We start from the raw sequence: 55,184 nt of genomic DNA on the forward strand, positions 1-55,184 counted from the left end.
ACCAGACCGTCCAGGCGATCATCGAGCGTTCGCGCGAGGAGCAGGCCCAGCGCGGTCCGCTCAGCGCCGTCGCGATGGACGACCGCTTCGTCTACAACGCCGCCGCCTATTACGGCCGCGACTATTTCGGCCAGCCGGGCGCGCCCCCCTTGCGGATGTGGGTGCACGAGGCCCATCCGCAGAACCAGGCCGAGACCGAGGCGCCGCTGGACGCCGACTACGGTCGTCGCGCCCTGATCGTCAGCCTGGAGGGCGGCTACCGGCCCGAGATCGAGCAGGACTTCAGGGCGACCTCCGGCATGCAGATCAGCCGCGTGCGCCTCGACAAGAAGCGCTCGCGCCGGATCGACCTGTTCGTCGCCGAGGGCTTCGCCCCCCTGCCCCGGGATCCCGTGACGGGCCTGCCGCCAGAGCCACGGAAAACGGCGAAGTAACGCCACGGACCTCGCCCTTCGACAGGCTCAGGGTGAGGTCCGAATGCTGGCGCCGCGATAGCCGGCAACCTCATCCTGAGCTTGTCGCAGGACGAGGTTGCCGCGCCACCGCCCTCTAAACCGCCACCTCGAACGCCGCCTCGGTTTTCGACTTCACCTCGTCGAGCGTCACGCCCGGGGCCAGTTCGATCAGCTTCACCGGGGTCTTGCCGCGGTTGATCTCGAAGACGCCGAGTTCGGTGATGAGCAGGTCCACGACGCCCGCGCCGGTCAGCGGTAGCGAGCAGGCCTTCAGGAGCTTGGGCGCGCCGGACTTCTCGCAATGGTCCATGACCACCACCACGCGCTTGACGCCGGCGACGAGATCCATGGCGCCGCCCATGCCCTTGACCATCTTGCCGGGCACCATCCAGTTGGCCAGATCGCCTGTCTGCGAGACCTGCATGCCGCCCAGGATCGACAGGGCGATGTGGCCGCCGCGGATCATGGCGAAGCTGTCGGACGAGCTGAAGTACGAGCTGGAGTCCAGCTCAGTGATCGTCTGCTTGCCGGCGTTGATCAGGTCGGCGTCCTCCTCGCCCTCATAGGGGAAGGGGCCCATGCCCAACATGCCGTTCTCGCTCTGCAGCGTCACGGACATGCCCTCGGGGATGTAATTCGCCACCAGGGTGGGGATGCCGATCCCCAGGTTCACATAGAAGCCGTCCTGCAGCTCCTTGGCGGCGCGGGCCGCCATCTCGTCGCGGGTCCAGGCCATCAGACGGTCTCCCCAGTCTTTTCTTCACGAGGGCGGGTGGTGACGCGCTCGATACGCTTCTCGAACTTGGCGCCCTTGACGATGAAGTCGACATAGATGCCGGGCGTGTGGATGGCGTCCTTGTCCAGTTCGCCGATCTCGACCAGCCGCTCGACCTCGACGACGGTTTTCCTGCCGGCCGTGGCCATCATCGGATTGAAGTTCCGGGCGGTCTTTCGGTAGATCAGGTTGCCCTCGGCGTCGCCCTTCCACGCCTTGACGATCGAAAGGTCCGCGGTCAGGCCGCGCTCCATCACGTACATCTCGCCGTCGAATTCGCGAACTTCCTTGCCCTCGGCCACCAGGGTGCCGTAGCCGGTGCGCGTGAAGAAGGCCGGGATGCCCGCCCCGCCCGCACGAATGCGTTCGGCCAGGGTGCCCTGCGGATTGAACTCCAGTTCCAGTTCGCCGCTGAGGTACAGCTGTTCGAACAGCTTGTTCTCACCCACATAGGACGAGACCATCTTCTTGATCTGACGGTTCTCGAGGAGGATCCCCAGACCGAAGCCGTCGACGCCGCAATTGTTGGAGATGACCGTGAGGTCCTTCGTTCCCGCCTCGCGGATCGCCGCGATCAGGTTCTCCGGAATGCCGCAGAGGCCAAAGCCCCCGGCCATGATGGTCATGCCGTCGAACAACAGCCCGGCGAGGGCCTCGACGGCGTCCTTCTTCACCTTGTCGACCATGGTGTCTCCCTGTTCCGAACCTTATACGTCCGGTGTTTGGCGAACCGTGTCGCCCGAGCCGCGAAGAAATTCAACCCTTGATGAATTATTTTCCAGAAGGGTCGCCTGATGACCGACGCTAGCACCGGCCCCGTGACGCCCGCCACCTCTGGCTTGCTCCTTGTCCTGGCCCATCCGGCGCTTGAACGGTCTCGCGCCAATCGCGCCCTGGCCAAGGCTGCCAAGGGCCTGTCGGGCGTCACCTTCAAGGACCTTTACGAGACCTATCCGGACTTCGCGGTCGACATCGAGGCCGAGCAGACGGCCTTGCTGGCCCATGATGTCGTCGCCCTGCAGTTTCCGCTCTACTGGTACTCGACTCCGGCCCTGATGAAGGAGTGGCTGGATCTGGTCTGGCTGCACGGCTTCGCCTATGGCGAGGGCGGCCAGGCCCTGAAGGGCAAGAAGCTGTTCGTGGCCTGCTCCACGGGCGCCAACGCCAAGGCCTACCATATGCACGGCTACAACCGGTTCAGCATGGACGAGTTCCTGCGGCCCCTGGAGCAGACCGCCCACCTGTGCGGCATGGAGTGGGAGACCCCGTTCGTCGTGCACGGCGCTTCCGTGAAAGACGACGCGGCCCTGAAGGCCGAGGCTGAGCGCTACAAGGCGCGGGTGGCCTCGCTGCTGCCGGCGTCCCGGGTTAGCGGCAAGGCGGAGGCGTAAGGCGCATGGAGAACTTCCTCACCCAGACCCTGGTCTATCTGGGCGCGGCCGTCGTCTCGGTGCCGATCGCCAAGCGGCTGGGGCTCGGCTCGGTGCTGGGCTATCTGATCGCCGGCGTCGTCATCGGCCCGTTCGCCCTGTCGCTGGTCGGCGCCCAGGCCGACGTCATGAAGTTCGCCGAGTTCGGCGTCGTCATCCTGCTGTTCCTGATCGGTCTCGAGGTGCAGCCCTCTACCCTGTGGGCGATGCGCAAGGCGATTTTCGGCTTCGGCGGCGCCCAGGTGGTGGGCACCTCGATCGCCATCGCCGGCGCGGCCATGCTGCTGGGCCTGCCCTGGCAGACGGCTCTGGCGGTGGGGATGGTGCTGGCCATGTCGTCCACCGCCATCGTGCTCCAGACCCTCGACGAGAAGGGCCTGAGGCAAGGTCCGGTCGGGCGCGCCGCCTTCGGCATCCTGCTGTTGCAGGACCTGGCGGTCATTCCGATGTTCGCCCTGCTGCCGCTGCTGGCCACCGTCGCGCCGCAGACGCATGGCGACGCGGGCGGTCATGGCGCCTCAAGCCTGGTGGCCCACCTGCCGGTCTGGGCCCAGGGCCTGTCGGTGTTCGCGGCGGTGGCGGCCGTGGTCGGCGGCGGTCGCTATCTGGTGCGCCCGGTGTTCCGCTTCATCGCCAAGGCCCGCCTGCGCGAAATCTTCGTCGCCGCGGCCCTGCTGATCGTGGTTGCGGTCGCCAGCCTGATGCAGATCGTCGGCCTCTCCCCAGCCCTCGGCGCTTTCCTGGCCGGGGTGGTGCTGGCCGAGAGCGAGTTCCGCCGCGAGCTGGAGACCGACATCGAGCCTTTCCGGGGCCTCTTGCTAGGCCTGTTCTTCATCACCGTCGGCGCCGGGGTCAACCTGCCCCTGGTCGCGCATCAGCCGCTGACTTTAGCGGGTCTGGTTCTCGGCCTGATGATGCTGAAGTTCCTGGTCATGTACGGCTTGGCCCTCCTGTTCGGCGCGCCCAAACGCGGGGCGTTGGCGGTGGCCACGGCCCTGGCCCAGGGCGGCGAGTTCGCCTTCGTGCTGCTCAGCTTCACCGTCGGCGCGGGGGTGATCGGCGCACCGCTGGCCGCCCTGCTGACCGCCGCCGTCGCCGTCTCCATGGCCCTGACGCCCGTGGCCATGATCCTCTACGAGCGGGTCGCCGCCCTGATGGACGCGGCCATTCCCGACGTCGTCCCCGACACCGGCGACTTCGACGAGGGCGAGCCGGACATCATCATCGCCGGCTTCGGGCGCTTCGGTCAGATCACCGGCCGCCTGCTGCAGGCCAACGGCTTCAAGTCGACGGTGCTGGACAGCGACATCGAGCAGATCGAGCTGCTGCAGCGCTTTGGCCGACGGGTGCACTATGGCGACGCCACGCGCCTGGACCTGCTGCGCGCCGCCGGCGCCGAGCGGGCCAGGATGCTGATCGTCGCCGTGGACGACCGGGAAAAGACCGTCGAGCTGGTCGAGACCGCCCGCAAGGCCTTCCCGGATCTGGTGATCCTGGCTCGCGCCTGGGACCGCCGCCACGCCTACGACCTGCTGGCCAACGGCGCCGACGCGGTCGAGCGCGAGACCTTCGAGTCGGCCCTGGCCCTGGGAACCACCGCCTTGCAGAAGCTGGGCTTCCGCGCGCACAGGGCGCACAGGGCGGCCGCCTTCTTCCGTCGCCACGATCGTCGGGTGTTCGAGGAGCTGCGCCCGATGTGGGGCCAGGAGGAGGCCTATATCCTGGCCTCGCGCGACGCGGCCAAGACCATGGACCGCCTGCTGGACGCCGACCTCCACCGCATGCGCCCCGGCGACGCCGGCGGGGCCTGGGACACCGCCAGCCTGGACGAGGAACTGCGCGAGCGGGCCGAGCAGGAGGGGGCGGGCTAGAGCATTTTTCGATCCATTGGATCGGTGAAATGCTCTAGCCTCTTGTTTTGACGCATTTTCTGACGACGAACCGGTACCCACCTCGTCGGAAAATGCTCTAGAAGACCCCGCCCGGATCAAGCCGCGTCCAGGGCCTTCAGCCAGTCCGGCAGTCCGCCGGCGCCCGCCCGCTGTACGCTGACCTTGGCGGCGGCGGCGGCGCCTTGGCCGCGGGCCTCGCCCGGCGTCATGCCAAACCGCGCCTTGAAGGCCCGGCTGAAGCTGGACCAGACGGTGAAGCCGTGGCGCTCGGCCACCTGGGTCATGGCCAGGGATTGGCCGGGGTCCGACAGAGCCTCGAACACCCGGCGCAGGCGCCGATTGCGGATGTGCTCGCTGACCCCGCCCAGCGGCGCGAACAGCCGATAGAGCGAGGCGCGCGACACGCCGAAGCGACGGCAAAGCAGCTCGGCGTCCAAGGCGGGATCATGCAGGTTGGCGTCGATGAACCGCCGCATCCGGGCGCGCTGGGTGTCGGCCGCGGCCCGCCGCGTCTCCTGGGCGCGATGGCCCAGGGTCAGACCCGCCAGCAGATCGGTGGTCGCCCGGCCGACGCCATAGGCCTCCTCCGGCCGCAGGTCGGGCGCCACGCGCATCAGGCTTTCGGCGTGGGCCCTCAACAGCGCGGCCCCCGCGGTCTCGCGGCGCAGAACCAGGCCGTGGAGCGGGTCCAGGTCGATGTCGCGGGCGTCGAAGGCGTCGCGCGGGATAGCCAGATTGATGTTGGTGCAGTGGGCCGCCTCCGACTGGAAGGCGCGGGTCAAGTCCAGCAGGCAGACGTCGCCCGGCCGCGTGGCGACCTCGCCCTGGCCCGCGCGTCGGCGGTCTTCGCCATCGACGATGATCTGCACCAGGACGAGCTCCAGCCCGGTGGCGGCGATCTTCCGCGCGTCGCGGCCATAGCCGAACACGCCGCCGCTCATATGGGCCTGCCCCAGCAGCATCGAGCCGATGTTGAAGCTGTTGATGCCCAGGTCCGGCCCAGGCCCGGCCACGTCGCGCAGGCGGATGTCGAACACCGGAGCGATGGCCTGGGCATAGGCCTCCGCGCCTTCGCGGCCCGGGGTGATCCGCGTGCCGGCCTGGAACTGGGGTAGCGAAGACGGCATGCAAGCAACTCGAACCGACGATACGCGAGCCTCGAGCCAGACCCCGAATGACGCCAGCCGTCAATGACCCGCGTCAACCGTGGCGCGGAGTCTCAGATTCATGACCCGCCGTCTCAAAGGCACGAGCCGCCGTTGCTCCGTCCACGACCGGACTCTACGGGTCTGGCCGGCACGAAGGCGACGTATCCATTCCCTTGGCGGCGTGCTCGTGCCGAGCGGTCAGGTCCGATCGATCCCGCGGTGGGGACTTCGGGTCGGTCGGACCACCGCGTGAAGACAACCCAAACTTTACGCGACGCGTGATCCCGCCGATCCCGCGTCGCTTCTTTTATTCGGCCGCCCGCGGCGTGGGGCTGGAGGGTGGACGGAACGCCTCGACGAAAGGCGTCGCGAAGCCGCCGGTCAGGCTGTGCGGATCGACGCCGACAGCGCCGAAGGCGAGGTTCCGGGGCCGCTGACCCGGCACGTAGAGCGTGCCGAACATCCGGTCCCAGATCGCCAGGCAACTGCCCAGGTTCTTGCCGAAGTGGGCGGGGTCGGCCGAGTGGTGGATCTGGTGGTGGGCCGGGCTCATCACCCAGCGACCCAGCGGTCCGAAGGTGATCCAGACGTGCGAGTGTTGCAGGTGGATGATCGTCAGGGCGAAGACCACGAAGATCGCGTTCTCGTCGAACAGCTTGGGCGCATGCCAGGCCGGTCCGAAGGCCCAGGCCAGCAGGCCGCCGACGCCGCCGGTGGCCAGGGCCAGGATGTTGGCGAACTTCAGGGTCTCCATCGGATGGACCCGGAAGGCCGTCATCGGCGTCAGGGCCTCGGCCGTGTGGTGGCTCTTGTGGAAGGCCCACAGGAACGGAACCTTGTGGCTCAGCCAGTGGTCGAGCCAGTAGCCCAGTTCATAGGCCAGAAAGCCCAGGACGGTCCCGATGACCGCGACCAGCGGCCATGGCGCGTGAGGAAACAGCGCCGGTCCCGCGGCCTGGCCCAGCCAGCCGCCAACCGCCTTGGCCACCGCCCCGCCCGACAGCATGGCCGCGCCGATCAGCAGGCCCACGCACCAGACATTGAACACGAAGAAGACGAGGTCGGCCCGGGTGGAGGCGGTCAGCCAGACCTTGCGGGGAAACATCGCCCGCAGCAGCAGACGCGGCGAGGTCTCGCGACCCCGGGCCCGGCGGGTCAGCACGATATGGGCGGCGGCGATCAACAGAGCGCTGCTCAGCGACGCCAGCGAGAAGGCCGAGCCCAGCGGCAGCAGCAGCTTCAGCACCGGCGCGATCATGCGATGGCCGGCCCCGGGCAGATCGATCAGAGACGCCAGATCAGCCGGCATCGCGGGCCCCCGTGAAACAGGGGTCCTTCTTAGCGAAAAGGCCTCAACCGCCGCTTAATGCGCCGGCTGGCCGCCCACCGTCTTCTTGGCGGCGTTCTTTTGACCGACGCGACGGAACAGGTCGGCCAGCGCCTCGAACAGACCCTGCTGAGAGGCCTGATGATAGTGCGAGTCCGCCCCCAAAGCCTCGGCCAGACGCGCGTGGGCCTTGCCGAGATTATGGTACGGCAGGCGCGGCAGCAGGTGGTGCAGGGCGTGGTAGCGCAGGCCGACCGGGGCCCACAGCGCCGACGCCAGGTTCGGCGGCGGCACATTGACCGAGTCGAGGAACTGCTCGTCCAGGGTCATCTTGTCGCCCTCGTTGTCCCAGTGGTGGGCGACCAGGGTGCGGGCCTGGTTGAGGAAGGTGGCCAGCGAGAAGATCGCGAGACCGGTCAGCAGGGCGCGCGGCGGCAGAACGCCGGTGACCGTCGCGGCGATCACCGCCCACGACCACAGCCAGCAGCCGATGTCCTGCAGCACCCAGGCGGTGCGCCAACGGTTGAGGTCCTCGCGCACGAAGTCGGGATTGATGATCAGGGCCGACAGCTTGGTCTTGAGATACTTGCGCAGCGGCGGGACCACGAACGACAGCGGGATCAGCACCACCGAGCGCAGGATCACGCCCAGCGGGGCCAGCAGCGCGACGAACAGGAACCCCGCCAGGCCCAGCGGCGTGAAGCGCGACAGCGGCAGGTATTCCGGATCCAGCGCCGTGCCGAAACGATCCTTGATGTGGTGGATGTTGTGCACGCCCTCGTACATCAGCGAGGGCGTCATCAGCGGCACGCCGACCAGGATGTTCCAGCCGACACGGAAGCCCGGGGCCTCATCATCGCGGATATGGGTCAGCTCGTGGATGAAGCTCAGGGCGCGATAGAGGGCCAGCACGCTGACCACGCCGGCTGCCAGGCCGATCACCAGATTGCCCGTGGTCGCGGCGACGTAGAGCCCGCCCCACATCAGGGCGACCGAGACGATCATGTCGACCCAGTAGATCGCCGCGTTCGGCGCCATCAGGTCGTCAGCCAGCGCATAGGCCTGCTTGGTCAGACTGACGCCTTGGCTCGCCAACTTGTTCACTTCGACCTCGCGCCGTCCACAAACCCGTAAGAGGCATGCGAATTGGCGACGACGCGAGGGAAAAGCAACCGTTTGGATCAAAGGCGCGACAATTGCGCGCCCTTAAGCGTCACTGGGTGAGAGGCCGCAGGATGATCTCCACCCGGCGGTTCTGGGCGCGGCCGGCGGCGGTGGCGTTGTCGGCGATAGGCTGGCGCGAGCCCATGCCGGCCACGAACACGCGGTCCGACAACACCCGGCCCTGGCGGACCAGGTAGTCGGCTACCGCGCTGGCGCGGCGCTCGGAAAGACCCTGGTTGTAGTCGGCGCCGCCGCTGCTGTCGGCGTGGCCCACCACATCGATCGTGGTCTGCGGATAGGCGTTCAGCGTGCGGGCCACGTCGTCGAGTACGCGGGTGAACTGCGGCTGCACGTCGGACTTGTCGACGGCGAAGGTCACGTCGCTGGGCATCACCAGCACGATCTGGTCGCCGTTGCGGCGGATCATCACGCCCGAGGTTTCGAGGCTGCGGCGCAGGTCGGCCTGCTGGCGGTCCATGTAGTTGCCGACCGCGCCCCCGGCCAGGGCGCCGATACCGGCGCCGATCAGCGCGTTCTTGCGGCCCTGCTCGCCCTTGTTCGTGTTGGTCAGATAGCCGAGCAGCGCGCCGCCCGCCGCCCCGGCGAGCACGCCCGTACCGGTATTGTTGCGCACCGGCATGCCCGTATAGGGGTCGGTGGTGGTGCAGGCCGTCAAGGCGCCGGCGGCCAGGAACATCGCGGCGATCGCGGTCTTGCGCATTGTCGCTACCCTCGTCTCTTTGTTGTAGATCAACGTCAGACGGGCAAACGCCCTTCTTATGGTCAAGTTCCAACATCGCGCCTGACGCCAGGATGAACGGTCTTCGTTTCACCCCTGGCTCGGTGTAGTAAGAAGGGACTTACTCATCTCCCATCCGCTGTCCTAGGGCTCGCAGACGTGTCTATCTCCGCCATCGAACCGATCTCGTTCTCCCTTTACAGCAAGGACTTTCCGCGCTTCGCCCAGGAACTGGGCGCCTCGTTCGAGCGCTACGGCTTCGCCGTGCTTTCGGAGTACGACATCCCGCAGGACCGCATCGACGCGGCCATTTCCGACACCAAGGCCTTCTTCGCCCTGCCGGAAGAGACCAAGAAGCAATATGCCGGGATCAAGGGCGGGGCGCGCGGCTACATCCCGTTCGGGGTCGAGACCGCCAAGGGCGCCACGCACCACGACCTGAAGGAATTCTGGCACATGGGCCGCGACCTGCCGCCCGGCCACCGCTTCCGCGCCACCATGGCCGACAACGTCTGGCCGGCCGAGATCCCGGCCTTCAAGCATGACGTCAGCTGGTTCTACAACGCGCTCGACGCCATGGGCGGCAAGGTCCTGGAGGCCATCGCCACCTACCTGAAGCTGGACCGCGACTTCTTCAAGCCGACCGTCGAGAACGGCAACAGCGTGCTGCGCCTGCTGCACTATCCGCCGATCCCGCAGGACGCCACGGGCGTTCGCGCCGGGGCCCACGGCGACATCAACACCATCACCCTGCTGATGGGCGCGGAGGAAGGCGGCCTGGAGCTGCTGGACCGCAACGGCGACTGGCTGCCGATCAACCCGCCCCCGGGCTGCATCGTCATTAATATCGGCGACATGCTGGAGCGCCTGACCAACCACGTCCTGCCCTCGACCATCCACCGCGTGCAGAACCCGCCGCCCGAGCGCCGCCACATCCCGCGCTACTCGACGCCGTTCTTCCTGCACTTCGCGTCGGACTACGAGATCAAGACCCTGCCCAACTGCATTAGCCCCGAGAACCCGGACCGCTATCCGGAGTCGATCACGGCCGATGAATTCCTCCAGCAGCGCCTGCGCGAGATCAAGCTGGCCTAAGGGCTGTTCGGATCGAAGACGAGGAGGGCGACGGCGCGAGCCGCCGCCCTTTTTCTATTTCGCGATCCGCAGGTCGGAGATCTCCTGGGCGATCGCCTTGAACGAGGACTTCAGCTCCGAGCCGGTGGCCGGGAAGAACGCCTTGGAGGTGTCGGTGGCGCAGGAGGTCAGGAAGCTCTTGGCCGTGGCGTCGGAGCCGACGTCGAAACCCACGGTATAGAGCGTGATGTCGTTGGCGCTGTTCTTGATCGCCGTGCATAGCGCTCGGGCCTGGGTGAAGGGGTCGCCGTTGGTGGCGTTGCAGTTGATGTGGTCGCTGGAGCTGCCGCTGCCGTTGCCGGCGTCGTAGGCGATGACACCATTGCAGTAGGGCGTGTTGAACGCGCCATCGGTCATCAGGATGACCACCTTCATCAGGTCCTTGGTCTTGTAGGCCGCCGGCTTTTGAGAGGCGTTGGGCCATAGGTAGCCGAAGTTCGGGGCGATCATGTACCAGCCCCAGGCCAAACCGATCTGGCCAGCCGTGGAGCCGCCAGCCTCCAGGCCGCTGATCTGGGCTTTCAGCGCCGTCCTGTCGCTGGACAACGGCATGATCTTCGGGCTCGGGCACGGGTTGGCCGAGTTGGTCAGGGGCTTGTCGGAAGGATAGTTCAGGCCGACATAGGCCGTGCTGGGCGCGGCGTCCGTATAGGCCTGGGCGCCGGTCCGCTCGCTGACGCATGTGCTGATGGGGCGTACGGTGCCCGAGGTCCAGTTGGCGTTGGTGTAGGAGTAGTTGTTGCAGCCCGGATTGGTGCTCTGCTCGCACGTGGCCGCGCCGCCGCTGGTGTACGCGCCCGTGCTCGAATCGGCGGCCACGCGCGTATCGAAGGTCGTGGCGGTCAGGTTGGTGATCGTCTGAGTGGTGCCGTTCAGCGTGGTCAGCCCGCCCATGTTGGCGAAGCTGATCTGGTCGTCGGTGATGAAGCCGTGGGCCGCGGAGGTGGTGACGACGATCGTGCAAGCGCTGGTCAGGCACTTCCGCGCCACGCCGCCGCCATTGTTGTAGTTCTTGGAAGAGGTGCTGACGCCGTTCAGCGAGAAGCTGTTCGAGTTCACCCGGGTGATCGTGTAGGTTTTATTATTCAGCGAGGCGTCATTCCCGGTGATGCCGGAGATATAGACCTTGTCGCCGGTCGAATAGCCGTGATTGCTGACCGTGACGACCGCCGGGTTGGCCTTGGTGATCCCCGTGATCGTCTGGGCCGAGGCCAGCCAAGCGGCGCCGGAGATCGCGCGCACGGGCACGGGCCCACGCACCGCGTCGGCATAGCTCCCGACATTGACGCCAGCGGCGTACGGGACCAGGGCCACCTTCGAATAGAACGGCGTCTGGGCGTCCTTGACGATGATGTCGACGAGGTCGGAAGCGGCGGTCTTCAGGTCGGCGATGCGCGTGCCGCCCATCGAGCCGGTGATGTCGAGCACCAGCGAGACTTCCAGGTCCTTGGACGAGCGCACCACGTCCGACACGGCGGTGACCGTGAAGTTGCCGCTGTTCCAGAGATTGGCGATGACCGGCTGCAGCGTCGCCGTGGCCGTTCCGATGACGTGGTTGTCAGCGCCCATCTTGAACGTGGCGCTGGAGGCGGTGAGGCCAAGGTTCATCCCCGCCACCTCGGCCAGGAAGGCCGGATCGCCGACCGCTTCCAGGTCGGCGTCGGTGACGCCGGTCGAGCGCGCGGCGATCAGGGTGGCGGCATCCAGGGCGTCCTGCATCTGCCGGCGCTGCAGGCTGATGCGGCTGACGTCCACCAGGCCGAACACCAGCACCGCCAGCGGCAGCGCCAGCAGGGCGAACTGCACGGCGATCGCGCCGCGTTCGTCGCGCCGCAGACGGCGAGCGAAGGCGGTGAAGCCCTCGGTCAGGCGTCGGAGGAAGCGGCTCTGCGTCGGCATGGTCTGATCCCAGGCGTGATTTTCGGGCTGACCTTCGCCGATGAGGGTGAACAAGCCGAAAACGCCGCTGGTGAACGGCGATCAAGACCCCCTTCGACTCTCCCCTTCGACTCCGGGCGCGCCTGCGGCTAAAGAGCCCGGATGCCGTTCACCGCCACCGTCCTGACCATGTTCCCCGAGGCCTTCCCAGGCCCGCTCGGCGTTTCGATGATCGGGACCGCCTGGACCGAGCAGGACCTGTGGCGTCTGGAAACGCTGGACATTCGGGCCTTTTCCAAGGATAAGCGCGGCTTCCTCGACGACACCCCCGCGGGTGGCGGCGCGGGAGCCGTGCTCAAGGCGGACGTCATCGCCTCCGCGCTCGACAGCGTGGAGCTGAATGGGCGGCCGCTTTTGTACATGAGCGCCCGGGGCAGGCCCCTGACCCAGGCGCGCGTAAGAGAGTGGTCCAAGGCGCCCGGTATCGTGGTGCTGTGCGGCCGCTTCGAGGGGGTGGACCAGCGGGTGCTCGACGCCCGGGGGTTCGAGGAGATCTCGGTCGGAGACGCTGTCCTCGCGGGAGGAGAAACGGCGGCGATGGTCGTGATCGAGGCGTGCGTTCGACTGGCCCCGGGTGTTCTGGGGAATATCGAGAGCACGCTGGAAGAAAGCTTCGAGGACGGCCTCCTCGAGCATCCGCAGTACACGCGACCGCGGACGTTCGAAGGACTGGATATCCCAGAGGTGCTGCTGTCGGGCGATCACAAGCGGATCGACCAATGGCGCAAGAGTATGCGTGAAGAAACGACCCGCGAGCGGCGTCCAGATCTCTGGGAAGCGCATCTCGCCAATCAACAGGCAAAAGGCGGCCCGAAAACGGGTAAGCCCAAGGAGAAATGATCATGGCGATCAACATCATCAAGCAACTCGAGCAGGAAGAGTCCGCTCGCCTGCTGGCCGTCCGCGCGATCCCGGAATTCCGTCCCGGCGACACCCTGCGCGTCAACGTGAAGATCAAGGAAGGCGAGCGCGAGCGCGTTCAGGCCTATGAGGGCGTCTGCATCGCCCGCGCCGGCTCGGGCGTCCATGAGAGCTTCACGGTCCGCAAGATCTCGTTCGGCGAAGGCGTGGAACGTCTGTTCCCGCTGCTCTCGCCGAGCATCGACAGCATCGAAGTGAAGCGTCGCGGCGTCGTCCGTCGCGCCAAGCTGTACTACCTGCGCGACCGTCGCGGTAAGTCGGCTCGTATCGCAGAGCGTTCGAACAGCAACACCAAGGCCTCGGCCGCCCCGGCTTCCTCGGAAGACTAAGCGCTCTCGACCTTCGCGAATGAACGAGGCCCCGGCGGGAAACCGCCGGGGCCTTTTTCTTGGCGCGGAACGGATTGGCGCGAGCCAGGCCCCTCCAGCCAAGCTTGTGTGCGAACGCACCGTCTTGACAAACCGCCGTTCCGTGAGATGGTTAACCACCCCCGGCCTAGGCCGGGCTTCCAGACCGTCTCCTTTCTAGTGGACGGCCCTTTCCGGGCGGAGCCATCGGCCCCCGGAAGCAAAGAATGATGCTAGGGCGCGCCGAAACCACTGGCGCGCCCTATGTCGTTCCCGGGGCGGCGGGGTCACAGGGCGCAAGAAATTGTCGCGAGGGCCACCCCCCACTGGATTTCGGCGCACGATCCGCCCTATATCCCCGCCATGTCCGCCAAAACCCTCTACGACAAGATCTGGGACGCCCACGTCGTCAGCGAAACCGACGGCGAGGCCATCCTCTATATCGACCTGCACCTCATCCACGAGGTGACCACCCCGCAGGCCTTCTCGGGGCTTCGCGCGGCCGGCCGCAAGGTGCGCCGGCCCGATCGCACCCTCGCCGTGGCCGACCACAACATCCCGACCGAGGGCCAGGCCCTGGGCGTCGACGCCGTGGCCGACGAGGAGGCGCGCCTCCAGCTCAAGACGCTGGCGCGCAACGTCGCCGACAACGGCATCGAGTTCTTCCCGATGGGCGACATCCGCAACGGCATCGTCCACGTGGTCGGTCCCGAGCAGGGCCGCACCCAGCCGGGCATGACCATCGTCTGCGGCGATAGCCACACCTCGACCCACGGCGCCTTCGGGGCCCTGGCCCACGGCATCGGCACGTCCGAGGTCGAGCACGTCCTGGCCACCCAGACCCTGCGCCAGAAGAAGGCCAAGAACATGCTGGTCCGCGTCGACGGCCAGCTGGGCCCCGGCGTCACCGGCAAGGATATCGCCCTGGCCGTGATCGGCGAGATCGGCACCGCCGGCGGCACCGGCTATGTCATCGAGTTCGCCGGCCAGGCCGTGCGCGAACTGTCGATGGAGGGCCGCATGACCCTCTGCAACCTGACCATCGAAGGCGGCGCCAAGGCCGGCCTGATCGCGCCGGACGACAAGACCTTCGCCTATATCCAGGGCAAGCCCGCGGCCCCCAAGGGCGCGGCCTGGGACATGGCGGTCAGCCACTGGAAGACCTTCTTCACCGACGACGACGCCGTCTACGACCGCACCGTGGTCATCGACGGCTCGGCCCTGGTCCCAATGGTCACCTGGGGCACGTCCCCCGAGGACGTCATCCCGGTCACCGGCAACGTCCCGGATCCGGAAAGCTTCGCCACGCCCGACAAGCGCGCCGCCGCCCACCGGGCGTTGGACTATATGGGCCTGACCGCAGGGCAGCCGATCTCGGAAGCCCGCATCGACCGCGTGTTCATCGGCTCATGCACCAACAGCCGCATCGAGGACATGCGCGCCGCCGCCGCCGTGGTGCAGGAGGCTTTCCTGCACGGCCGCCTCGTCGCCCCGCACGTCAGGGCCATGGTCGTCCCCGGCTCGGGCCTCGTGAAGGAACAGGCCGAGGAAGAAGGCCTGGACGCCATCTTCAAGGCCGCCGGCTTCGACTGGCGCGAGCCGGGCTGTTCGATGTGCCTGGCCATGAACCCCGACAAGCTGGCCCCCCAGGAGCGCTGCGCCTCGACCAGCAACCGCAACTTCGAAGGCCGCCAGGGCCGCGCCGGTCGCACCCACCTCGTCTCGCCCGCCATGGCGGCGGCGGCGGCGATCGCGGGACATCTGGTCGATGTCCGCACCTTCCTGGAGGAGACCGCCTGATGCGCGCCTTCACCCGCCTCGACGGCCGCGCGGCTCCGCTGGAGCTGGCCAATATCGACACCGACCAGATCATCCCCAAGCAGTTCCTCAAGACCGTGGAACGCGAGGGGCTGGCCAAGGGCCTGTTCTACGACTTCCGCGTCGACGGCGACGGGAACGAGATCAGCGACTTCGTGCTCAACAAGCCAGAGTACAAGAACGCCTCGGTGCTGATCGCCGGCGACAATTTCGGCTGCGGCAGTTCGCGCGAGCACGCCCCGTGGGCGCTGATGGATTTCGGGATCATGTGCGTGATCTCCACCAGCTTCGCCGACATCTTCAACAACAACTGCTTCAACAACGGCCTGCTGCCGGTGGTGGTGAAGCCTGAAGAGCTCTCGCTCCTGATGGAGGAGGCCAAGGGCGGCAACCACATGGTCAGCGTCGACCTCGAGACCCAGACCGTGGTCTCGCCGTCGGGCAAGACGATCGCCTTCGACATCGATCCCGTGCGCAAGGAAAAGATGCTCAAGGGCCTCGACGCCATCGGCGAGACCCTGATGCACGGCGGCGACATCGACCTGTATGAGACCAAGCGGGCGATCAGCGAGCCCTGGCTGGAGGCCTGAAGCGCCTCCCCTCCCCTTGATGGGGAGGGGTAGGGGTGGGGTGATGCAGCGGTTCGACCGCGCCAGACCCCGACAGGCTGTCACCCCCATCCCCGGCCCTTCCCCCATCAAAGGGGGGAAGGAGGAGAACGCAGAGATGACCATCATCCTCGCCGGCACGATCCGCCTCGCGCCCGAACGCCTGGCCGACCTGCGACCGCATCTCCGCGCCCAGGTCGAGAATAGCCGGGCCGAGCCGGGGTGCCTGGACTACGCCCTGACCGAAGACCCGCTCGACCCCGGCCTGATCCGGGTCTACGAGCATTTCGTCGACGAAGAGGCCCTGGCCTTCCACCGCGCCAGCCCGCACATGGCCGCCTGGCGCGCCTGCTGGCCGGAACTCGGCGTCGGCGAGCGCCGCATGTCGTCGTTCGACGTCTCCGCCTACCGCGAAATCTGATCCAAGAGAGAGCCTCACATGTCCACCCTGCTCCTCCTGCCCGGCGACGGCATCGGCCCGGAAGTCTGCGCGGAAGTGCGCCGCGTGGCGGCGGCCCTCACCCCGGATCTCGAGGTCTCCGAAGCCCCCTATGGCGGGTCCAGCTATGACGCCCACGGAACGCCGCTGCTGGACGAGGTCCGCGACCAGGCCATCGCCAGCGACGCGGTGCTGATGGGCGCCGTCGGCGGTCCGCAATGGGCCAACGTCCCTCGCCACCTGCGCCCGGAAGCCGGCCTGCTGAACCTGCGCAAGGCCATGGACGTCTACGCCAACCTGCGCCCGGCCTACTGCTTCGAGGCCCTGGCCGGCGCCTCCAGCCTGAAGACCGAGCTGGTCTCGGGCCTGGACATCATGTTCGTGCGCGAACTGGTCGGCGGCGTCTATTTCGGCGAGCCGCGCGGCATCGAGACCCTGGCCGACGGCCAGAAGAAGGGCTTCGACACCGCCGTCTATACGACCAGCGAGATCGAGCGCGTCGGCCGCGTGGCTTTCGAGCTGGCCCGGGGCCGGACCAACAAGGTCCACTCGGCCGAGAAGTCGAACGTCATGGAGTCGGGCCTGCTGTGGAAGCAGGTGATCACCGAGCTGCACGCCCGCGACTATCCGGACGTCCAGCTGGAGCACATCCTGGCCGACAACTGCGCCATGCAGCTGGTCCGCGCGCCCAAGCAGTTCGACGTCATCGTCACCGACAACCTGTTCGGCGACATCCTGTCGGACGCCGCGGCCATGCTGACCGGCTCGCTGGGCATGCTGCCCTCGGCCGCGCTGGGCGCGCCGGGCAAGCCCGGCCTCTACGAGCCGATCCACGGCTCGGCCCCCGACATCGCCGGCAAGGGCCTGGCCAATCCTCTGGCCGCCATCCTGTCGTTCGAAATGGCTCTGCGCTGGTCGCTAAGGCAGGTCGAGGCCGCCGACGCGCTGCTGACGGCGGTCAAGGCCGCGCTGGACGGCGGGGCCCGCACGCGCGACCTCGGCGGCGCCTTGACCACCGCCGAAATGGGCAGCGTCGTTCTGTCGCACCTGTAGAAGCATTCCGTAGGGGCAGTCGCCCCTTCGGAAAACTCAAGTTTAACGCCTGGCCTCCATACGCTTAACCATATCAAGGGCGTTTGGGGCCGGGCATGAACTTCCAGAATCTGAAGATTTCCACCAAGCTCGCGGTCGCTTTTGGCGCCTTGATCCTGGCCTTCGTGGCCTCGGCCGCCGTCGTCCTGCTCAGCCTCGACCAGATCCAGGAGGCCTCCACCTCCAGCCAACGCTCGCTGACCCTGGCGGCCCAGGCCGAGGCCATGGCGACCCTGGCCGAAGAGCAGCACAGCGCCCTGCGCGGCTATGTGCTCGCCGGCGACCCCAAACAGAAGCAGACCTACGAGGCCGTCGGCAAGACGTTCGACGACGCGCTGGACGCGTTCGAGGCCAAGACGACCCAGGCGGCTCAGAAGAAGCGCGCGCAGGCGATCCGCGCCGCCATGAGCGTCTGGCGTCGAGACGTCGCCTCCCCCACGCTGGCCGCCATGAACGACCCGGCCGGTCGGGAACAGGCGGTGGCCATCGTCGGCGCCCCGTCCCTGACCAAGCTCCGCGCGCTGCAGGAAGACATGCGCGCCGCCGCGGTGGCTCGCGTGTCGATCCGCACCAAGGAACAGGCCAGCGCCCTGTTCATGGCCAAGACGTCGATGATCGTGGGCGGCCTGGCCTCTCTGGCCATCGCGGGCCTGATGGGTTGGCTGCTGTCGGCGACCATCGGCGCGCCCGTCAACCTGATCACCAGCATCATGCGCCGCCTCGCCTCGGGCGATAGCGGCGTCGAGATTCCCGCCATCGGCCGCAAGGACGAGGTCGGCCAGATGGCCGACGCCGTCGCCGTCTTCAAGGACGCCGCCATCGAGAAGCTGAGGGTCGAGGCCGAGGCTGTCGCCCAACGCGACGCCGCCGACAGCGAGCGCGCCGCCAACGAGGCCGAGAAGGCCGAGATCGCCCGCAGCGACGCCATCAACATCGCCGCGCTCACCGAGGCGCTGGACCGCCTGGCGGCCGGCGACCTGACCCACCGCATCACCATCCCGTTCTCGCCCAAGGCCGAGAGCCTGAAGACCAATTTCAACGCCGCCGCCGACAAGGTCCAGCAAGCCCTGCGCGCCATCAACGCCGCCACCGGCGGAGTGGGCAGCGGGGCCGACGAGATCGCCGAGGCCTCGGACAACCTGTCGCGACGCACCGAGCAGCAGGCCGCCAGCCTGGAAGAGACCGCCGCCGCCCTCGACGAGATCACCGCCACGGTGCGCAAGACCGCCGAGGGCGCGCGCGAGGCTTCGGGTCTGGTCGCCCAGGCTCGCGCCGGGGCCGAGCGCTCGGGCGCCATCGTGGAACAGGCCGTCTCGGCCATGGGTCAGATCGAAAGCTCGTCGAGCCAGGTCAACCAGATCATCGGCGTGATCGACGAGATCGCCTTCCAGACCAACCTCCTGGCCCTGAACGCCGGAGTCGAGGCCGCGCGGGCGGGTGAAGCCGGCCGTGGCTTCGCGGTCGTCGCCCAGGAGGTGCGGGCCCTGGCCCAGCGTTCGGCCGACGCCGCCAAGGAGATCAAGATCCTGATCTCGACCTCGACCCAGCAGGTCGGCGCGGGCGTGGACCTGGTGGCTCAGACCGGCGAGGCCCTGCGCGCCATCGTCGCCCAGGTCGCCTCGATCGACGCGCTCGTGAAGGAAATCGCCGCCTCGGCCCAGGAGCAGTCCACCGGCCTGCACCAGGTCAATGTCGCGGTGAACCAGATGGACCAGGTCGTCCAGCAGAACGCCGCCATGGTCGAGGAAGCCACCGCTGCCAGCCACTCGCTGAAAGGCGAGGCCGGCGAGCTGGCCGTGCTGGTGGGGCGGTTCCAGGTGGGAGAAGGGCAAGCGGCCCCCGCTCGGCGTTCGCGGGCGGCTTAGCGCCTTTCCCTGAACGCCTTTCGCCTCCTACACTCCTCCCAACGATAAGAGTTGGGAGGGACCGATGATCGCGGGCCTGATGCAGACGACGCCGCTGATGATCAGCGGCATCCTTACCTATGCGGCCCAGGCCCACGGGACGCGCGAGATCGTCTCCAAGCTGATCGACGAGCCGCTCTGGCGCTACGACTATGCCGGTCTTGGCCGCCGCGGCGCCCAGCTGGCCCATGCTCTCCAGCGCCTGGGCGTGAAGGCCGGCGACCGGGTCACGTCCCTCGCCTGGAACACCCACCGGCACCTTGAGCTGTTCTACGCCGTCCCCGGCCTCGGGGCCGTGCTGCACACGGCCAATCCCCGTCTGTTCGACGAGCAGATCATCTACACGATCAATCACGCGGAAAGCGGCGTGCTGTTCTACGAGCGCAGTTTCGAGGCCCTGATCGAGCGCATCGCCCCGCGGCTGACCACGATGAAGACCTTCGTCATGCTGTCCGATCCCGAGCGGACGATCCCCGGCTCGGTCGGCGCGATCAGCTACGAGACCCTGATCGCCGGCGAGTCGGACGCGATCGCCTGGCCGGTCTTCGACGAGAACGCCGGCGCCTTCCTCTGCTACACCTCGGGCACGACCGGCGATCCCAAGGGGGTGCTCTATTCGCACCGCGCCGTGGTGCTGCACGCCATGGCCGGCGGCCTGAACAGCGCGTTCGGCTTCACCGCCTTCGACGTGGTCATGCCCTGCTCCAGCCTCTACCACGCCACCGCTTGGGGCCTGCCGTTCAGCACCCCGATCTGCGGCGCCAAGCTGGTCCTGCCGGGCGACAAGATGGACGGCGCGTCCCTGCACGCGCTGATCCAGGGCGAGGGCGTCACCTTCACCGGCGGCGTGCCGACCATCTGGACGATGTATCTGGACTGGCTGGAGAAAAATGACGCCTCGCCGACCACGCTGAAGCGCGTCGTGATCGGCGGCAGCGCCGTGCCGCGCGCCATGGCCGAGGCGTTCAAGCGGCTCTATGGCGTCCAGACCCTGCAGATTTGGGGGATGACCGAGACCTGCCCGATCGGCGTCGTCTCCACCCCCACGCCGGCCCTCGCGGCCCTGGGCGAGGACGCCATGGACGAGGCCATCTGGACCCGCCAGGGGCGGCTGCAGTTCGGCATCGAGTTGCGCGTCGAGCTGGACGACGGGACCGAGGCCCCGCACGACGGCGAGACCTCCGGCGCCCTGCTGGTGCGCGGGCCCTGGGTGGTGCGCCGCTACTTCCGCAAGGACGAGGACGCCGCCCGCGCCGACGGCTGGTTCGACACAGGCGACATCGCCACGCTGGACGCCCACGGCTTCATGCGCATCACCGACCGCCAGAAGGACGTCATCAAGTCCGGCGGCGAGTGGATCAGCTCGATCGACCTGGAGAACGTCGCGGTCGGCTGCCCCGGCGTGAAGATCGCCGCCGTGGTCGGCGTGCCGCACCCCAAGTGGGAGGAGCGTCCGCTGCTGGTCATCGAGGCGCACGAGGGCGCGGCCATCGGCAAGGTCGACGTGCTCGACTACCTCGCGCCCCGGATCGTCAAGTGGTGGACGCCCGACGACGTGGTCTTCGCCGTCGTGCCGCTGACCGCCACCGGCAAGATCGACAAGAAGGTCCTGCGCGAAGCCTGGAAGGGCCACCTCACCAGCTAGAGCATTTTCCGACGAAGTGGGTACCGGTTCGTCGTCAGAAAATGCGTCAAGACAAGAGGCTAGAGCATTTCACCGATCCAATTGGATCGAAAAATGCTCTATAGACTCCAGCGTTCAGCGCGCGGGGCGCCGTCACGCCTCGAGCAGCGCCTTCAGCCTGGCCAGGTCCCTGGCCACGGCCGCCGCGTCGCGGTCGTAGGCGGCGTCGTCGTACATGTTGGGTGGCCGGTAGAGGACCATGCCGACCTCGGCCCCCTCGCCATTGGCCACCACCCGCAGCGGCATGTAGAGCTCGATCCCGTCCGGCGGGGTCACCCAGTGGTCGAGCACGCCATGGGGGTTCTCCGGCGAGAACCGCACGCGGACCTCGCCGCCCGGGCCGTGGGCCAGCCACTGGTCGCCGTCCGGGGTCAGACCCGACGCCAGGCCCGCCGCCCATTTGGGAAAGCTCTCGGGATCCTTGGCGAAGGCATAGACCGCCTCGGCCGGCCTGTGGATACGGATGCTGATATAGCGCGACTCGAACATGGGTCTCTACTCCACGGTCATCTGGGCCTGGGTCACTTTCGTGAAAGCGGAGCGGCTGTCCAGAGCGTCAGCTTTGGGGAGGCCGTGCTCCCTCTCCCAAAAGGAGAAGGTTTCGGATGTAGCCGATCCAGTTGGTCCGCGCCCGTCCGGGGGCTAGTGGGGTCCCGAGCTGAAAGACGCTCACGCCCCCCATCCTCACGGGCAAGAACAGCCTGGCGGAGCGGACTCGCGAGCCGAAACACACAAACCACTACGGTCCCCGGGTTCGCCCGGCCGCTCCGTCGCCTCCCCACATGCCTTCAGCGGCCGCGCCGCGTGAAGCCGCCAAGCCGTGCCGACTCAGCACAGGCCCCCACCCGACCTGCTCACGCAGGTCTGTCCGCTCCCAAGCGGGGCGGAGAGGACGAAGACGGCTTATGCCCTTGGCCGCCCTAGACCGGCAGCGGCCTCGGCTTGCGGTCGTCGCCGATGGCCACGAAGGTGAAGACGCCCTCGGTCACCTTGTGGGCCTGCTCGCCGTCGCGGCGGCGGCGCCAGGCCTCCACCTGGACCTTCAGCGAGGTGCGGCCGGTGTGGACCAGGCGGGCGAACAGGCTGACCTCGTCGCCGACGAAGACAGGGCTGATGAAGGTCATGCCGTCGATGGCGATGGTGGCGCAACGGCCGGCGGCGCGGTGGAAGGCCACCGAGGCGGCCGCCAAGTCCATCTGCGACAGCAGCCAGCCGCCGAAGATGTCGCCTTCGGGATTGGTGTCGGACGGCATGGCGATGGCGCGCAGCACCGGCGCCTCGTGCGGCCATTCCAGCGCTTCCCAGGCCTTGGCGAGGGTCTCGGCGCGGTTCGAGGCGGCTTCGTCGGTCACGGAATTGGCGGTCAAGGGGTCAGTGCCCGCCGGCGCCTTCATAGACGCCCGGCGCCAGTTGCTCGTCCTCGTCGCCGACGGCGGTCGAGGCCACGAAGCGGCGGTCGCAATAGGAGCAGTCGACGAAGCCGGCCGCGCCCATCTCCAGCCACACCCGGGGGTGGCCGAGGGCCCCGCCGACGCCGTCGCAGGCGATGCGGTGCGAGCGGACCGAGATCGTCTCCGGCGCGGGACCGACCTGGGCCAGGGTGTCCATGGCGGTCGGGACCGTCGCGGGCTCGGTCGTCGCCGATCCGGGCAGGGCGTCGAGAGCGGAGGTGGACGGGGTCTTGGCCATATTCGGAAATCCCTGATTTCGGAACGCGGCCTTGGCGCGGCGGCGAACGAGGCATACCTATGCGACGCTGAAAGGCGCCGTCAATCGACGTGCGCCCGAAACGGTGTTTCTCGCCTCCCCGGCTACCGATCTGGCCCGTCTCTGTCTGGAATGCCCATGGACCTGCCCGCCTACGCCATCGAAGCCGAAGGCCTCTACAAGACCTACGCCGCCACCAAGACCGGGCCTGAAAAACGCGCCCTGAACGGCATCGACCTGAAGATCCCGCGCGGCTCGATCTTCGGCCTGCTGGGTCCCAACGGCGCGGGCAAGTCGACCTTCATCAACATCCTGGCCGGCCTGGTGCGCAAGAGCTCGGGCACGGTGAAGATCTGGGACCGCGACATCGACCAGCGCCCGCGCGACGCCCGCGCCGCGATCGGCGTGGTGCCCCAGGAGCTGGCCGCCGACGTCTTCTTCACCCCGCGCGAATCGATGGAGGTGCAGGCCGGCTTCTACGGCGTGCCCAAGAACGAGCGCCGCACCGACGAGCTGCTCAATGCGCTCGGCCTGGGCGACAAGGCCAACGCCTATGTCCGCCAGCTGTCGGGCGGCATGAAGCGGCGCCTGATGGTGGCCAAGGCCATGGTCCACCAACCGCCGGTGCTGATCCTCGACGAGCCGACCGCCGGCGTCGATGTCGAGCTGCGCCGCCAGCTCTGGCACTATGTCACGGGCCTGAACGAGCTGGGCGTCACCATCGTGCTGACCACCCACTACCTGGAAGAGGCCCAGGAGCTGTGCGACGAGATCGCCATCATCAACCGCGGCGAGGTGGTGGCCTGCGAGCCGACCGCGACCCTGCTCAGCCGCATGGACAGCCGCAATGTCGTGGTGACGCCGGAGGAGCCGGTGCTGGCCGCCCCGTCCCTGGCCGGTTTCGACACCAAGCTGCGGGCCAATGGCGCCTTCCAGGTCAGCTACCGCACCGGCCAGTCCAGCGTCGAGCAAGTGCTGGCCGCGGTGCGCGCCAACGGCCTGAAGATCAAGGACATCGCCACCGAGGACCCGGATCTGGAAGACGTCTTCCTGGCCCTGACCTACAACGACCCGAACGCCGCCGATCCGACCAAGGACTGAGCGCATGACGAGCAAGCCCGACGCGCTACGGCGCCTGATCGACCTCCCCGGCGTCAAGGACCTGGAGTACCGGGCGCTGCTCAAGCGCGACTTCGCCGAACCCGAGGCCCGGGCCGAGTTCCCGGAGATCGACGCCTGCGTGCTGGCTCTGTTCGGCTTGACCGCCGACGCGGCCGACGCCGTGCAGCGACCGGCCGGCTGGGACGATATCGAGAACCAGTCGCCGGCCGCGCAGGTCGCCGCGTTCGAGGCCGAGGGCTGGGACGTCACCGACGACAAGCGCCGGCCGCTGCGCGTTCTGGGTCACTTCTCCGCGCCGCTGTGGCTGGCGGTGCGCGGCGTGGCCGGGAGCCTGCCCTTCCAGCCGGAAAGCAGCGAGCCGGAAGCCTGGATGTCCAAGCTGGAGGCCGAGGCCAAGCGGTTTCGCAAGCGCTAGGACCGTTCGGGGGCATCTATAGGCCGGCGCCAAGCTAAGGCTTGCGTTCCAGGGATCGCCGGCCAAACTCGCCCCAACTTCTTGAGCGCGCGTCGGGGGCGCATCGCATGACTTTTCTTGAGCGGCGGTTCGGGCTTTCGGCCCAGGGCACGAGCGTGCGCACCGAGGTGCTGGCCGGCTTCACGACCTTCCTGACCATGGCCTATATCGTGATCGTCAACCCGGCGATCCTGGGCCAGGCTGGCATGCCGATCGCCGCCGTCGCCGCCGCCACCTGCCTGGCCGCGGGCTTCGGCTCTATCTTGATGGGGCTGATCGCCAACTACCCGATCGCCCTGGCCCCCGGCATGGGCCTGAACGCCTATTTCACCTTCACCGTCGTCAAGGGCATGGGCCTGCCGTGGGAAACGGCGCTGGGCTGCGTCTTTCTGTCGGGCGTGGCGTTCCTGGTGCTGACCGTGGCGGGGATCCGCCAGCTGATCGTCGGGGCGATTCCGCGTCCGCTGTTCTCGGCCGTCGCGGCGGGGGTGGGCCTGTTCATCGCCTTCATCGGCCTCAAGGAAGCCGGCATCATCGTCGCCAGTCCGGCCACCACGGTGGCCCTGGGCGACCTGACCCAGCCGACGGCGGTCCTGGCCATACTGGGCCTGGCCGTCATGGGCGGGCTGATGGTCTGGCGGGTGAAGGGCGCGATCCTGATCGGCATCCTGGTCGCCGCCGCCGCCGGCTGGGCCCTGGGCCTGGCCAAGGTCGTTCCCGGCGAGTACGGCCTAGCCGCCCTGACCGCCACGGCCTTCAAGCTGGACATCCCGGCCGCCCTGCACCTGAACGGCGGGGCCGGCATGGCCATCGCGGAAGTGATCTTCGTCTTCCTGTTCGTCGACCTGTTCGACAATGTCGGCACCCTGGTCGCGGTGACCAAGAAGGCCGGCCTCGTGCAGCCCGACGGCACGATCCCGCGCCTGAACCGCATCCTCACCGCCGACAGCATCGCCACCATCGGCGGCTCGCTGGCCGGCACTTCGACCGTCGTCAGCTATATCGAGAGCGCCTCTGGTGTCGCGGCCGGCGGGCGAACGGGCCTGACGGCGATCGTGGTCGGCCTGCTGTTCCTGCTGACACTGTTCTTCGCTCCTTGGGTGCAGGCGATTCCGGCCGCCGCCACGGCCCCCGCCCTGATCATTGTCGGCTCGATGATGGTCGGCGCCCTGGCCGACATCGACTGGGACGATCCGGGCGTCGCCATCCCCGCCTTTCTGACGGTGATCGCCATCCCGCTGACCTTCTCGATCGCCAACGGCCTGGCTTTCGGCATCACCGCCTTCGCCGTCCTGAAGCTGGTTCGCGGCCAGGCCAAGCCCGGCGACTGGCTGCTGTTCGTCCTAGCGGCGCTTTTCGTGGCCCGTTTCATCTACATGGGGTCCGCCTAGGACGGCGCTTATGAACCCGTTTGCCCTTGAGCCGCCTTTCGGCTAAGACCCGCTTCCGCCCTGGTCAGCCAGGGTCGCGCGCACCCGTAGCTCAGCTGGATAGAGCGTTGCCCTCCGAAGGCAAAGGCCATAGGTTCGAATCCTATCGGGTGCGCCATTTTTCCCAATAAGATCAACTTCTTGCTTGCAGAATGCCCTAGGCCGCGGGCGCGAGATCGAAGCCGGCCTCGTCAAACACTTCAAGCCTGCTCGGCTTGGGCAGGGACGCGTCGCCATGCAGACGCGCCAGCAGATAGGCCACCGCCAACACCATGTCAGGGGCGTCATAGGGCTTGGGAAGCGAGCCGATCGCCACGGTCTTGGCGGAACTTGCCCGGCTGACCTGGCCGCTGATCAGCAGGACCGGAATTCCCAGGGCCTTCAGGTGCTCGGCGAGCTCGATGCCGTCGTCACGCCCGGCGAGCCGGATGTTGACCAGCGCGAGGTCCGGCTTTTCAGCCTCGGCGACCTTCAGCGCATCAGCGTGTCGGTCGGTCAGGTCGAGCACCCTGTATCCTGCGTCGTGCAACTCGTCCCGGAGGAGTATCGCCACCAGCGCTTCATCCTCGACAATCATCAAGGTGGCGGGTTCGTCGGCTAGGCGCGCGCTCATGATCGTTCCTCCATTCGCAAGCCCGCCGAAGCCGGCGGCTCCTCGGCCATCACGGGCGGCTGGCTCGCCGTATCGGGATCGTCCTGCACCAGGGCGATCTGGGTGTGCTTGATGGAAACCTGGGCGCCGGGTTGCTCCGGCGTGACCTCGACCGAGGCGTTCAACTGCCCGGCCAACGCCCGGACAATGCTCGTGCCTAGGCCTGTTCGAAGCGGCGCCGTCAACGGCATGCCGACGCCGTCGTCGCGGACGCAAAGAATCCAGTTTGGCCCGTGGAAATCGTAGTCGACCGTGATCTTGCCAGGCCGGCCATCGGGGAAGGCGTGCTTGAGCGCGTTGATGACGAGTTCGGTGACGATCAGGCCCAGACTGACCGAGACCCTGGCCTCGACCAACCCCTGGCCGCCCTCCACGGCCAAGGTGATGCGGTCGACCTCGCCGATCATCGAGGCCGCGATGTTTTCGCAAAGGCTTGTGAAATAGGTCCGCACCTCGATGTCGCCGCTTTCGGACGTCGACAGCATGCGTTCGAGGGCGGCGACGGACATCACCCGATGGTGGGCGTCCTTGAGATGCCCCCGCGTCTCGTCGGACGTGGTCTTTCGCGCGTTCTGCAAGAGCACGCTGGCGATGATCTGCAGGCTGTTGGCGACCCGGTGCCGGACCTCCTGCAACAGCACACTGCTTTCCTCCAACGCTCGCGCCTTCGACGCCGCGTCGTCGAGCCTGTCGGTGACATCCGACACCGCCACGAGGATGCGCGTCTCATCGAGATCCAGATAGGTCAGCCGCCTGGTCTGGACGATCAGGTGACGAACCGGCCGCGGAGGGCGATGGAGATCGATGTCCCGGGCGCCGGGCGCGCTTTCGCCCGAAGCGGTCTCGGTCATCAAGGATCGCAGTTGGGCGCTGCCCCATTCCCCCCCGTCCAAGGCGTAGAGGGGCTGACCCGTCAGCGCCGCCAGGTCGACGCCGAAGACCTCGCAGAACGACGTGCTCGCCGCGATCACGGTCAGCTGGCCATCCAGGAGAAGCAGCGGCGCGGGCGACGACGTGACGATGGCCAGCGCCAGGCTCAGGTCCACATCTTCGGAACTATGTTTTAGGGCAGGCATGGCGAGCCTTCGGAGAAGCCGGAGGCTCACGAAGGAAAGCCAGGGTCCGGAAAGTCGCGGGGACCTTATTGGGCGTCAAACGACGCTCTCGGAGTCGACCGCGTCTTTTCGTAACGATATCCAGCCCTCTAGGTTGCGCCGGCGACCGCTCATTGTTCTGCGGAGCGACCGTATCCGAGTCTGAAACGAGCCCCGGAAACGACAAAGGCCCGGCGGTCATCCCGCCGGGCCTTGTTTCGTTCAGCCGCGCTTCGGATCAAAAGAAGCGCTCGCCGATCCGGATCGTGTCGCCCGGCGCCACCGTGGTGGACGGCGCCAGCGCGCCCTTCTCCTCGGTCGTTTCGCCGTTGTGCTTGATGTAGACGCTCTTCTTGTCGGCCCTGTAGGTGAAGCCGCCGGCGGTGGCCACCGCGTTCAGCACCGTCAGACCCGCCGTGTAGGGATAGGTGCCCGGCTTCTCGACTTCGCCCAGGATGTAGAATGGGCGGAAGGTCAGGACTTCGGCGCTGACGCGGGGATCCTTCAGATAGCCGTCGCTGAGCGACTTCTGAACGGCGTCCTGGAACTGGCCGACCGTGAGACCGCCCGCCTTGATCTCGCCGATCAGCGGCAACGACATCAGACCGCTGCCCGTGACGAAGAACTCGCCCGACAGGGTGGGTTCGCCATAGACGGTCACCCGGACCTTGTCGCCGGCGCCGAGCAGGTAGTCCATCGACTGCGCCGCCGGCGCGGGCGTGTCGCTGACGATGGGCTGCTGGGCGCGCGCCGCGCCGCCCCCGCCTAGGCCGGCGATGCAGACGACCAGCGCCAACATCGAAAAGAGGCGCGAGAGTTTCGAAACACCGATCATCGCTAAGCGTCTCACCTTGGACGTTTAAAACCTGGGAAATTTTCAGACTTGGAAATCGAAATGCCACATCGCATGTGACCGTGACATGAACAAGATCAAGACTCAGGTCGCGCGCGCTTTACTAAACTGAATGATCCTAGGTTCGCCGCCATCAAGTCTAACGGCGGTCAGGACGCCGGTCGCATAGGCGCCGGTGTCGACGTTGATCCGCTGGCGTCCCACGAAAGCCTCCTCGACCGGCGTGTGGCCGTGGACGACGGTGGCCTTCAGGCCGTGCGGGTTGTCGAGGAATTCGTTGCGGATCCACAGCAGGTCGGCGGGGACCTGGCGCTCCAGCGGCAGGCCCGGACGCACGCCCGCATGGACGAAGACGTAGTCGCCATAGACAACCACCAGCTCCAGCTGGCGCAGGAACGCCTCGTGGGCCGGCGGGAAGGCGCCGCGGAAGGCCTGGCGGGCCTGCTCCCAGGCCTCGGGCTCGGCGCGGCCCACGGGGCGCTGCACGCCGTAGGACATCAGGGTCTCGCCGCCGCCGTACTCGACCCAGGACGGTCCAGCCATCGGATCGTCGAGGAAATGCAGCAGCGTCTCTTCGTGATTGCCCATCAGGGTGCGAAATTCGAAACGTCCCTCGGCGGCCTGCGCCTTCAGCAGGATCAGCCGGTCGATCACCGCCGAGGACTGGGCGCCGCGGTCGACATAGTCGCCCAGCATGACCAACACAGGCGGGTCTTCGCGCCCCGTGTCGCGATAGTCCTCGGTCACCGCCCCGATCAAGCCGTCCAGAAGGTCTAGCCGTCCATGGACGTCCCCCACGGCGTAAACCATCCGACCGCCCGTGGACGACGCGCGGCGCGACTGGGGCTTCGGACGAAAAAGGGACTTGAACATCGAACTCGCCAGGACGGCGACAGGCGCCAGAACCAAGAACTTTGATTTTGCCTCAGCCAGCGGCCTAGTTCAACGGCGCATAGGGATGTTTACTCGCAATTCATCACGATCTTTTCGCTTCAATTTACCAAGTAAATTTTCGTCTCATTGTAGTTAATTTTAGAATTACCACAGTTAAACATCGAGATTATACCATCTAAATTCAGCTCAAATTTGCAGCCCAAATGAATACTGACCCCACGAACACAGCGGGGTTGGCATGTTCAAGACGCGTAACATTGTTCTGGGGCTCGTGAGCGCTATCGCGATGATGGCCGGCGCCAGCGCTCAGGCCGGCGCGATGCCGTTCATGCCGCGTGGCGAAGGCGTCGGCGCGCCCATGGGCTTCGCCGACCTGTGCCGCCGCGACGCCAACACCTGCGGCGTGCCCGCCAACCAACTGGCGCTGCTTGGCGGCGTGTCTGGCTTGGCCCCGACCTCGTCGGTCGGCGCGGTTTCACAACACCAGTTCGCCACCGGCTCGGCGGCCTCGCCCGACGACAGCGCGTTGGGCCTGATCATGGTGGAGACCGTCCAGGCCTGGAAGCCCGCCGCCGTGGAGGATTTCGTCCCCGCCGGCCAGGCGCGCCCAGTCGCCGCCGCTGTCGCCGCAACGCCCGCCGCCGCCGCCAGCGAACTCGTGACCCTCGCCTGGACCACCCGCACGGACCGCGAGCAGATGAAGCTGCTGAACCAGGTCAACCAGCTGGTCAATCGCACAGTCAAGAAGGCCACGGACCTGGATCTCTACGGCCAGGCCGAATACTGGTCGCTGCCGCGTCTGGTGAACGGCAAGCTCTACGGCGACTGCGAGGACTATGCGCTGGAAAAGCGCCGCCAGCTGATCGAGGCCGGCGTGCCGGAAGCGGCCCTGTCCATGGCCGTCGCCTTCACGGCTCGCGGTGAGAGTCACGCCGTGTTGATGGTCTCCCTGCAGAGCGGCGACTGGGTGCTGGACAACCTGACCCCCTGGGCGACGCCCTGGGAAGACCTGAACTACCGTTGGGTCGAGCGCCAGGTCCCAGGCACGGCGCTGTGGACCAGCATCGTCTGATCCGACATCCGCCCCCCCGTATTGCAAAACCCCGGACCTCACGGTCCGGGGTTTTTCGGTCTGGGCATTGGCTTACGTGAAAACGCCCGCTCGATCAGGAGCGGGCGCGACGACGGGTCTTCAGACCCACCGATACGAGTGGCGAGAGCCTAGAGGAGGTGCGAGACGGCCAGCGCCAGGGCGCCCCAGAGGCCCGCCGAGATGACAGCGCCCATCCCCAGCCCCACCAGCGGCGGAAGACGCTTGGCGCGCACCGCTGGGACAGCGTCGACTTGGGCAAACGAGATTTTCGCTTCAATCATCGATCACACTCCTGATGCGACCAAGTGTATTGCCGCGCGGCTAATCGCCCGTGAATGAACAGAGTCTACGTGCGTTAAGCATATGTGCTGGGGTTGTGGATTTTCCCGGCGACGCTGTGGAGACTTTGCGCTAGCCTGAGATCGTCCGAACTGGAAACCAGTCGTGACATGGTGGGGAAGTTAGAGGGTTATCTGGTGGGCGGGGGATCGTATACCGGGCGTCTCTCGCCAAAATTGTATGACCCGCTGCCAAGGGTTGCGGCGGACCCCTACAAGCGCGCGTTCGACATCGTGTCGTCCGGCCTGCTGCTGCTGCTGTTCGCGCCGCTGCTGTTGCTGGCGGCCCTGCTGATCAAGCTTGAAACGCCCGGACCCGCCCTTTTCCGACAGATGCGGGGCGGCTTGGGCGGCGCCAAGTTCCAGATCCTCAAGCTGCGCACCATGCGTTGCCGCGAGGACGGCCCGGAGCTGATCCAGGCGCGGCGTGGCGACAACCGCGTCACGCGCATCGGCCGCCTCCTGCGCGCCAGCAGTATCGACGAGCTGCCGCAGCTGCTGAACGTGCTGCGCGGCGACATGTCTCTGGTCGGTCCTCGCCCACACGCAGCGGCCCACGACGACTATTATGGTAGCCATATCCCCGACTATTACGCCCGCTATCAAGCTCGCCCGGGCCTGACGGGTTGGGCTCAGGTCAAGGGCCTCCGCGGCGGCACGGAGACGGTCGACGCCATGAGGAGGCGGGTCGAGGCCGATATAGACTACATCCAGACCTGGTCGATCCTGAAGGACGCCCAGATCGTGCTGCTCACCATTCCCAGCCTGCTGATCGCCGAAAACGCCTACTGAGCCTTGCCGCGGGCCTTGGCCTGCGCCTGGGCGATGCGCTCGCCCGCGATCAGGAACGCCAGGCCCATCCGGCCGGCGGGGTTGTGGATCTCGTTGGCGAGGGTCACCAGTCGCGCCTGGCCGCCAGGGCGGCCGAACTCGGCGCGCGCCTGATAGACGACCTGCTTACGCGCGGTCGGCGTGAGCGCGGACCAGTTCTCGTAGGCCAGACGCGCGCGACTGACGAACAGGCTGGTCTGCAGCGGCGCCACCGCCAGCGAGCGCTCAAGCGCCATATTCGCCGCGCCGATGTCGCCGCCTTGATAATCGATCGCCGCCTTGCGCAGCCAGGCGGCGCCGGAGCCGGGGCTCATAGCTAGCTCGCGGCGGCTCAGAGCCTCCAGGCGAGCCCGAACCTTCGGATCCGCGGACGGATGGGCGAGACCGGCCTCGATGCTTGTCGCCAGCACCTCGGATGAAGCCGTCGGCAAGGCGGAGAGGTCGACGCCGAAACGCGACGCGGCGATTGGAATGGCGAACAGCGCCGAGACCAGCAGGGCCGCGCCGGCGAAGGCGGTCGTGCTCCAGTCAGCCCTTGGCCCGGCCAACGCGCGGCGCGGCGGCGTCGCCGTGATCGCGCCAAGACCAACGGCGAACAGGGCCTGCATTGCCGGAACCTGCACGGCGAAGTCGGAAACGCCATGAAGCAGGACGACCAACGTCGCGGCGACGCCCGCGCGCGCCAGCCCCCCCACCTTGCCGGGCCGGATCGCTTCACTGCCTAGGCGCCAAAGCGCGACCGTCAACCATACCAGCATGGCCAACGCGCCGACGACGCCGGCCTCCTCCAGCCATTGGAGATATAGGTTATGCGTCGCGCGGACGTCGAACAGGATGGTCAGGTTTTCGGTCGTCGTGATCAGCTGATTGACGATCGGAAAGGAGCCCAGCCCGAAGCCGAACCAGGGCGAGGACTGAAAGGCCTGCCAGTGCGCGTCGAAGATCGCCTTGCGGATAGCGACGTCGCCGTCCAGATGCTCCAGCCGCGCGGCTGTCAGATCGGCGCTGCGCATGGCGACGCCAATGACCACCAGCAGGGCCGCCGCGCCGCCTAGGATCGCGACCGCCCGCACCCGACGCCCTTGAACCAACACCTGCCAAATCAGCAGGACCGCAAGGCCCACGACGGTGGCGAAGATCCCGCCGCGCGACGCCGTCAGCGCCAGGGCGACCACGAAGACCCCGGCCGCGGCTAGGCTCAGGCTGGCGTCCAGCTCCATCCTTTCCAGCCGCAACGCGCCGCCGGCGCGCTGGATGGCTTGGGAGAAGAACATCGTGGCGAAGATCGCGCCCACGCCCATCAGCGTCGCGGCGGTGTTGGGACTGAACAGGGTCGCGGTCAGGCGCCGTCCGGCCCGCAGGCTCACATGGTCGACGATCGCGACCGCGGCGAAGGTGGCCAGGCCGAGGAGCAGCCACCAGACGAGCGCCCGGCGACGGGTCTCGGACGCGCCGATGATCCGCGCGGCCAGGAACAGGCAGCCCAGGCCGACGAGACGCAGCAGGTTGAGGATGAGTGCGGAGCGGTCGACGGTGATCGCGCCGCCGTTCCGGTCCAGATAGGCCCAGACAGGATGCGCGCCGCCCGGGCCGAACGGGGTTAGAGACCAGGCCGCTGCGACCAGAACGCCGACGAACAGCAGTCCAGGCCAAGGCGCGGCCAGAACGCTGGGGACCTTACGGGCCCACCTACACGTCGTCAGCAGACCCAGCAGGAAAGCGGCCTGGAGCGCGCCGAACACCGCCGCCACGGCTACGTCGCTGGCCCCGAACGCGATGATCTCGCTTAGGACCAAGGCGACGAGAGCGCCGATCGCGGCGCCCTCGGAGACCTGCAGCTTTCGAGTCCTGGCCGCGCCGGACGAAGACGCCTCCCCGCCTCCGCGCGTCCTAGTCCGCATAGTACTTTCGATAGTTGGCGTAGTAATAATAGGAGTCGCCGTAGCCGTAGCGGGACTGGGCCTTGAGATCCATCTGGGTCAGGGCGACGCCGGCGATGAAGGCGCGCGTGCCTTGCAGAAGGGCCAGTGCCGACTGCACCGCCTTGACCGGCGTCTTCTTCCAGCGCACCAGCATCACCACGGCGTCGGCGTGCGGCGCCAGAATGCGGGTGTCGGCGATGGCCAGCAGCGGCGCGGTGTCCAGCAGCACGATCTCGTAGCGCGCGCGCAGATCCTGAAGCAGCTTGTGCATGGCGGACGACCCCAGCACGTCACGCGGCGTATAGGCCGACTTGGCCAGCGGCAGGATGTGCGCGCCGCTTTCGTCCATGACCACGGCCTGATCGAGCGTGGCCACGCCGTTCAGGACCTCCAGCAGACCCACCGAGGCCGGCTCCTTCAGGAACTGGCTGATCGCGCTCTGGCGCAGGTCGCAATCGACAACCACCACCTTGGCGCCCGAGGTCGCCAGGATTCGGGCCAGGGAGAAGGTGGTCGTGGTCTTGCCTTCGCCTGGCAGGGACGAGGTGACCGCGATGACTTGGACGGTCTCGCCGACCTTCGAGAACAGGATCGACGCGCGCAGCTTGCGCAAGCTTTCGGCGAAGCTGGAGAGCGGCTTTGCCAGCAGATAGTCCGGTGGCGTCATGCCCTTCAGCGTCTTGGCGTCATCGACCGTGGTGCCCAGCGTCGGAACGGCGCCGAGATACGGCAAGCCCAGCCGCCGCTCGACCTCGTCCTCGGTGAACAGGCCCGCCATCAGGATCTCGGCCAGAACAATCGCGGCCACGCCGGCGCCCAAGGCCAGGACCAGTCCAAGCGCCAGGTTCAGGGAAGGTTTGGGATAGCTGGGGCCGGTCGGGATCTTGGCCGGCGACACCACCCGGGCGTCGGCCTGCTCGATGCCGTCCGACGTCGTGGTCTGCTTGAAGCGGGCCAGAAGGCTCTCGTAGAGGGTCTTGACCGATTGCGCCTTACGCTCCAGCTCGGACAGGCCGATGCTGGCGCGGTTGTTGCCCGCCAGGGTCCCCCTCGAGGCGGATACGCTGGACGCGACCGAACCGGTCCGCTGACGCGCGACCTGGGCCTGGGCTTCCAGATTGGAGATGATGCGGCGGATTTCGGCCTGGATCTGGCTGTCGATGTCGGCCAGCTCGCGCTTGGCCTTCAGGAGGTCCGGGTGACGATCACCGTAACGGCCGGCCAGATCAGCGACTTGGGCGCTCTTTTGGGCGCGTTGCTGACGCAGTTGCTGCACGACCGGCGAGTTCAGGGACTCGCCGACGTCCTCGCCCGTGCTGCCGCGCGCCAGCTGCTGACGAGCAATGTTCAGACGCGCGTCGGTCTCGGCCTGCGCGGCGCGGCTCAGGGCCAGCTGCTGATTTAGGCCGGAGATTTCCTGCTCGGTCAGGGTCGCGCCTTCGGCGCTCAGAAGGTTGTTGGCGATCTTGTACTGCTGGACCGCCGCGTCGGCCTGCTGAACCTGGTCGCGGAGCTCGCCGACACGGGTGTCCAGCCACTCATTGGCCTTCTGCGTCGCGTCGAACTTCGCCTCGAGCTGCTCGGTCAGGTAGAGATTGGCGAAAGCATTGGCCAGCTCGGCCGCACGCTTCGGATCGGTGTGGGTATAGTCGATCGCGATCAGGTAGGTCAGACCCGCCCGGCGAACTTTCAGCCCCCCCAGCACATTGTCGACGATGCGTTCGCGTCGACGCTGCAACTCGATCGGATCCGTCGACGCGGCCGTCGTCGGCGACGCCGCCTTCTTCAACGAAGAGAACCAGGCCTTCGCCCCCTTGGCCTGCGCGAGGTTTAGGTTGAAGTAGGGATCTTGCTCAAGCTTCAGGTCCTTGACGACGCGCGCCGCCAGGGAACGCGACTTCAGCACCTCGACCTCTGTGTCGACCACGGACGAATCCGCCGGCAGACCCGAGAGCACGGCGCTCATGTCGGTGACCTGTTCCTTCCGGACATCCAGCATCACCTGGGCGGTCGCGGTGTACAGCGGCGTCTGTTGCAGGGTGAAGAGCACCACCACCGCGAACACCACCACCGCCACGGCCGCGAACAGGCGGAAGCGTCGCCTGAACGTCGCGATCGCGATGTTCAGATCAAAAGGCAACGCCCCGGTGTCATTCACCGGAGCGTTCGAAGTTTCAAAGCCGGAGCCGTCCATAACTACTCTCAGTAACCGGCAAATCTTGCCGTTTCGTGGACGTTTCTAGAACTGCAACGCCACGGAAGCGATCAGCTTGTTGTCCTTGAACGACGAGGCCTTGGCCGCGCCGGTCGAGTCTTGCTTCAGGTAGTTGTAGGTCAGGAAAAGGCCGACTCGGCGGTTCATCAGATAGGTCGCCGTGGCCGAGAAGTTGTCGCGATTGTCGGTGCGATCCACGCCCTTGTAGTTGTCCTTCCCGCGCGTGTAGGCGGCCGACAACAGGACGTTCCGCAGCAACTCGTGGTCGATCGACGCTCCGATGTTGTTGGAGATGAAGCCCGCCGAGCCCGTCGCGGTGGACTCTTCGATGGTGCGGGACCCGTTAACGCCAACCGTCGTCAGCTGAGTGGGGAACCATTCCAGATTGCCCACGGCGCTGAAGCCGCTGATGTCCTTGTAGATCGCACGATCGTAGGACTGCTTCATGTAGCCGACCTGGATGTCGCCGCGCGCAACCTGGGAAACCTCGAAGTTGGCGCCCGCCGCCGCGATATAACCTTCCGAAGACCGTTCCGTCGGCGTGTTGAGATCATAGCTACGCTTGTTGCCCACGGCGGTCGCATAGACCGCGGTGTCCGGGCTCACGGCGTATTCCGCCTTGGCGGTGTAGGACAGTTCGTTGCGGTCACGGGTGTTCTGATTGAACAGCGGGCTGCCCTGGTCCTTGTAGTTGAAGTCCTTGTCGTCCAGGCGACCGGTGAGGCGCAGGCGATTGAACTCCTTGCTCACGGCCAGGCTGGAGGTGACGAGGTCGTACTGCACGGGCTTGGGCGTCGCGCCGGCGGGCGTGCCGGCCGTGATGGCCGTGCGCGGTTCCACGAGGCGTTGGTACTGAGCCGAGCCACTGATGTTCGAGCCACGATCCACGTCGATGCGGCCGTTGCCGGACACCGTGAATTCCTCGGCGTTCTCGGTCTTTTTGTCGGCATAGCGGATCACGTTGCCGCCCGCGAAGAAGCCGAGCGCGTGGCGCGACCAGTCCGAACGCACGGCCACTTCCGGCTTCACCCGCCAGATGTTGTCGTCGGTCTTGCCCGTCGCGACGGCGTAGATGTTGTCGTTGTGCTCAAGGTCGATGGTCAGGCGCGGATAGACCGTGAACCCGCCGGCCTTCTGGCCGGTCGCCTCATAGTCGGGGCGCGGACGTTCACGAACGGAAACGTTCCTGCCCCGGCTGAAGTTAGACCCGAGATCCTGCGCCTGACCGACTTGTGGCGCGGTCAACGCGATACAGGCCGCAATGGCCGAACACGTTAGAAGTCGCATAGTTCAAATCCCCACCAGTAGTGGCGGCCAGCGCGCATCGTGGCGCGCCAGTCCGCCCCGAAATTCAGTCGTTAGATGCCGCAGTAGGTCGCGACAACGCCCGCGCACGGATCGTACGGCGCAACCGTGTTGACAGCGCCAGCGCCAGCGCCAGCCGGGGCAGCGGTCCCGGCCGGGGCCGTGCTCGCGGCCGAAGCCAGATTAACTAGCACGCTGGGCGCGCCGTTCGCGACCTGAGCCGTCGAAGCCGTGGTGATGCTGCCGACAGACACCCCCTGAGCCGCCAACTGCGTCTGCACGCTCGGCGACGCCGCGACCGCGGCCATCAGGGCGGGACTGACCGCGGCCGCCACTTGAACGGCCATCGTGGCGGTCAGCGCGCCGCTCTTCACGGCGGAGTCCAGGGCCGCGGCGACGGTGGTGGGGTCGGTGGCTCCGGCCTCGGCCAGAGCGCCCGCGACGGCCCGCTGGATAGCACCGACCTTCTGGGCCGGCGTCATCGCGGCGTATCCGGGCGCGTCTTTCGCGGCCGACACGGCGGCGCCGATGCTGGTAGCCAACGCGCTAACGGCCGGCGCCTCCTGCAGCAGGACGCCGCCCGCCTGAGCCGAACCAGCGGCGAGCGGGGCGATAGCGACGGCCAAGCTGAGAGCGATGGCCTTGGCGAAACGAGAAGCCATGTTGTTTGCTCCCTCCAATTGAACGGCGTCCCTTTAGGACAACGTGAGTAAATGCTCCAGCCCGGATAACGCGGTCTCGTCTTTTCCTGACGATACCGTTTCCCGAAGACCACACCTGAGGCGCAATCTATGCGAGACTATAACCTGGCCAACGGCTTAGAATTAAGAAAATGACGCGCTTACCGCAGCTCGACAGACGCACAGACATTCTGCTGAGTGTATGGTTAGGCTTAAACAACCATGTGCAGGCGCTAAAGGCAATGCTGCACTGCGAGAATCTATGGCTAATGCCGAGAATCTGACCGCTTTCGCGCAGCACGCGACTAAGTCGTCCGAATATTCCGCAGTGATCAGATCAAGACTAGGCGGCGGCGACCGCCACGGCGGGAACTTGCCGCCGCTGAACGAGACATCCGTACCAGCCCAGGCCGGCATAGGTCTCGTAGCCCGGCGTCAAGGCATAGCCGACCGTGATGTCTCCGTCGGCATAGCTGCCCATCGCGCCACTGGAGACATCCAGCGGGAAGACCTCGGTCAGGACGCCGTGGTTGTCGGACGAGGCCAGGACGCGGCCCTTCTGGTCCAGAAGCATGACGCGCGAGCGGTCGCGCTCCTCGGAAGTCAGGCGAACGCCATCCACCACGGCCTGAGCCTGGGGCCGCCAGTCGAAATGGACGCCGAGCACGCCCAGTATCTTGCCCTTGGCCTGACCGCCCTCGCGAATGGCCGTGGCGTAGGTGGCGACGGGCGCGTCGCCCAAGGCGCGCGCCTTCTCGATGTCGCAGGCCACGAAGTCGTCGCCGGTGGCGGTGCGCATGCCATCGCGGAACCACTTGGCGTCAGCGACGGACTGGCCGACGACGCCGGGATACCTGCCGGGCCGGCCGTTGGCGACCACCCGCCCCTTGGTGTCGCAGATCCACAGGTCGAGATAGACGGTATAGGCGTCGAGGATCACGCCCAGGCGCTCGCTGGCATAGCGGTTGGCGCCGGGATCGGCGTCCGCCAGGCAGGCGACCACGGCGGAGTCCGTGGCCCACCAGCGGACGTCGCAGGTGCGCTCATAGAGATTGCGGTCGACGATCTCGATGGCGTTCAAGGCCAGATCGGCCAGGCGCTGGCCGCGCATATGGCCCAGGATCGCTCCGCCGATGGCCGAGAGCTCGTCGAGATCGGCGCGCACCTGGCTCTCCAGGGCGGCCGCCACGGCGTCGATTTCGGTGGAGATCTTCTTGAACTCCTCGGCGACGATGGCGAAGCCCTTGCCGGCCTCGCCAGCGCGCGCCGCCACGATCAGCGCGTTGATCGACAGCATCTTGGCCGCGCGATTGACCCGGGCGATCTCACCGATCTTCTCGCCCGCCACGCTGGACAGACGCTCCGACAAATCCAGGATCCGTTCAGGACGAAGACTGGCGTCTTGTTCCATCACAGGTAAGCCCCCACGCAAAACTTCCGTCTAATCGACTCACTTTACGCAAGATGACGCCCTCGTCATCGTCGCGCGATGACACCGTGGGCCACACTCAAACCGAGACGGGCTTCGTTAACGAGAAAACGTCGAGACGCCCGCGATTTGGGCGCCCGGCGCTTAAAAAGCATCGCCTTTGGACCGGCTCATCCAAGCTGACAACCGGGAGGCGGAGAACCGCGGTTGCAACACCACCGTCGCGCCGACCCACAACGGAGCGAGCACGGAGCAGACCTACGCCTGCGTCGTATCGAAGTAAGGCCCGCGCCGCCGGCCTGGAGCGCGCCGCATGAACCTGCTGGCGATCCAGCGCGGCCCGCGCGACCACATCCTGGAGCACAAGGCCGATCGCCTGCCCGCCCCGACCGCGATCCGCGTCAGGAGACAAGGTCTGTCGCCACGATACCGGACGATCGACGCCTTCGAACAACAGGCCCTGGCCATGCGGAGACCCTCATCCCCCGCCCTTCGCCAATGAACGACGCCGCGAGCGTCTTCGACCGTTGAATTCGGGCTCGATGATCAAGATCGATCCGCGATGCGACGTCGATTTGGCGGGCGCGCCGGCACTGCCGTCGCCGAATTATCTTAGATTTTCCAAGTCCTGGAGCCAGTAATGCGTATCACGATGAAGATGAAATTGGGCGCGACCTTCGCCGTGCTCATTCTGATGATGTTCGCCGTGGTCTATGTCGGCGTCAGCCGCATGGGCGCGCTGAACGCGGCCATCAGCGACGTCATTGACGGCCCAGCCAAACGCCTCAGCCTGGCCCAGGCGATCGACGGGGAAATGGGGCGTAGTCTCCGGTGGGAGAAGAACATGGCCCTCACCACCGACGAGACCTTGACGAAGAAATTCGACGCCGACGCGACGGCCAGCCGCGCCAAGATCGAGCGGATGATCGACGAGGGCAACGCCAAGGCCAGCGAACAAGGCAAGCCGATGTGGGCGCGGGTTCGCCGCGAGTGGGACGCCTACAAGCCGGTGAGCGATGAAGTCCGCCAACTCGCCCTGGCCAACCGTAACGCCGAGGCGGCCGCGCTTTCGCTGGGAAGGGCGCGTATCGCCGCCAACGAAATGACCGCGACGATCAATCAGCTTGTCGAGACCCAAAACGCCCAGATGAAGGCGGCTGATGAAGCGACGGACAAGACCTTCGCCAGCGCCCGGACGACGTTGCTGGTCGTGGCCGGCTTGGCCCTGCTGATCGCGGTGGCCGGCGCGACATGGATTTCAATGATCATCGGCATCGGCCTCGGGAAGATCAGCGCGGCGGTCGACGCCGTGGCGATCGGCGATCTGAGCCACGAAGTCGAAATCAAGACCAACGACGAAATCAAGGATCTGGTGATCACGGTCAACGGCATGACCCGCAATCTGCGCGCCACGGCCGCTATCGCCGACCAGGTGGCCGCCGGCGACCTGTCCGTCGAGATCAAGCCGCTCTCGGACAAGGACACCCTGGGCATTTCCTTGCGCGACATGGTCGCCAACCTGCGCGACACGGCCAGCCTCGCCGACAAGGTGGCCGATGGAGACCTGACGGTGGAGGCAAAGCCACGCTCGGTCAAGGATGTCCTGGGCATGGCCCTGGAGAGCATGATCGAGCGCCTGCGCGGCGTGGTCGCCGACGCGATCTCGGCCTCTGAGAATGTCTCGGCGGGCAGCCAGGAGCTTTCGGCGACCTCGGAGCAGATGAGCCAGGGCGCCACCGAGCAGGCTTCCGCCGCCGAACAGGCCTCGGCCTCGATGGAAGAGATGGCCGCCAACATCAAGCAGAACGCCGACAATGCCGCCCAGACCGAGAAGATCGCCCGCCAGTCGGCTTCGGACGCCGAAACCTCGGGTCAGGCGGTCAACCGCGCCGTCGACGCGATGCGCACGATCGCCGAGAAGATCACCATCGTTCAGGAGATCGCTCGCCAGACCGACCTGCTGGCCTTGAACGCCGCCGTTGAAGCCGCTCGCGCCGGCGAACATGGTCGCGGCTTCGCGGTCGTGGCCTCGGAAGTCCGCAAGCTGGCCGAACGCAGCCAAACCGCCGCCACCGAAATCGGCGCCGTATCGTCGGAAACCGTGAAGGCCGCCCAGTCCGCCGGCGACATGCTGACCGAGCTGGTCCCCAATATTCGCAAGACCGCTGAACTAGTCTCGGAAATCAGCGCCGCCTGCCGCGAGCAGGACGTCGGCTCGTCGCAGATTAACGAGGCCATCCAGCAACTGGACAAGGTCACCCAACAGAACGCCAGCGCGTCCGAAGAGATGTCGGCCACCTCCGAGGAACTGGCCGCCCAGGCCGAGGAACTGCAGGCCTCGATCGCGTACTTCCGGATCAGCGCCCATGGCGCGCCCGCGCGCCGACCGGCGCCGCGCCCCCCCCGCCAAACGTCCCCCTGCGGCAACCGTCCGCAAGTCCGCCGCCGCATCGCCCCCCCGTCAGTCGGTGGCCGCCCAGCAGACCCGCGCGAAGGGCTTCGCGCTTGATCTCACCCACGGCGGTCCTGACGTCGACGACGCGGATTTCCGCGAATACGCCTGACGGCGGGCATCCACTGAGAGCGAGCTCTCCAAGGAAAAACGCAAAAGGGGCCAGCTGAGCTGGCCCCTTCTTTGACCATAGCCCAGGTCTCAAAGACCTGACGCACAGCCTCAGCTACCGTGGATCAATCTCATTCATAATGAGCCGGTCCACCCCTCTACCGAGGCTTAGACATCGACCTCTGCGTCCAGGGCGTTTTCCTGGATGAATTCGCGGCGCGGCTCGACCAGGTCGCCCATCAGGCGACTGAACATCTCGTCGGCGTCGTCGGCGTGGTTGACGCGAACCTGCAGCAGGGTGCGGGCCTCGACATCCAGCGTCGTCTCCCACAGCTGGTCGGGATTCATCTCGCCCAGACCCTTGTAGCGCTGAATGCTCAGCCCCTTGCGACCGGCGTCCATCACGGCGGCGATCAGGTCCATCGGCCCCCGGACGGTGGTCGACTTGTCCTTACGGCGGAACACGGCTCGGCCCGAGAAGATCTCGGCGAGAGCCCCGGCCCGCTCGGCCAGGCGACGGGCGTCGGCCGCGTGCAGCAGGCCGTCGTCCAGCACCACGCTCTCGGTGACGCCGCGACGGATGCGCTTGAAGACATAGGCCGTATCACCGCGCTCTCCGATCCAGGGGCTATCGCCCTCCTCGGCATAGAGGTCGAGACGGGCCGCCGCCGCGGGGATGTCGGGATTGTCGCCCAGCAGGCCGGCCAAGGCCGACTGCTCGACGGCGAACGACGGCGCGCGGGCGGCCAGGCGATCGATGTTGCCCTTGGCCTGACGACACAGCTGCACCAGCGCCAGCAGGTCCTGGCCGGTGCGGCGCTCGCCGGAGGGCAGGTCCAGCTCCGCCCCGTCGACGCCCTCGTCGATCAGGAAGGCGTCCATCTCGCTGTCGTCCTTCAGATAGCGCGAGGACTTGCCCTTGGCGGCTTTGTAGAGCGGCGGCTGGGCGATGTAGATGTAGCCGCGCTCGATCAGCTCCGGCATCTGCCGGTAGAAGAAGGTCAGCAGCAGGGTGCGGATGTGGGCGCCATCGACGTCGGCGTCGGTCATCAGCACGATCTTGTGGTAGCGCACCTTGTCCGGGTTGAAGTCGTCGCGGCCGATGCCGGCCCCCAGCGCCGTGATCAGCGTGCCGATCTGGTCGGACGACAGCATCTTGTCGAAGCGGGCGCGCTCGACGTTCAGGATCTTGCCCCGCAGCGGCAGGACCGCCTGGTTGTCGCGGTTGCGGGCCTGCTTGGCGGAACCGCCGGCCGAGTCGCCCTCGACGATGAAGATCTCGGACTTGGCCGGGTCGCGCTCGGAACAGTCGGCCAGCTTGCCGGGCAGTGACGTGATATCCAGCGCGCTTTTGCGGCGGGTCAGTTCGCGCGCCTTGCGGGCGGCTTCGCGGGCCGCGGCGGCCTCGGCGATCTTGCTGACGATGGCCCGAGCTTCGGCCGGATGCTCCTCGAACCAGGTCGCCAGGCCTTCCTGCACCAGGTTTTCCACGGCGGGGCGCACTTCGGACGAGACCAGCTTGTCCTTGGTCTGCGAGCTGAACTTGGGGTCCGGCACCTTGACCGACAGAACGCAGGTCAGGCCTTCGCGGGCGTCTTCGCCGCCGACGCTGACCTTCTCCTTCTTGGTGATGCCCGAGCTCTCGGCATAGCCGGTGATGATCCGGGTCAGGGCCGCGCGGAAGGCCGACAAGTGCGTGCCGCCATCCCGCTGCGGGATGTTGTTGGTGAAGCACAGCATCTGCTCGTGATAGCTGTCGTTCCACCACAGGGCGAGGTCGACCTCGACCTTGTCCTTGACGCCGCGCACCGAGATCGGGGCCTTCAGAAGCGGGGTCTTGACCTTGTCCAGGTGGCGGACGAAAGCCTCGATGCCGCCGTCATAGTGCAGCTTCTCTTCCCACGGCTCGGCGTCGCGCAGGTCCTTGAACCAGATCGTCACGCCCGAGTTCAGGAACGCCAGTTCGCGCAGGCGGTGCTCCAGGGTCTTCCGGTCGAACTCGATGAAAGCGAAGGTGGACCGCGACGGGAAGAAGGTCACTTCCGTGCCCGACAGCAGTTCGCCAGCCTTGGGACCTTCCGTCCGCACCGGCGAGTCGCCCGTGACCTTCAGCGAGGTCACCGCGTCGCCGCGCTCGAAGCGCATCTGGTGGACCTTGCCGCCCCGGTGAATCAGCAGCTCCAGCCAATCCGACAGGGCGTTGACAACCGAGACGCCCACCCCGTGCAGGCCGCCCGAGACCTTGTAGCTGTTCTGGTCGAACTTACCGCCGGCGTGCAGCTGGGTCATGATGACCTCGGCCGCCGAGACGCCTTCGCCCTCGTGCATGTCGACCGGGATGCCGCGGCCGTCGTCGGTGACCGTCACCGAGCCGTCGGCGTTGAGGATCACCTGGACCTTGGTGGCGTGACCGGCCAGGGCCTCGTCGATGGCGTTGTCGACCACCTCGTAGACCATGTGGTGCAGGCCCGAGCCGTCGTCGGTGTCGCCGATGTACATGCCGGGGCGCTTGCGGACGGCGTCCAGACCCTTCAGCACCTTGATCGAATCCGCGCCGTACTGGGCGGCGGCTTCTTCGGTGGTCATTTCGGGGGCCGACACTTCGGGAACTTGGTCTTCGGTGTTCTCGGTCATTCGTCTTCCAGGGTGGTCAGGCCGGCATCGCCCACGCGAACGCCTAGCGCCCGACCCTTGAGATGGTCGAACAGCGACTCGTCCGTGCCGGTGAGGAAGGCCTGGAGCTTGAGCGCCGTGAGTTCGTCGGCCAAGGCGGCCCGACGGGTAAGGTCGAGATGCGCGGCGACTTCGTCGAGCAATATTACAGGATTCGGCGCGGATTCCGCACGCGAAAGTCGCGCCGCCTGGGCCAAAACCAGGTTCAAAATCAGGGCTTTTTGCTCGCCGGTGGAGCATTCCGCCGCCGGACGGTCCTTCTCGACGTGGAAGATGGCCAGATCGCCTCGGTGAGGGCCCGTCAAGGCGCGCCCCGCGGCCCCATCGCGAGGGCGCGCGGCGGCCAGGGCGGCGGCCAGGCGTTCCTCGATTTCCGCGAACGTAACCTCGTCCAGCGCCAACTTTTCCCACTCGCCGGTCAGGGTCAGGCGAGCCTGTGGGAACGGCCGGTCGCCGCGTCCGTCGATCTCGTTCTGGAGGGCTAGCAGCGTGCGGGCCCGGGCCTGGCTCAGCAGGGCGCCGGACTCCGCCAGCCGAGCCTCCAGGGCGTTCAGCCAGGTCGCGTCCGGCGCGCGACCGGCCTCGACCGCGTCGGTCAGCAGACGCATGCGCTCGCGCTGGGCCTTGTCATAGGCGTTGGCGTTGGCCGCGTGGCCAGGCTCGCCGGCGAAGACGAGCCGGTCGAAGAACCGGCGGCGCTCAGAGGCGCCCTCCAGAAACAGGCGATCCTGGGCCGGCGTCAGCCAGATCGGCCGGACGAGGTCGGCCAGGCGACCGGGCGAGACGGTCTCGCCCTCGATGCGGACGGTGCGTCGGGCGGCCCCGCCCTGTTCAACGCCGGTGCCGATGCGGAGGGGAGCATCCTCACCGGACTCGACCTCCGCGGCCACGGCCCAGGCGCGGCCGACGGTCTCGCCGGGCATCCGCCGGCCGACTTCGGCCATGCTGGCGCCCCGCAGCCCCTTTCCGGGACTCAGCAGGCTGATCGCCTCGAGGAGATTGGTCTTGCCGGCCCCGTTGGCCCCGAACAGGTAGACGCTACGCCCCTCGGTCTCGAGGCCGGCGCGCTCGTACGAGCGGAAGTCCGTCAAGGTCAGGGAAAGCAAAGCGGCCGACGCCATGAGCGCCTAATAGCATTTCAGGAGCGATGCGCAGCCCCGCACTTCAGACGAAGCGACCGCGTCGCCCCAACGCAAGGTGAGCCAGGGTGTGAACCTCGCCCCGGGCCAGGTGCATGGCATGCCGCCCGGAGACCAGCAGCAGGGTCCAGATACCCACGCTCAGCGCGACCGCGCCAACGCGCTCCCAGGCGATACGCATGCTCATCTCCACGTCGAATTCGACGTGGGTTGCGCCCCGATAGAGACCGAAAGCGGCCCTAATCGGGGCGAAACTTGGCCTTCAACCCTAGCCCATCTTGTAGCCGCAGAGCTTGTTGCCATCCAGATCACGGAAATAGGCGAAATAGACCTTGGGCATCCGCGCCCCCGGCGCGCCCTCGTCCGTGCCGCCCAACTCCAGCGCCTTGGCGTGGAAGGCGTCGACCTCCTCGACCGTGTCGAAGGCGAAGCCGCCCATCATGCCGTTGCCGATGCAGGCGGGATTGCCGTCATACGGTCCCAGCACCCCGAACATGCAGCCATCGCCACGATAGAGGCGGCCGCCGGACGGATGCTCGAACAAGGGCTTCATGCCGATCGAGCCGAGCAGGCCGTCATAGAAGGCCTTGGCCTTCTCCAGGTCGTTCGAACCGACCGTCACGTAGTTCAGCTTGGCCATGGGCCACCTCCCGTTTTCTTAGGAAACGGACTGTAGCGCGCTTACGAGCAATCGCAATACGACGATATGCGAGAGCATCCAGGCGTCAGCGCTCCCAGAGCGCGCGGTGGCTTCGAACGAAAAGATCAGACCCGTAGCGGCATCAGCACGTACTTCACGCCCGGATCGACCGGATCGACCACCAGGGTCGGGCTGGCCGGGTCGGCGAAGCGGAACTCGGCGATCGGTCCGCCGATCTGGCCACAGACGTCCAGCAGGTAGCGGGCGTTGAAGCCGATCTCGAAGGGCTCGCCGTCGTAATCGACCTCGACCTCTTCCACGGCCTGGCCGGCTTCCATGTTGCGGACGGTCAGGGTGATGCGGCCCGGCTCGATGGCCAGCTTCACCGAGCGGCTCTTCTCGGCCGAGATGGTGGCCACGCGGTCGACGGCCTTGGCGAACAGGTCGTTGTCCAGGGTCAGGATCTTGGCGTTGTCGCGCGGGATGACGCGCAGATAGTCCGGGAAGGCGCCGTCGATGACCTTGGACGTCAGGGCGGCCTGGCCGAACTCGAAGCGGACCTTCTGGGGCGAGACCTGCAGGTCGACCGTCTCGCCGGCCGATTCCATCAGGCGGCGGGCCTCGGCGATGGTCTTGCGCGGCACGATCACGCCTGGCAGGCCGACAGCGCCCTCGGGGGCCGGCATTTCGGCCAGGGCCAGACGGTGGCCGTCGGTGGCCACGGCGCGAAGCTTGGTCTCGCCGCCCTCGTTGACCGTGTGGACGTAGAGACCGTTCAGATAATAGCGGGTCTCTTCGGTCGAGATCGCGAAGCGGGTCTTGTCGATCAGCCGGATCAGCTCGTTGGTGTCGACCGCGATCCGGCTGGAGAGGCCGTCGCTGCTCATCACCGGGAAGTCGCCGGCCGGCAGCACCGGCAGGTTGAAGCGCGAGCGGCCGGCCTGGATCACCAGGCGCGGATCGTCGCCGCTGAAGCTCAGCGAAACGTCGGCGCCGTCGGGCAGCTTGCGGACGATCTCATAGAGGGTGTGGGCCGGCGCCGTGATCTGGCCGGGCACGTCGATCTGGGCGAAGCCCTCGTCGATGATCTCCATGTCCAGGTCGGTGGCCGAGAAGGACAGGCGATCACCCTCGGCCGACAGCAGGATATTCGACAGGATCGGAATGGTGTTGCGCCGCTCGACGACGCTCTGCACGTGACTCAGCGCCTTCAGGAGCGCCGCCCGTTCGATTGTAAGCTTCATAGTCCGGTCCAGATCGTGCGGGCTGAACGCAAGGAATCGCCCGCTACCCCCGTTGAGAATGGACCGCCGACATTATCGCAAAGCGCGGAGGGCGAAAGGGGGCGCGCCCGTCATTCGCGCGCCCCGCGGTCCGAAAAACGAAGCTTTCGGCCTCGTCAGGCCTTCTGGTCGAACGAACCGCCCGAGCTGTCGCCGTCCGCGCCGGCGCCGGCATACGGATTGGCGGCCGCCGAGGGCTCGTTGGCGGAGGGGCCGGTCGAGCCCTTGGCCGCCACGGCGACCATGGCCGGACGCACCAGGCGGCCCATCAGCTCGTATCCGGCCTGCAGCACGGTGATCACGCCGCCGGCGGCGACGTCGGTCGCCGGCTGCTCCATCACGGCCTGGTGCAGGTGCGGATCGAACTTCTCGCCCTTGGCCGGCGCGATCTGCTTGAGGCCATTGCGTTCGAAGGCGCCCAGCAGCTCCTTCTCGGTCATCTCGACGCCGATGATGAAGTTCTTCACCGCCGCGTCGGTCGAATCCTTGGGGCTGTGGGCCGTGGCGCGCGACAGGTTGTCGGCGACGCCCAGCAGGTCGCGGCCAAACTTCTGGATCGCATAGGCGCGCGCGTCGTTCATCTCGCGCTCGGCGCGGCGCTTGGTGTTCTCGGCCTCGGCGGCGTAGCGCAGCGCCTGCTCCTTGAGCGCGGCCACTTCCAGCTGCAGCGCCGCGATCTCCTGCGACGCGTCGCCAAAGTCCTCGACGCCCTCGAAGGCGACGTCTTCAGCCGGCGTTTGCTCGTCGGTCATCTCGTACAGTCCTTATCCATCCATCATCCGTCCGAGCACCCGGGCGGTATAGTCCACCAACGGAATGACTCGGGCGTAGTTCAAACGCGCGGGCCCGATCACGCCGATCGCGCCCAGCACCTTCTGTCGGCCCGTCATATAGGGCGCCGCGATCACCGAGGAACCCGAAAGCGAAAAGAGCCGCGTCTCCGCCCCGATATAGATGCGCACGCCCTCGGCGTCACGGACGTCGTCCAGCAGGCCGATCAGCTGCCCTTTCTGCTCAAGGTCGTCGAACAGCTGGCGCACGCGGTCGATGTCCTCGCGGGCCCGGGCGTCGACGAGGAGGTTGGCCTGCCCCCGCACGATCAACGAGCGGGCGTCGCCCTCGCCGCCGCTCCAGGCGGCCAGGCCATCCTCGACCAGGCGCGCGGCGGTCTCGTCCAGCTGGCGACGGGCGATGTCCAGCTCGCCGCCCATCTCGCTGCGCGCCTCGGACAGGGTGCGGCCGCGCAGGCGAGCGTTGAGGAAGTTGCTGGCCTCCTGCAGCGCCGAGGGCGTCACACCTGGAGCCTGGCGCATCAGTCGGTTCTCGACCTGGCCATCCTCGAACACCATGACCGCCAGCACCTGGCCGCCGCCCAGCGGCACGAACTCCACATGCTTGACCCCGCCCTCGCGGACGGGCGTGACGACGATGCCCGCCCCGCCGGCCAGGCCGGAGAGGATGGAGGAGGCCTCACCGAGGGCTTCCTCGAACGAGCGGCCCTTCACGGCCAGCCGCGCCTCGATGGCGCGCTTTTCCTCTTCGCCGATGTCCCCGACTTCCAGAAAGCCGTCGACGAACATCCGCAGGCCGGCGTGGGTCGGCATCCGTCCGGCGCTGGTGTGAGGCGCGTCCAGCAGGCCCAGCTGCGCCAGATCCTGCATGGTGTTGCGGATCGAGGCCGGGGACAAAGCCAGGCCGCCCTTGGAAATGGTGCGCGATCCGACCGGCTCGCCGGTCTCCAGATACGACTCCACGACCCGACGGAAGATGTCGCGGGCGCGGGAGTCCAGCTCGCCCAGACCCGGGGCGCGGACGATCGGTCCTGGAAACAGGTGGGTCATGCCAGCGTGTCGTTTGTGACCCGGTCAGCGGACAAAAGCGGTCGGCCTCTTTCAACTACGGCTATCAATAGGATAAGCGGCCCCTCACACACATTCAAATATCCCTGAGATCAGGAGTTTCCTCATGCGTCCGTCCGAACGCGCCCCCGACCAGCTGCGCGCCGTCACGCTGGAAACCGGCGTCAACCGCTACGCCGAAGGCTCGTGCCTGATCAGCTTCGGCCATACCAAGGTGCTGGTCACCGCCACGGTCGAGGAGAACGTCCCGGGCTGGATGCGCAACAAGGGCGCCGGCTGGGTCACCGCCGAGTACGGCATGCTGCCCCGCGCCACCCACACCCGCGGTCGCCGCGAAGCCGCTCTCGGCAAGCAGAGCGGCCGCACCCAGGAGATCCAGCGCCTGATCGGCCGGTCCCTGCGCGCCGTCGTCGACCTGAAGGCCCTGGGCGAACGCCAGATCAGCCTGGACTGCGACGTCATCCAGGCCGACGGCGGCACCCGCACCGCCGCCATCACCGGCGCCTGGGTCGCCCTGCGCCTGGCGGTCAACTACCTGCTGGAGGAAGGCGTGCTGAAGACCGACCCGATCCTGGGCCAGGTGGCGGCGGTCTCGTGCGGCGTCTTCAAGGACACCCCCGTGCTCGATCTCGACTACGAGGAAGACTCCAGCGCCGAGGCCGACAGCAATTTCGTCCTGACCGGCGTGGGCGACATCGTCGAGATCCAGGCCACCGGCGAAAAGCGCGGCTTCACCCGGGCCGAGTTCGAGACCCTGTTCGGCCTGGCCGAAAAGGGCATCAACGAGCTGTTCGAGATCCAGCGCGCGGCGATCGGCGGCTAAGCCTGCTTCTTTCCCAAGGAGAACGTGGTGGCGCGCCATCGCGTTCTGCCGCACTTGCCGGAACGGGGTAACGGTCCCAGATTCCAGATCCAGGGATTGAGGAGTTCTGCGTGCCCACCCCGTTCGAAGGCCATGAAGTCGAAGCCCGCCTGCGCCCGTCGGCGGAGGCCTATCGCTTCGACCTGGACCAGGCGCTGGCCTCGATGGTGGCGCTGGAAGCGACCGTGCCACCCGATGCCTATACGGCCGGCATCCTGGGGACCGAGCGCGTCGGTAACGGCGTTGTCGTCGGCCCCGGCGGTCTGGTGCTGACCATGGCCTATCTGATCACCGAGGCCGAGGAGGTCATCCTCACGCGCAACGACGGCCGCCGCGTGCCCGCCCACGTGCTGGGCCTGGACGTTCGGTCCGGCCTGGGCCTCGTCCAGGCGCTGGAGCCGCTGGACCTGCCGGTCATGACCATCGGCAGCGCCCGGGACCTGGATACCGGCGCGCCGATCATCGCCGCCGGAGCCGGCGGCCGCGCCCACGCCGTGGCCGGCAAGGTCCTGGCCCGCATGCCGTTCGCCGGCTACTGGGAATATCTGCTGGACGACGCCATCATCACAGGACCGGCCCACCCGCACTGGAGCGGCGCGGCCCTGATCGGCCCCAAGGGCGACCTCGTCGGCCTCGGCTCCCTGACCCTGGAAGGCCGCGACAACGAAGGCCTGGCCCGGCCGATCAACATGTTCGTGCCCGCCGAGCTGCTGCCGCCGATCCTCGACGAACTGGCCCGCGGCCGCAGCCCGCATCCGCCGCGGCCGTGGCTGGGCGTCTTCGCTCAGGAGATGGACAACCACGTCGTCGTCGTCGGCATCTCGCCCAAGGGTCCGGCCGCCCGCGCCGAGCTGAAGGCCGGCGACCTGATCCTGGCCGTCGACGGCATGCCGGTCTCGACCCTGGCCGAATTCTACGAGACGATGTGGAGCTTGGGCGACGCCGGCGTCGGCGTGCCGCTGAAGGTCCTGCGCGAGGGCGACGCCTTCGAGGTCGAGATCCGCTCGATGGACCGCGCCAGCCTGCTGAAGAAGCGGCGGCTGAATTGATGAAAGCCGTCCGATGAAAGGCCCCTGGGACCAACCCGACGCGCCGCCGCCGGCGGTCAGGACAGCGACGCCAGGGGTCCCGCGTCATCGGCTGTGGCTGTGGCTAGGGCTGCTGGCCGCCGTCGGGGCCTTGGCCTTCGCGCTCTGGCGCGCCTTTCCCGAGGCGATGCGGACCGGCGATGACAAGGCCGACCTCGTCTACCAGATCGGCTTGGTCGTGCTGGTCTCGACGGCGCTGCTGCGCGGTATGCAGGGCTCGATCGGTCAGCACCTGAAATATGTCGCGATGTGGAGCGGGATCATCGCGGTCCTGGCCCTGGGCTACGCCTACCGCGCCGAGCTGGCCGAGGTCCCGCAGCGGCTGAAGCTGGCCTTCAATGTCGGCACGCCCGTAGCGGTCGGCGAGCGCACGCTGGTCGTCCCGCAAGGTGAAGGCGGACACTATGTCGTCGACGGTCTGGTCAACGGCCAGCGCGTGCGGTTCATGGTCGACACCGGCGCGACCGAGACCCTGCTCAGTCCCGACGACGCCCGCCGCCTGGGCATCGCCGTCGACACCTTGAACTACGGCTACGAGACCGAGACAGCCAACGGCAAGGGCTACTCTGCCGCCTACGACGCCAACAGCCTGGAGATCGGCTCGATCAAGCTCGAGGGCTTCCGGGTGATGGTCAACAAGGCCCCGATGAACGGATCGCTGCTGGGGATGAGCTTCCTCAAGCGTCTGGACGCCTTCGAATTCCGCGACCGTCAGATGATTCTGAAGTGGCGCGAGGACGAGAAAGGGCGCGCCTACTAGGCGCGCCCTCTCCCCAAAAAGGCCAGCGCCTAGAGCGCGTTAGGTTTAAGTGTGAGCGGTTAAACCGCTCGAACGCGCTCTAACTGTATGATTTAGAGCCTGTTTACTCGGTTTAGATGGTTCCATCTAAACCGAACAGGCTCTAGCGCGGCCGGGGCGGGGCGACCCAGCCGTCGGCGTTGTCGATATAGGCCTTCCGGCTGACCTTGTCGTAGAGGCAGAGCTTGGCGTTGTTGGAGCCGCGAGAGCGATCAGAGACCAGCACCGCGACCTTACCGACGCGGTCGTCGAAGCCGATGATCGGCGACGGCCGGGCGTTCCTGTAGCCGGAGGCGGCGACGCAGCTGCGGGTGACGCGCTGGTTGAACTCGGCCCAGGCCCCCGGGCTGGAGGCTTGGGCGGCGGCGGCGGCCGAGAGGGCGCCGACGGTCAGGGCGGAGGCGAAGAGTACGCGAGTCACGAGCAATGGCTTTTCCTACGATTGCGAGGCCCCCGCCTCACCGTTGAAACGCCGTGATTCCTTGGCGGTTTCGTGACGCGCGTGAACTAGCCGTCGTCTTCGTCGTCGTCATGCCCGCCAGCCGGCCCATATTCGAAGGTCAGCAGGTCGCCCGGCTGACACCGCAGCTCGCGGCACAGGGCGTCCAGGGTCGAGAACCGGACGGCGCGGGCCTTGCCGGTTTTCAGGATCGACAGGTTGGCGATCGTGACGCCCACTCTGTCGGACAGCTCCGTCAGCGACATTCGGCGGTCGAGCAGCACGCGGTCGAGATTCACGCGGACAGGCATGCTTTGGATCGCTCCGGTTCAGATCGTGAGTTCGGCTTCGCGACGAAGGCGGGCGCCCTCGCGAAAGACCTCGGCCAGGACGAAGACGACCAGCACCGAGAACCAGGCGGTCAGGGTGAAGCTGTCGTCGATCACCTTGGCCTTGGGGGCCAGCCAGCGCGCCATGCCCGAAAAGACATACCGACCGACTTCGAGGCCCGCCAGGACGAGGCCGATCAGGCGCAGGCGGACGACATTGTCGGGGTGGAAGGGGTCGCCGGCCGTCAGGGTGGCGAAGATCTTGCGCAGGCGCTCGACGATGACCATCCAGCCGCCCAGCAGCAGCGCCCAGGCGGCCAGAGCGCCAGCGAACAGGGGTCCATCGCGGCTGATGGCCTCGACGGCGTCGCTGATCGGCAACATCGAGGCGAGAAGTTCGGGGTTGAAGCTGAACAGCAGGGCGACCAGCGTGAACAGCGACAGCAGGCTGACAAAGATCCACAGGCCGACGTAGATCACGTCGAGGATGATCTTCAGAAAACTCGATACAGAGCCTGGGCCCAAGGCGCGCATGGCTGCTTCCCCCCGACAGCGACGCTAAGCAAATTGCCCCGCGTCGCGGCGGGCGTCAAAAAACCCAGTCTCGGCTCTGGAAACCCTTACGCCGCCTAGAGCGTCTGCACCACGAAGGCCACGGCCGACACCGGCACGGCCAAGACGAGCGCGGCGGTGATGGCGGTCATGAGGACCTTGTCGGCGATGCGGAACAGGCGGGCGGCGGACATCGGGTTTTCCAGTTTGGAGACGTGGACGGGGTCGAGCCATTTCGGCCTCTATCCACAGGTCAACAGATAGAGCGCGATTCCAGTTCCGCCAATGTCGTTTATCGAGAAACGATATTAAACTCTGGTAATGATGCACGCTCGCGCGGAACAGTTGCCGTTAGGTCACAGTGGTGTCGACGGCGGTCGCCAAGGCGGGGTAAGGAAGCGTGTCAGAGTGCGTTAAGGAGATGTCGGATGGCGCTAAAGCTTGAACCAGGCGCGAAGCTTGTGCTGGCCACCCACAATCCCGGCAAGGCGCCCGAGATCGCCGCCTTGCTGGACGGTCGCTTCGAGATCGTCACCGCCGGCCAGCTGGGACTGCCCGAGCCCGACGAGACCGAGAGCACCTTCGTCGGCAACGCCTTGCTGAAGGCCCGCCACGCGGCCGATCGCTCGGGTCTGCCGGCTCTTGCCGACGACAGCGGCCTGTCGGTCAAGGCGCTGGACGGCGCGCCGGGCATCTTCTCGGCTCGCTGGGCCGGCCCCTCCAAGGATTTCGTCGCGGCCATGCGGAACGTCGAGACGCGGCTGGAGGAGACGGGCTCCGACGATCGCTCGGCCTGGTTCACCTCGGCCCTGGCCGTCGCCTGGCCGAACGGCCCGGCCCTGGTGGTCGAGGGCCGTGTCGACGGGACGCTGGTGTTCCCCGGTCGAGGAACGCGCGGCTTCGGCTACGACCCGATCTTCCTGCCCGAGGACCAGACCCTGACTTTCGGCGAGATGGAGCCGGCCGCCAAGGACGCCATCAGCCATCGCGCCCGGGCCTTCGCCAAACTGAAGGCGGCGCTGTTTGAGTGATCCCTCCAGGGCCGCGCTGGGCGTCTATGTCCACTGGCCTTACTGCGCGCGCATCTGCCCCTATTGCGACTTCAACGTCGTGCGCGACCGGGGCAGGACCGACGAGCAGGCGGCGCTGGCCGACGCCATCGTGGCCGACCTGGAAGCCCAGCGCGCCCTGACCGGCCAGCGAGCCCTGCTGTCGATCTTCTTCGGTGGCGGCACGCCCTCGCTGATGGACCCCGCCCAGGTCGCCCGGGTGATCGATGCCGCTCGGAAACTGTGGGCGCCGGTCGCCGACCTGGAGATCAGCCTCGAAGCCAATCCCACGGACGCCGAGGCCGACCGCTTCAAAGCCCTGGCCGACGCGGGGATCCAGCGCCTGTCGCTCGGCGTCCAGGCGCTGGATGACGCCTCCCTGAAGGCCCTGGGTCGCAACCACGACGCCGGCGCGGCGCGGCGGGCGATCACAGCGGCGACCAAGGCCTTCCCTCGCCTGTCGATCGACCTGATCTACGCCCGCCCGGGCCAGACCGACGCGGCGTGGCGCGCGGAACTTTCTGAAGCCATCGCGCTGGGCCCCGAGCATGTCTCGCCCTACCAACTGACCATCGAAGCGGGCACCGCCTTCGACCGCGCGGTGGGGCGCGGGACCCTGGTCGTGCCCGACGAAGACCTGGCCGCCACCCTGTTCGAGACCACGCAGGAGATCCTGGAAGCCGACGGCTTCGACGCCTACGAGGTCTCCAACCACGCCAGGGGCGCGGCCGCCCGCTCGCGGCACAACCTCGTCTACTGGCGCGGCGTCGACTATGTCGGCGTCGGTCCCGGCGCGCACGGCCGCCTCGCCCTGCCCGAAGGCCGCGCGGCCACGCTCGCCCACCGCGCCATCAAGGACTACATCGCCGCGGTCACCGAGACCGGCGTCGGTTTCGCGCGCGAGACCCTGACCCCCGAGGAAGCCGCCGAGGAGCGCCTCGTTTTGGGCCTGCGGATCGACGATGGCGTCAGCTTCGAGGAGATGGCGCCGCTGGGCCTAACCCCCGACCTGCCCAAGGTCCGCGACCTTGTTGAAACCGGCCTGCTGGTCGACGATCGCGACCGTCTGCGCGCC

54 protein-coding genes, 1 tRNA gene and 3 pseudogenes (2 of these 58 only partly in view) are annotated in these 55,184 nt (G+C 67.1%); 27 read left to right on the forward strand and 31 right to left on the reverse strand.

Features of this window, described 5'->3' with window-relative positions; genetic code table 11:
* Window positions 1-434: the final stretch of an ArnT family glycosyltransferase gene (locus ACW175_RS22930; RefSeq protein WP_492102219.1), read on the forward strand. It extends 1,144 nt beyond the left edge of the window; only the last 434 of its 1,578 coding nucleotides appear in the window; its start codon lies off the left edge, out of view; its stop codon occupies window positions 432-434.
* 115 nt (window positions 435-549) lie between these two features.
* Here the strand turns inward: ACW175_RS22930 and ACW175_RS22935 are convergent, their stop codons facing one another.
* A complete protein-coding gene (locus ACW175_RS22935) occupies window positions 550-1,191 on the reverse strand; it encodes a 3-oxoacid CoA-transferase subunit B (RefSeq protein WP_492102220.1) in 642 nt (213 codons plus the stop codon).
* Complete coding sequence (locus ACW175_RS22940; RefSeq protein ID WP_492102221.1) at window positions 1,191-1,916, reverse strand: CoA transferase subunit A; 726 nt, start codon at window positions 1,914-1,916, stop codon at window positions 1,191-1,193. The genes ACW175_RS22935 and ACW175_RS22940 overlap by 1 nt, the downstream gene beginning before the upstream one ends.
* Here ACW175_RS22940 and ACW175_RS22945 point away from each other — a divergent pair.
* From ACW175_RS22945 to ACW175_RS22955, 3 genes are read left to right on the forward strand one after another with little or no spacing between them, the layout of a single operon-like run.
* Window positions 1,819-2,025, forward strand: coding sequence for a hypothetical protein (locus ACW175_RS22945; protein WP_492102222.1), 207 nt, complete (start codon window positions 1,819-1,821; stop codon window positions 2,023-2,025). The two genes, ACW175_RS22940 and ACW175_RS22945, sit on opposite strands and share 98 nt — an antisense overlap.
* Complete coding sequence (kefF, locus tag ACW175_RS22950; protein ID WP_492102223.1) at window positions 2,025-2,621, forward strand: glutathione-regulated potassium-efflux system oxidoreductase KefF; 597 nt, start codon at window positions 2,025-2,027, stop codon at window positions 2,619-2,621. The genes ACW175_RS22945 and kefF overlap by 1 nt, the downstream gene beginning before the upstream one ends.
* A gap of 5 nt (window positions 2,622-2,626) precedes the next feature.
* The gene (locus ACW175_RS22955; RefSeq protein WP_492102224.1) at window positions 2,627-4,531 is read left to right on the forward strand and encodes a monovalent cation:proton antiporter-2 (CPA2) family protein; all 1,905 of its coding nucleotides are present in this window, start codon (window positions 2,627-2,629) and stop codon (window positions 4,529-4,531) included.
* Between the two features lie 116 nt (window positions 4,532-4,647).
* Here the strand turns inward: ACW175_RS22955 and ACW175_RS22960 are convergent, their stop codons facing one another.
* The 4 genes from ACW175_RS22960 to ACW175_RS22975 form a co-directional block, all read right to left on the reverse strand.
* Window positions 4,648-5,679: a helix-turn-helix domain-containing protein gene (locus ACW175_RS22960; protein WP_492102225.1), complete on the reverse strand. Its 1,032-nt coding sequence runs from the start codon at window positions 5,677-5,679 to the stop codon at window positions 4,648-4,650.
* A gap of 328 nt (window positions 5,680-6,007) precedes the next feature.
* Window positions 6,008-7,009, reverse strand: coding sequence for a sterol desaturase family protein (locus ACW175_RS22965; RefSeq protein ID WP_492102226.1), 1,002 nt, complete (start codon window positions 7,007-7,009; stop codon window positions 6,008-6,010).
* Window positions 7,010-7,063: 54 nt separating this feature from the next.
* On the reverse strand, window positions 7,064-8,131 hold the full coding sequence (cerH, locus tag ACW175_RS22970; RefSeq protein WP_492102227.1) for a ceramide hydroxylase CerH: 1,068 nt from the start codon (window positions 8,129-8,131) through the stop codon (window positions 7,064-7,066).
* Window positions 8,132-8,240: 109 nt separating this feature from the next.
* The gene (locus ACW175_RS22975) at window positions 8,241-8,912 is read right to left on the reverse strand and encodes a YiaD family glycine zipper/OmpA-like lipoprotein (protein WP_492102228.1); all 672 of its coding nucleotides are present in this window, start codon (window positions 8,910-8,912) and stop codon (window positions 8,241-8,243) included.
* Window positions 8,913-9,089: 177 nt separating this feature from the next.
* Between ACW175_RS22975 and ACW175_RS22980 the strand changes: the two genes are divergently transcribed.
* Window positions 9,090-10,025, forward strand: a complete 936-nt coding sequence (locus ACW175_RS22980) for an isopenicillin N synthase family dioxygenase (RefSeq protein ID WP_492102229.1) — start codon at window positions 9,090-9,092, stop codon at window positions 10,023-10,025.
* A gap of 54 nt (window positions 10,026-10,079) precedes the next feature.
* Here the strand turns inward: ACW175_RS22980 and ACW175_RS22985 are convergent, their stop codons facing one another.
* Window positions 10,080-11,963 carry a ubiquitin-activating E1 FCCH domain-containing protein gene (locus tag ACW175_RS22985; RefSeq protein WP_492102230.1) on the reverse strand — a complete coding sequence of 628 codons (1,884 nt, stop codon included), beginning with the start codon at window positions 11,961-11,963 and terminating at the stop codon, window positions 10,080-10,082.
* A gap of 141 nt (window positions 11,964-12,104) precedes the next feature.
* On the opposite strand from ACW175_RS22985, the gene trmD reads away from it, so the two are divergent.
* The 8 genes from trmD to ACW175_RS23025 all read left to right on the forward strand — a co-directional run bounded on the left by trmD (window position 12,105) and on the right by ACW175_RS23025 (window position 20,776).
* The gene (trmD, locus tag ACW175_RS22990; RefSeq protein WP_099581849.1) at window positions 12,105-12,842 is read left to right on the forward strand and encodes a tRNA (guanosine(37)-N1)-methyltransferase TrmD; all 738 of its coding nucleotides are present in this window, start codon (window positions 12,105-12,107) and stop codon (window positions 12,840-12,842) included.
* A 2-nt stretch (window positions 12,843-12,844) separates the two neighbouring features.
* Entirely contained in the window at window positions 12,845-13,252 is a 408-nt protein-coding gene (rplS, locus tag ACW175_RS22995) for a 50S ribosomal protein L19 (protein WP_492102231.1), read from the forward strand.
* Window positions 13,253-13,633: 381 nt separating this feature from the next.
* Window positions 13,634-15,070 carry a 3-isopropylmalate dehydratase large subunit gene (leuC, locus tag ACW175_RS23000; RefSeq protein ID WP_492102232.1) on the forward strand — a complete coding sequence of 479 codons (1,437 nt, stop codon included), beginning with the start codon at window positions 13,634-13,636 and terminating at the stop codon, window positions 15,068-15,070.
* On the forward strand, window positions 15,070-15,678 hold the full coding sequence (leuD, locus tag ACW175_RS23005) for a 3-isopropylmalate dehydratase small subunit (RefSeq protein WP_492102233.1): 609 nt from the start codon (window positions 15,070-15,072) through the stop codon (window positions 15,676-15,678). The genes leuC and leuD overlap by 1 nt, the downstream gene beginning before the upstream one ends.
* Before the next feature lie 136 nt (window positions 15,679-15,814).
* The gene (locus ACW175_RS23010; protein ID WP_492102234.1) at window positions 15,815-16,117 is read left to right on the forward strand and encodes a putative quinol monooxygenase; all 303 of its coding nucleotides are present in this window, start codon (window positions 15,815-15,817) and stop codon (window positions 16,115-16,117) included.
* Window positions 16,118-16,135: 18 nt separating this feature from the next.
* Complete coding sequence (leuB, locus tag ACW175_RS23015) at window positions 16,136-17,188, forward strand: 3-isopropylmalate dehydrogenase (protein ID WP_492102235.1); 1,053 nt, start codon at window positions 16,136-16,138, stop codon at window positions 17,186-17,188.
* A 95-nt stretch (window positions 17,189-17,283) separates the two neighbouring features.
* Window positions 17,284-19,092: a methyl-accepting chemotaxis protein gene (locus ACW175_RS23020; protein WP_492102236.1), complete on the forward strand. Its 1,809-nt coding sequence runs from the start codon at window positions 17,284-17,286 to the stop codon at window positions 19,090-19,092.
* A 64-nt stretch (window positions 19,093-19,156) separates the two neighbouring features.
* Window positions 19,157-20,776 carry a long-chain fatty acid--CoA ligase gene (locus ACW175_RS23025; RefSeq protein WP_492102237.1) on the forward strand — a complete coding sequence of 540 codons (1,620 nt, stop codon included), beginning with the start codon at window positions 19,157-19,159 and terminating at the stop codon, window positions 20,774-20,776.
* Window positions 20,777-20,908: 132 nt separating this feature from the next.
* Here ACW175_RS23025 and ACW175_RS23030 read toward each other — a convergent pair whose 3' ends face one another.
* From ACW175_RS23030 to ACW175_RS23040, 3 genes are all read right to left on the reverse strand, one after another.
* Complete coding sequence (locus tag ACW175_RS23030; RefSeq protein WP_492102238.1) at window positions 20,909-21,304, reverse strand: SRPBCC family protein; 396 nt, start codon at window positions 21,302-21,304, stop codon at window positions 20,909-20,911.
* A gap of 431 nt (window positions 21,305-21,735) precedes the next feature.
* Window positions 21,736-22,209: an acyl-CoA thioesterase gene (locus ACW175_RS23035; protein WP_492102239.1), complete on the reverse strand. Its 474-nt coding sequence runs from the start codon at window positions 22,207-22,209 to the stop codon at window positions 21,736-21,738.
* Entirely contained in the window at window positions 22,187-22,504 is a 318-nt protein-coding gene (locus ACW175_RS23040) for a zinc-finger domain-containing protein (RefSeq protein WP_492102240.1), read from the reverse strand. Before ACW175_RS23040 ends, ACW175_RS23035 begins: the two co-directional genes overlap by 23 nt.
* A gap of 156 nt (window positions 22,505-22,660) precedes the next feature.
* On the opposite strand from ACW175_RS23040, the gene ACW175_RS23045 reads away from it, so the two are divergent.
* The 4 genes from ACW175_RS23045 to ACW175_RS23060 all read left to right on the forward strand — a co-directional run bounded on the left by ACW175_RS23045 (window position 22,661) and on the right by ACW175_RS23060 (window position 25,646).
* On the forward strand, window positions 22,661-23,623 hold the full coding sequence (locus ACW175_RS23045) for an ABC transporter ATP-binding protein (protein ID WP_492102241.1): 963 nt from the start codon (window positions 22,661-22,663) through the stop codon (window positions 23,621-23,623).
* Between the two features lie 4 nt (window positions 23,624-23,627).
* Complete coding sequence (locus tag ACW175_RS23050; RefSeq protein WP_492102242.1) at window positions 23,628-24,059, forward strand: hypothetical protein; 432 nt, start codon at window positions 23,628-23,630, stop codon at window positions 24,057-24,059.
* Window positions 24,060-24,166: 107 nt separating this feature from the next.
* Window positions 24,167-25,489, forward strand: coding sequence for an NCS2 family permease (locus ACW175_RS23055; RefSeq protein ID WP_492102243.1), 1,323 nt, complete (start codon window positions 24,167-24,169; stop codon window positions 25,487-25,489).
* An 80-nt stretch (window positions 25,490-25,569) separates the two neighbouring features.
* Window positions 25,570-25,646 (forward strand) — tRNA-Arg (locus tag ACW175_RS23060).
* Between the two features lie 39 nt (window positions 25,647-25,685).
* On the opposite strand, the gene ACW175_RS23065 is transcribed toward ACW175_RS23060, so the two are convergent.
* The 4 genes from ACW175_RS23065 to ACW175_RS23080 form a co-directional block, all read right to left on the reverse strand.
* Window positions 25,686-26,141 carry a response regulator gene (locus tag ACW175_RS23065; protein ID WP_492102244.1) on the reverse strand — a complete coding sequence of 152 codons (456 nt, stop codon included), beginning with the start codon at window positions 26,139-26,141 and terminating at the stop codon, window positions 25,686-25,688.
* On the reverse strand, window positions 26,138-27,256 hold the full coding sequence (locus ACW175_RS23070) for a sensor histidine kinase (protein ID WP_492102245.1): 1,119 nt from the start codon (window positions 27,254-27,256) through the stop codon (window positions 26,138-26,140). The genes ACW175_RS23065 and ACW175_RS23070 overlap by 4 nt, the downstream gene beginning before the upstream one ends.
* Window positions 27,257-27,512: 256 nt before the next feature.
* A complete protein-coding gene (locus ACW175_RS23075) occupies window positions 27,513-28,109 on the reverse strand; it encodes a polysaccharide biosynthesis/export family protein (protein WP_492102246.1) in 597 nt (198 codons plus the stop codon).
* A gap of 102 nt (window positions 28,110-28,211) precedes the next feature.
* Window positions 28,212-29,000 carry a metallophosphoesterase family protein gene (locus tag ACW175_RS23080; RefSeq protein ID WP_492102247.1) on the reverse strand — a complete coding sequence of 263 codons (789 nt, stop codon included), beginning with the start codon at window positions 28,998-29,000 and terminating at the stop codon, window positions 28,212-28,214.
* A 259-nt stretch (window positions 29,001-29,259) separates the two neighbouring features.
* On the opposite strand from ACW175_RS23080, the gene ACW175_RS23085 reads away from it, so the two are divergent.
* On the forward strand, window positions 29,260-30,093 hold the full coding sequence (locus tag ACW175_RS23085; RefSeq protein WP_492102248.1) for a transglutaminase-like cysteine peptidase: 834 nt from the start codon (window positions 29,260-29,262) through the stop codon (window positions 30,091-30,093).
* Between the two features lie 149 nt (window positions 30,094-30,242).
* Here the strand turns inward: ACW175_RS23085 and ACW175_RS23090 are convergent, their stop codons facing one another.
* On the reverse strand, window positions 30,243-30,395 hold the full coding sequence (locus tag ACW175_RS23090) for a hypothetical protein (RefSeq protein ID WP_492102249.1): 153 nt from the start codon (window positions 30,393-30,395) through the stop codon (window positions 30,243-30,245).
* Between the two features lie 234 nt (window positions 30,396-30,629).
* Here ACW175_RS23090 and ACW175_RS23095 point away from each other — a divergent pair, with 234 nt between their 5' ends.
* Window positions 30,630-31,244 (forward strand): sugar transferase, encoded by a 615-nt coding sequence (locus ACW175_RS23095; RefSeq protein WP_492102250.1) that lies wholly within the window; start codon window positions 30,630-30,632, stop codon window positions 31,242-31,244.
* Here ACW175_RS23095 and ACW175_RS23100 read toward each other — a convergent pair.
* The 5 genes and pseudogenes from ACW175_RS23100 to ACW175_RS23120 all read right to left on the reverse strand — a co-directional run bounded on the left by ACW175_RS23100 (window position 31,238) and on the right by ACW175_RS23120 (window position 38,871).
* Window positions 31,238-33,184 (reverse strand): O-antigen ligase family protein, encoded by a 1,947-nt coding sequence (locus tag ACW175_RS23100; protein WP_492102251.1) that lies wholly within the window; start codon window positions 33,182-33,184, stop codon window positions 31,238-31,240. The genes ACW175_RS23095 and ACW175_RS23100 overlap by 7 nt on opposite strands.
* A complete protein-coding gene (locus tag ACW175_RS23105) occupies window positions 33,174-35,399 on the reverse strand; it encodes a GumC family protein (RefSeq protein WP_492102252.1) in 2,226 nt (741 codons plus the stop codon). Before ACW175_RS23105 ends, ACW175_RS23100 begins: the two co-directional genes overlap by 11 nt.
* 45 nt (window positions 35,400-35,444) lie before the next feature.
* A complete protein-coding gene (locus tag ACW175_RS23110) occupies window positions 35,445-36,707 on the reverse strand; it encodes an outer membrane beta-barrel protein (protein ID WP_492102253.1) in 1,263 nt (420 codons plus the stop codon).
* Between the two features lie 71 nt (window positions 36,708-36,778).
* Complete coding sequence (locus ACW175_RS23115) at window positions 36,779-37,387, reverse strand: hypothetical protein (protein WP_492102254.1); 609 nt, start codon at window positions 37,385-37,387, stop codon at window positions 36,779-36,781.
* Window positions 37,388-37,748: 361 nt separating this feature from the next.
* Window positions 37,749-38,871: pseudogene (locus tag ACW175_RS23120) on the reverse strand (methyl-accepting chemotaxis protein).
* Window positions 38,872-39,147: 276 nt separating this feature from the next.
* Between ACW175_RS23120 and ACW175_RS23125 the strand changes: the two are divergent.
* From ACW175_RS23125 to ACW175_RS23135, 3 genes and pseudogenes are all read left to right on the forward strand, one after another.
* Complete coding sequence (locus ACW175_RS23125; protein ID WP_492102255.1) at window positions 39,148-39,336, forward strand: hypothetical protein; 189 nt, start codon at window positions 39,148-39,150, stop codon at window positions 39,334-39,336.
* A gap of 195 nt (window positions 39,337-39,531) precedes the next feature.
* Window positions 39,532-39,954: pseudogene (locus tag ACW175_RS23130) on the forward strand (MCP four helix bundle domain-containing protein); the annotation flags it as partial.
* Window positions 39,955-40,140: 186 nt separating this feature from the next.
* Window positions 40,141-41,398: pseudogene (locus tag ACW175_RS23135) on the forward strand (methyl-accepting chemotaxis protein); the annotation flags it as partial.
* Between the two features lie 167 nt (window positions 41,399-41,565).
* On the opposite strand, the gene gyrB reads toward ACW175_RS23135, so the two are convergent.
* The 7 genes from gyrB to hrcA all read right to left on the reverse strand — a co-directional run bounded on the left by gyrB (window position 41,566) and on the right by hrcA (window position 48,973).
* Window positions 41,566-44,031, reverse strand: coding sequence for a DNA topoisomerase (ATP-hydrolyzing) subunit B (gyrB, locus tag ACW175_RS23140; protein ID WP_492102256.1), 2,466 nt, complete (start codon window positions 44,029-44,031; stop codon window positions 41,566-41,568).
* A complete protein-coding gene (recF, locus tag ACW175_RS23145) occupies window positions 44,028-45,191 on the reverse strand; it encodes a DNA replication/repair protein RecF (RefSeq protein WP_492102257.1) in 1,164 nt (387 codons plus the stop codon). The genes gyrB and recF overlap by 4 nt, the downstream gene beginning before the upstream one ends.
* Before the next feature lie 43 nt (window positions 45,192-45,234).
* Window positions 45,235-45,390, reverse strand: a complete 156-nt coding sequence (locus ACW175_RS23150) for a hypothetical protein (protein WP_492102258.1) — start codon at window positions 45,388-45,390, stop codon at window positions 45,235-45,237.
* Between the two features lie 87 nt (window positions 45,391-45,477).
* Window positions 45,478-45,849, reverse strand: a complete 372-nt coding sequence (locus tag ACW175_RS23155; RefSeq protein WP_492102259.1) for a VOC family protein — start codon at window positions 45,847-45,849, stop codon at window positions 45,478-45,480.
* Between the two features lie 125 nt (window positions 45,850-45,974).
* Window positions 45,975-47,093, reverse strand: a complete 1,119-nt coding sequence (gene dnaN / locus ACW175_RS23160; RefSeq protein ID WP_492102260.1) for a DNA polymerase III subunit beta — start codon at window positions 47,091-47,093, stop codon at window positions 45,975-45,977.
* Window positions 47,094-47,248: 155 nt separating this feature from the next.
* On the reverse strand, window positions 47,249-47,884 hold the full coding sequence (gene grpE / locus ACW175_RS23165) for a nucleotide exchange factor GrpE (protein ID WP_492102261.1): 636 nt from the start codon (window positions 47,882-47,884) through the stop codon (window positions 47,249-47,251).
* A gap of 12 nt (window positions 47,885-47,896) precedes the next feature.
* On the reverse strand, window positions 47,897-48,973 hold the full coding sequence (gene hrcA / locus ACW175_RS23170; protein WP_492102262.1) for a heat-inducible transcriptional repressor HrcA: 1,077 nt from the start codon (window positions 48,971-48,973) through the stop codon (window positions 47,897-47,899).
* Window positions 48,974-49,097: 124 nt separating this feature from the next.
* Here hrcA and rph point away from each other — a divergent pair, with 124 nt between their 5' ends.
* The 3 genes from rph (at window position 49,098) to ACW175_RS23185 (ending at window position 51,701) form a co-directional block, all read left to right on the forward strand.
* Entirely contained in the window at window positions 49,098-49,814 is a 717-nt protein-coding gene (gene rph / locus ACW175_RS23175; protein ID WP_492102263.1) for a ribonuclease PH, read from the forward strand.
* Between the two features lie 110 nt (window positions 49,815-49,924).
* On the forward strand, window positions 49,925-50,902 hold the full coding sequence (locus ACW175_RS23180) for a S1C family serine protease (RefSeq protein ID WP_492102264.1): 978 nt from the start codon (window positions 49,925-49,927) through the stop codon (window positions 50,900-50,902).
* Between the two features lie 13 nt (window positions 50,903-50,915).
* Complete coding sequence (locus tag ACW175_RS23185) at window positions 50,916-51,701, forward strand: retropepsin-like aspartic protease family protein (RefSeq protein WP_492102265.1); 786 nt, start codon at window positions 50,916-50,918, stop codon at window positions 51,699-51,701.
* Window positions 51,702-51,843: 142 nt separating this feature from the next.
* Here ACW175_RS23185 and ACW175_RS23190 read toward each other — a convergent pair whose 3' ends face one another.
* The 4 genes from ACW175_RS23190 to ACW175_RS23205 all read right to left on the reverse strand — a co-directional run bounded on the left by ACW175_RS23190 (window position 51,844) and on the right by ACW175_RS23205 (window position 53,254).
* A complete protein-coding gene (locus ACW175_RS23190) occupies window positions 51,844-52,161 on the reverse strand; it encodes a hypothetical protein (RefSeq protein WP_492102266.1) in 318 nt (105 codons plus the stop codon).
* Between the two features lie 86 nt (window positions 52,162-52,247).
* Complete coding sequence (locus ACW175_RS23195) at window positions 52,248-52,490, reverse strand: helix-turn-helix domain-containing protein (RefSeq protein WP_492102267.1); 243 nt, start codon at window positions 52,488-52,490, stop codon at window positions 52,248-52,250.
* Between the two features lie 18 nt (window positions 52,491-52,508).
* Window positions 52,509-53,042 (reverse strand): DUF2975 domain-containing protein, encoded by a 534-nt coding sequence (locus ACW175_RS23200; protein ID WP_099581882.1) that lies wholly within the window; start codon window positions 53,040-53,042, stop codon window positions 52,509-52,511.
* A 95-nt stretch (window positions 53,043-53,137) separates the two neighbouring features.
* The gene (locus ACW175_RS23205) at window positions 53,138-53,254 is read right to left on the reverse strand and encodes a hypothetical protein (RefSeq protein ID WP_492102268.1); all 117 of its coding nucleotides are present in this window, start codon (window positions 53,252-53,254) and stop codon (window positions 53,138-53,140) included.
* Window positions 53,255-53,488: 234 nt separating this feature from the next.
* Here ACW175_RS23205 and rdgB point away from each other — a divergent pair, with 234 nt between their 5' ends.
* Window positions 53,489-54,091 carry an RdgB/HAM1 family non-canonical purine NTP pyrophosphatase gene (gene rdgB / locus ACW175_RS23210; protein WP_492102269.1) on the forward strand — a complete coding sequence of 201 codons (603 nt, stop codon included), beginning with the start codon at window positions 53,489-53,491 and terminating at the stop codon, window positions 54,089-54,091.
* Window positions 54,084-55,184, forward strand: partial view of a radical SAM family heme chaperone HemW gene (gene hemW, locus ACW175_RS23215; RefSeq protein ID WP_492102270.1) — the 5' portion only. 54 nt of this gene lie beyond the right edge of the window; the window shows 1,101 of its 1,155 coding nt (coding positions 1-1,101); the start codon lies at window positions 54,084-54,086; the stop codon falls past the right edge of the window. The genes rdgB and hemW overlap by 8 nt, the downstream gene beginning before the upstream one ends.

The organism is Caulobacter sp. FV1ye6ST (genome assembly GCF_058681225.1).

Bases quoted from the DNA above. Each gene is read 5' to 3' on its own strand.
- rdgB (WP_492102269.1), top strand. From the start codon at position 53,489: ATGGCGCTAAAGCTTGAACCAGGCGCGAAGCTTGTGCTGGCCACCCAC.
- grpE (WP_492102261.1), bottom strand. From the start codon at position 47,884: ATGACCGACGAGCAAACGCCGGCTGAAGACGTCGCCTTCGAGGGCGTC.
- ACW175_RS23040 (WP_492102240.1), bottom strand. From the start codon at position 22,504: ATGGCCAAGACCCCGTCCACCTCCGCTCTCGACGCCCTGCCCGGATCG.
- ACW175_RS22975 (WP_492102228.1), bottom strand. From the start codon at position 8,912: ATGCGCAAGACCGCGATCGCCGCGATGTTCCTGGCCGCCGGCGCCTTG.
- ACW175_RS22940 (WP_492102221.1), bottom strand. From the start codon at position 1,916: ATGGTCGACAAGGTGAAGAAGGACGCCGTCGAGGCCCTCGCCGGGCTG.
- dnaN (WP_492102260.1), bottom strand. From the start codon at position 47,093: ATGAAGCTTACAATCGAACGGGCGGCGCTCCTGAAGGCGCTGAGTCAC.
- ACW175_RS22985 (WP_492102230.1), bottom strand. From the start codon at position 11,963: ATGCCGACGCAGAGCCGCTTCCTCCGACGCCTGACCGAGGGCTTCACC.
- ACW175_RS23050 (WP_492102242.1), top strand. From the start codon at position 23,628: ATGACGAGCAAGCCCGACGCGCTACGGCGCCTGATCGACCTCCCCGGC.
- ACW175_RS23070 (WP_492102245.1), bottom strand. From the start codon at position 27,256: ATGCCTGCCCTAAAACATAGTTCCGAAGATGTGGACCTGAGCCTGGCG.
- ACW175_RS23075 (WP_492102246.1), bottom strand. From the start codon at position 28,109: ATGATCGGTGTTTCGAAACTCTCGCGCCTCTTTTCGATGTTGGCGCTG.
- ACW175_RS23010 (WP_492102234.1), top strand. From the start codon at position 15,815: ATGACCATCATCCTCGCCGGCACGATCCGCCTCGCGCCCGAACGCCTG.
- ACW175_RS22965 (WP_492102226.1), bottom strand. From the start codon at position 7,009: ATGCCGGCTGATCTGGCGTCTCTGATCGATCTGCCCGGGGCCGGCCAT.
- ACW175_RS23185 (WP_492102265.1), top strand. From the start codon at position 50,916: ATGAAAGGCCCCTGGGACCAACCCGACGCGCCGCCGCCGGCGGTCAGG.
- ACW175_RS23150 (WP_492102258.1), bottom strand. From the start codon at position 45,390: ATGCGTATCGCCTGGGAGCGCGTTGGCGCGGTCGCGCTGAGCGTGGGT.
- ACW175_RS22935 (WP_492102220.1), bottom strand. From the start codon at position 1,191: ATGGCCTGGACCCGCGACGAGATGGCGGCCCGCGCCGCCAAGGAGCTG.
- ACW175_RS23090 (WP_492102249.1), bottom strand. From the start codon at position 30,395: ATGATTGAAGCGAAAATCTCGTTTGCCCAAGTCGACGCTGTCCCAGCG.
- ACW175_RS23055 (WP_492102243.1), top strand. From the start codon at position 24,167: ATGACTTTTCTTGAGCGGCGGTTCGGGCTTTCGGCCCAGGGCACGAGC.
- hrcA (WP_492102262.1), bottom strand. From the start codon at position 48,973: ATGACCCACCTGTTTCCAGGACCGATCGTCCGCGCCCCGGGTCTGGGC.
- ACW175_RS23205 (WP_492102268.1), bottom strand. From the start codon at position 53,254: ATGTCCGCCGCCCGCCTGTTCCGCATCGCCGACAAGGTCCTCATGACC.
- kefF (WP_492102223.1), top strand. From the start codon at position 2,025: ATGACCGACGCTAGCACCGGCCCCGTGACGCCCGCCACCTCTGGCTTG.
- gyrB (WP_492102256.1), bottom strand. From the start codon at position 44,031: ATGACCGAGAACACCGAAGACCAAGTTCCCGAAGTGTCGGCCCCCGAA.
- leuD (WP_492102233.1), top strand. From the start codon at position 15,070: ATGCGCGCCTTCACCCGCCTCGACGGCCGCGCGGCTCCGCTGGAGCTG.
- ACW175_RS23110 (WP_492102253.1), bottom strand. From the start codon at position 36,707: ATGCGACTTCTAACGTGTTCGGCCATTGCGGCCTGTATCGCGTTGACC.
- recF (WP_492102257.1), bottom strand. From the start codon at position 45,191: ATGGCGTCGGCCGCTTTGCTTTCCCTGACCTTGACGGACTTCCGCTCG.
- ACW175_RS23035 (WP_492102239.1), bottom strand. From the start codon at position 22,209: ATGAAGGCGCCGGCGGGCACTGACCCCTTGACCGCCAATTCCGTGACC.
- ACW175_RS23045 (WP_492102241.1), top strand. From the start codon at position 22,661: ATGGACCTGCCCGCCTACGCCATCGAAGCCGAAGGCCTCTACAAGACC.
- ACW175_RS23020 (WP_492102236.1), top strand. From the start codon at position 17,284: ATGAACTTCCAGAATCTGAAGATTTCCACCAAGCTCGCGGTCGCTTTT.
- ACW175_RS22945 (WP_492102222.1), top strand. From the start codon at position 1,819: ATGCCGCAGAGGCCAAAGCCCCCGGCCATGATGGTCATGCCGTCGAAC.
- ACW175_RS23080 (WP_492102247.1), bottom strand. From the start codon at position 29,000: ATGTTCAAGTCCCTTTTTCGTCCGAAGCCCCAGTCGCGCCGCGCGTCG.
- ACW175_RS22960 (WP_492102225.1), bottom strand. From the start codon at position 5,679: ATGCCGTCTTCGCTACCCCAGTTCCAGGCCGGCACGCGGATCACCCCG.
- ACW175_RS23115 (WP_492102254.1), bottom strand. From the start codon at position 37,387: ATGGCTTCTCGTTTCGCCAAGGCCATCGCTCTCAGCTTGGCCGTCGCT.
- ACW175_RS23065 (WP_492102244.1), bottom strand. From the start codon at position 26,141: ATGAGCGCGCGCCTAGCCGACGAACCCGCCACCTTGATGATTGTCGAG.
- ACW175_RS23105 (WP_492102252.1), bottom strand. From the start codon at position 35,399: ATGGACGGCTCCGGCTTTGAAACTTCGAACGCTCCGGTGAATGACACC.
- trmD (WP_099581849.1), top strand. From the start codon at position 12,105: ATGCCGTTCACCGCCACCGTCCTGACCATGTTCCCCGAGGCCTTCCCA.
- rplS (WP_492102231.1), top strand. From the start codon at position 12,845: ATGGCGATCAACATCATCAAGCAACTCGAGCAGGAAGAGTCCGCTCGC.
- ACW175_RS23155 (WP_492102259.1), bottom strand. From the start codon at position 45,849: ATGGCCAAGCTGAACTACGTGACGGTCGGTTCGAACGACCTGGAGAAG.
- ACW175_RS23030 (WP_492102238.1), bottom strand. From the start codon at position 21,304: ATGTTCGAGTCGCGCTATATCAGCATCCGTATCCACAGGCCGGCCGAG.
- rph (WP_492102263.1), top strand. From the start codon at position 49,098: ATGCGTCCGTCCGAACGCGCCCCCGACCAGCTGCGCGCCGTCACGCTG.
- ACW175_RS23200 (WP_099581882.1), bottom strand. From the start codon at position 53,042: ATGCGCGCCTTGGGCCCAGGCTCTGTATCGAGTTTTCTGAAGATCATC.
- leuC (WP_492102232.1), top strand. From the start codon at position 13,634: ATGTCCGCCAAAACCCTCTACGACAAGATCTGGGACGCCCACGTCGTC.
- ACW175_RS23195 (WP_492102267.1), bottom strand. From the start codon at position 52,490: ATGCCTGTCCGCGTGAATCTCGACCGCGTGCTGCTCGACCGCCGAATG.
- ACW175_RS22955 (WP_492102224.1), top strand. From the start codon at position 2,627: ATGGAGAACTTCCTCACCCAGACCCTGGTCTATCTGGGCGCGGCCGTC.
- ACW175_RS23100 (WP_492102251.1), bottom strand. From the start codon at position 33,184: ATGCGGACTAGGACGCGCGGAGGCGGGGAGGCGTCTTCGTCCGGCGCG.
- ACW175_RS23085 (WP_492102248.1), top strand. From the start codon at position 29,260: ATGTTCAAGACGCGTAACATTGTTCTGGGGCTCGTGAGCGCTATCGCG.
- ACW175_RS23125 (WP_492102255.1), top strand. From the start codon at position 39,148: ATGAACCTGCTGGCGATCCAGCGCGGCCCGCGCGACCACATCCTGGAG.
- leuB (WP_492102235.1), top strand. From the start codon at position 16,136: ATGTCCACCCTGCTCCTCCTGCCCGGCGACGGCATCGGCCCGGAAGTC.
- ACW175_RS23025 (WP_492102237.1), top strand. From the start codon at position 19,157: ATGATCGCGGGCCTGATGCAGACGACGCCGCTGATGATCAGCGGCATC.